We start from the raw sequence: 55,673 nt of genomic DNA, 5'->3' as shown, positions 1-55,673 counted from the left end.
CTGATGCGCGAGGGCGAAGCGCCGGTGAAGAAGTGCTCTCGCGCGTCGCTGCGCCTGCTCGGCTCGGTCGGCGAGCCGATCAACCCGGAGGCGTGGGAGTGGTACTACCGTGTGGTCGGCGAGGAGCGCTGCCCGATCGTCGACACCTGGTGGCAGACCGAGACTGGCGGCATCATGATCTCGCCGCTGCCCGGCGCGATCGCCACCAAGCCCGGCTCGGCCACCCTGCCGTTCTTCGGCGTGAAGCCGGCCATCGTCGACGCCGAAGGCACCGTGCAGGAAGGCGTGGCCGAAGGCAACCTGCTGATCACCGATTCCTGGCCGGGCCAGGTGCGCACCATCTACGGCGACCACCAGCGCTTCATCGAAACCTACTTCAGCGCCTACCCCGGCAACTACTTCTCCGGCGACGGCGCGCGCCGCGACGAGGACGGCTACTACTGGATCACCGGCCGCGTCGACGACGTGATCAACGTGTCCGGCCACCGCCTCGGCACCGCCGAAGTGGAGAGCGCGCTGGTGGCGCACCCGAAGGTGGCCGAGGCGGCCGTGGTCGGCTGCCCGCACGAGATCAAGGGCCAGGGCATCTATGCGTACGTCACCCTGGTCGCCGGCGAAACCGGCAGCGACGAGCTGCGCAAGGAACTGATCGCCTGGGTGCGCAAGGAGATTGGCCCGATCGCCACGCCGGACTACCTGCAGTGGGCGCCCGGCCTGCCGAAGACGCGCTCGGGCAAGATCATGCGCCGCATCCTGCGCAAGATCGGCGAGAATCTGCCCGACCAGCTCGGCGACATCACCACCCTGGCCGATCCCAGCGTGGTGAAGAACCTGGTGGACGAGCGATTGATCAAATGAGGAAATGGCAGGAGCGCACGCCGTGCGCTGTGCTTTTCCACACAGCGGAGCAAAAGCATCGCGCACGGGGTGCGCTCCCGCCTTGCCGACGAACGCCATGCCCGACATCCTGATCGCCGACGACCACCCGCTGTTCCGCGACGCGCTGCAGCGCGCGGTGCTGGCCGCCATGCCGCAGGCACGCGTGCATACCGCCGACAGCGTGCACGCCCTGCTCGGCCTGATCGAGCAATTCCCCGATGCCGAGCTACTGCTGCTGGACCTGCACATGCCCGGCGCGCGCGGCTATTCCGCGCTGGCGCACATCCGCGGCCAGTATCCGGGCCTGCCGACCATCGTGGTGTCCGGCCACGAAGAAGCGCAGGTGGCACGCCGCGCGCTGGCTCACGGTGCGTCGGCGTACATCCCGAAATCGAGTTCGGGCGAAAGCATCGTGGCGGCGATCCGCGCCGTGCTCGACGGCGACGTCTGGCTGCCGCCACAACTGGTCGGCGGCAACGCCGAGCTCAGGCCCGACGAAGCCGCCGCTGCCGCGCAGGTCGCCGCGCTGACACCGCAGCAGTTTCGCGTGATGACGATGATCGCCGAAGGCCTGCTGAACAAGCAGATCGCCTGGGAGCTCGGCGTTTCCGAAGCCACCGTCAAGGCGCACATGACCGCGATCATGCGCAAGCTCGGCGTCAACAACCGCACCCAGGTCGCGCTGATCGCCAGCCAGCTGGCGGTCGAACCCGGCGCGATGCAGCCGCTGCCCGAAGACGACGACGCCTGAAGCCGTCCTGGGCAGGCTTGCGAAGGCAATCCGCCACCGCGGAAAGCCCGGATTGCCCCATGGCGGAACGCACGGCGGAATTCGCGCCAGCAAACGGATGGGGCCGACGCGGTATCGGGCCTGCTAATCCGCTGAACTCGCGGGCTCCCCCTGCCTGCGTACCAGCGCCGTCAGCAGCGCGCGCAGCGCGGCGGGGCGCACCGGCTTGTGCAGCAGCGGGTAGCCGAGCGCGCGGGCGCGCTGTTTCAGCTCGCTGCTGCCGTCGGCGGTGATCATCGCCACGGGCGGCAGGTCGCCCAGCGTCTGGCGCAACTGCTGCAGCACCTGCAGGCCGTCGGCATCGTCGGCCAGGTGATAGTCGGCCAGGATCAGGTCCACCGTGCCGCGGCGCAGTTCGTCGCGCGCCTGTGCCGCGTCGAGCGCGATGCGGCAGTCGACGCCCCAGCGGCTGAGCAGGGCGCGCATGCCGTCGAGGATCGCCGCGTCGTTGTCCAGGCACAGCACGGTCAGCGGCAGCTGCTTGTCGGTGCCGCTGCGTTGCACGCGCTGGCGGCGCACCGGCACCGCCTCGTTGCGCGGCACGGTCACCGCGAAGCAGCTGCCGTGCTCGACCCGCGAATGCAGGTCGAGCCGGTGGCCGAGGATGCCGGCCAGGCGGTCGCAGATCGACAGGCCCAGGCCCAGTCCTTTCTCGCCCCACGGCGAAGGCTGTTCCAGCCGCTGGAACTCGTCGAAGATCCGCGCGCGCTGCTCCGCCGCGATACCGGGGCCGGAGTCCCATACCTCGATGCGCACCTCGTCCACGCCGACCCGCCGCGCACCCAGCAGTACGCTGCCCTTGCTGGTGTAGCGCAGCGCGTTGGAGAGGAAGTTCTGCAGGATCCGGCGCAGCAGCTGCGGGTCGCTGCGCACCGCCAGCCGCGTCGGCACCACGCGCAGGCGCAGCCCGCGCCGTTCGGCGACCACCGCGAACTGCGCCGTCAGCGAATCGAACAGCTCGGCCAGCGCGAACGCGCCGACCTCGGGGTGGTAGCTGCCGGCATCCAGCCGCGAGACGTCGAGCAATGCATCGAGCAGGTCCTCGGCGGCGCGGAACGAGGCGTCGATGCGCTCGGCCAGACCGCTAGCCTCGGGGTCCAGTCCGGGATGCTGGCGCAGTGCCGAGGTGAACAGGCGCGCCGCGTTGAGCGGCTGCAGCAGGTCGTGGCTGGCGGCGGCCAGGAAGCGCGTCTTGGAGATGTTCGCCGTTTCCGCCGCGCGCCGCGCCTGCGCGGTGGCGACCAGCGCCTCGGACAGCTCGGCAGTGCGCTGCTCGACGCGCTGCTCCAGCGTCTCGTTCACCTCGATCAGCGCCTGCTCGGCGTGCTTGTACGCGGTGACGTCGGTATAGGTGGTGACGTAGCCGCCGCCGGGCAGCGCGCGGCCGCGCATCTCGATCACCGTGCCGTCCGGGCGCACGCGCTGGAACAGGTGCGCCGAGCCGGCCCGCATGTACTGGATGCGCTTGGCCACGTGCGCCTCGACCTCGCCCGGGCCGCACTCGCCGCGCTCGGCGTTCCAGCGGATCAGCTCGGCCACCGGCACGCCCACGTGCACCATGCCGTCGGGGTAGTCGAACAGTTCCAGGTAGCGCCGGTTCCACGCCACCAGGCGCATCCGCGCGTCGACCACGCTGATCCCCTGCGAAACGTTTTCCAGCGTGGTGGACAACAGCTCGCGGTTGAAGCGCAACTCCTGCGAGGCCTCGTCCAGCAACGCCATCGACTCGGCCAGGTCCAGGCCGCTGCCGGACAGCGCGCTGATCAGGATGCGCCGCGCGTTCGCCGCGCCCACCGCCGAGGCGAGCAGCCGCTCGGTGTACTGGATCAGTGCGCGGTCGGCCGCCTCGCCGGCCAGCAGCGGCTTGCCGCGGCGCTGTCCGTATTCCTCGAACGCGCGCACGCTGCTGCGCTCGCCCACGATGCGCTCGGCGATGGTGCGCAGGTCGGCCACCGCCACGCGGCCGCGCCAGTCGCCGCTGCCGCCGCGGCTGGCCGGATCGGCATCCATGAACATCGCCGCGTGCAGGCGCTCCTCCAGGCTGGGCCGCAGCCGCAGCGAGACGAACACCAGGCAGCCCACGTTGGTCAGCAACGACCAGAACGTGCCGTGCATCACCGGGTCCCAGCCGCTCAGGTGGAACAGCGCCTGCGGGCGCAGCCAGTCCCAGCCGAACGGACCGTGCTGCAGCCAGCCATCCGAGCGGATCAGCGCCGGCAGCAGCAAGGTGTACAGCCACACCGCGAAGCCGCCGGCCAGGCCCACGATCACGCCGCGACGGCTGGCGCCGCGCCAGTACAGCGCGGCGATCAGCGCCGGCGCGAACTGCGCCACCGCGGCGAACGCGAGCAGGCCGGTGGCAGCCAGGTTCTCCGCGTTCGCGGCGGCCCGGTAGTAGGCGTAGGCCATCACCGCCAGCAGGATGATCGCCACCCGGCGCACGCCCAGCACCAGCTGCGACAGGTCGCTGCGCTGCTCCAGCCGCAGCGGGCGGATGCGCAGCAGCGCTGGCATCACCAGGTCGTTGCTGATCATCGTCGACAGCGCCACCGAGGCCACGATCACCATGCCGGTTGCCGCCGAGAAACCGCCGATGAAGGCCAGCAGCGCCATGCCGCGGTCACCGTGCGCCATCGGCAGGGTCAGCACCCAGGCGTCAGCGGCGCCGTCGCGCACCAGCGGCAGGTGTGCGCCGGCCGCCACGATCGGCAGCACCGCCACGCTGACGATGACCAGGTACAGCGGCACCATCCAGCGCGCACGGGTGAGGTCGTCGGTGTCCTCGCATTCGACCATGCCGATCTGGAACTGCCGCGGCAGGCAGAACATCGCGCAGAACGCCAGCATCGTCTGCGCCAGGAAACCCGGCGACAGGCCATGGCTCAGCTGGGCAGCCGGAAGCTGCACGGTATCGGCCAGCCCGGGGCCTTGCCACAGCGCGTAGCCGGCCAGCGCCACGAACGCGAGCAGCTTGATCAGCGACTCCAGCGCAATCGCCAGCATCATGCCGTGGTGGTGTTCGGTGGCGTCGATGCTGCGCGTGCCGAACAGGATCGCGAATACCGCCAGCAGCACCGCGCACCACAGCGCGCTGTCGACGCCGCCGGCGGTCACCATGCCGTGCCTGACCCCGCCCAGCACGCTGTACGACATCGCCACCGCCTTGAACTGCAGCGCGATGTACGGCACCACGGCGACCACCGCGATCACCGCCACCAGCGCGGCCAACCCGTGCGACTTGCCGAAGCGCGCGCCGATGAAGTCGGCGATCGAGGTGATGTTGCGCTGCCTCACCGTCTGCACCAGCCGGCGCAGCAGGCCGAAGCCGAACACGAACAGCAGGATCGGGCCGAGGTAGATCGGCAGGTAGGCCAGGCCGTCGCGTGCGGCGGTGCCGACCGCGCCGTAGAACGTCCACGACGAGCAGTACACCGCCAGCGCCAGGCTGTAGACGATCGGCCGCAGTCGCGGCTGGCGCGGGTACAGCGGCCGACGGTCGCCCGCGTAGGCCACCACGAACAGCAGCCCGACGTACAGCAGCGACACCAGCAGCAGCATCCACCCCTGAATCAAGTCACCTTCTCCCGGCCAGACGATCGACGGGCGCGGCACCATGCGGCCCGTGCTTGTGCCATGGCGGTGCCGGCGGCACCATGCGCGGATGATCGCCGCGCCCGCACCGACACTTGCCAACGTAGCAGAGCACCTGCGCGATGACGAGATTCATGTGTGGCGGCTGGACCACCAGCAGTCGCGCGGGCGGGCACCGCTGCGCGCACTGCTGGCCACCTACCTCGGCATCGCGGCGGAGCAGGTGGTGCTGGCCGAGGGCGAGCACGGTCGCCCCGCGCTCGCCGCCGGGCTGGACCCGACGCTCGGCTTCAACTGGTCGCACAGTGGCGGCCATGCCCTGGTCGCGGTCGGCCGCCATGTCGCGCCGGGGATCGACCTCGAATGCCTGCGCCCACGCCCGCGCGCGCTGCAGCTCGCCCGGCGTTTTTTCTGCGCCGAGGAGGCCGCGGCGCTGGCCGCCTTGCCGGAGGCCGAGCGCGGCGCCGTCTTCCTCGAACTGTGGACCGCCAAGGAGGCGGTGCTGAAGGCGCTGGGGCGCGGCCTCGCGTTCGGCCTGGACCGGCTCAGCGTCGCCAGCGCGGACGGACGGCTGCAGCTGCGGCGGCTGCACGGCGACGACGCCGGCGCCTGGCAGCTGCAGCGGCTGGCGCTCGGGCATGGCCTGATCGCCGCCCTGGCGTGGCGCGGCGGCGAGCGGCGGATCCGCCTCGGCACGCTTGCCAGCGACGACTGATCGGCGCAGTGTTTCCGGTCCATCGACCGGCCCGTGCGCCACCCGCGTGCCACGCCGATCGCCCACCACCAAGAACCGCCCGCCATGACCCTGCTCAGTGTCAACCTCAACAAGATCGCCGTGCTGCGCAATTCGCGCGGCGGCCACGAACCGGATATCTGCCGCGCCGCGCAGACCTGCATCGAGGCCGGCTGTGGCGGCATCACCGTGCACCCGCGCCCGGACCAGCGCCACGTGCGGCCGCAGGACGTGCGCGCACTGGCCGCGATGCTGCGCGGGCGGGTCGAGTACAACATCGAAGGCAACCCGTTTGCCGCCGCCCGCGGCGACTACCCGGGACTGATCGCGCTGGCCCGCGAGGTGCGCCCGACCCAGGTGACCCTGGTGCCGGACAGCGACGGCCAGATCACCTCCGACCACGGCTTCGACCTGCGCCGCGACATCGCGCAGCTGCGCCCGCTGGTCGGCGAACTGTGCGACCTGGGCTGCCGGGTCAGCCTGTTCGTCGACGCCGGCAGCCGGGATTTCGAGCTGGCCGCAGCGATCGGCGCGCAGCGCGTCGAGATCTACACCGGCCCCTACGCCGAGGCCTTCGCCGACGGCCAGCCCGCGGCGGCACTGGCGGCGTGCGCCGACACCGCGCGCCGGGCGCAGCAGGCCGGGCTGGCGGTAAACGCCGGGCACGACCTCAGCCAGGCGAACCTGGGCACCTTCAAGGCGGCGATTCCCGGACTGGCCGAAGTCTCCATCGGCCATGCGCTGATCGGCGAGGCGCTGTACGAAGGACTGGCCAACACCGTGCGCAATTACCTGCAGATCCTGCGCTGAGCGCTGCCCCGCGGCCCGCTCACGCAAACAAAAACCCCCGCACAAGGCGGGGGTCTTCGATGCTGCGTGCTGCCGCGGCAGCGCCCGGTCAGAAGTTCTCGGTGAAACCGATCTTGACCAGGTTGTAGCTCTTCGCATCCGCCAGCACGCGCGCCACGTACTGGTAGGCCACCGCGTCATCCGCGGCGATCTGGATTTCCGGCTGGTTGCTCTGCTGGGCGATCACCGCGAGCTGCGCCTTCAGGCCCAGCTCGTCGACCGGCGTGTCGTTCCAGTACAGCGCACCGGCCTGGTCGATCTTCAGGTGGATCGGATCCAGCGGCGTGGTCGGCGGCGTCGGGTTCGGGTTCGGCTGCGGCAGGTCGACCTGGATCTTGTGCGCCAGCACCGGCGCCGTGATCATGAAGATGATCAAGAGCACCAGCATCACGTCGACCAGCGGCGTGACGTTGATCTCCGACATCGGACCGCTGGTTTTGGTGGAGAAAGACATCTCGTTACCCCTTCGGCGCGTCGGTGGTCATGAAGCCGACATGGACCATGCCCGAATCCTTGGCGTCGCCGATGATCTTCTTCACGATCTTGAACTCGGTGTTCTTGTCCGCACGAATCTGCAGTTCCGGCTGGGGCGACTTCTGCGCATTCACCGCAAACTGCGCCCGCAACTCGGCTTCGGTGACCAGGTGGTCATTGAAGTACAAGCTGCCGTCCTGCTTGACCGCCAGATCCAGAGGCGCCACCGGCAACTCCGCATCCTTGGTCTTTGGATTCGCGATCGGCAGATCGATCGTGATGGAGTGCGACATCAGCGGCGCCGTGATCATGAAGATGATCAGCAAAACCAGCATCACGTCGACCAGCGGCGTGACGTTGATTTCCGACATCGGACCGCCGGAATTGCCACCTAGGCTGACTGCCATGGGTCAATCCCTCACTTCTGGCTTTCGACGCGCGAACCGGTGGCGAAGAAGTCGTGCAGATCGTGCGCGAATTCGTCGAAGCGTGCGTAGACCACGCGGTTCGAGCGGCTGAAGAAGTTGTACGCGAACAGTGCCGGGATCGCGGCGAACAGACCGAAGGCGGTCATGATCAGCGCCTCGCCGACCGGGCCGGCCACCGCGTTCATCGACGCGTTGCCGGAAGCGGCGATGCGGATCAGTGCGTGATAGATACCCCACACGGTACCGAGCAGACCGACGAACGGTGCGGCGGAACCGACCGTGGCGAGCAGGGTCATGCCGCCTTCCAGGCGCATGCTCTCGCGAGCCACGGCCTGACGCAGGGCGCGGTCGATGAACTCGGAACGGCTCAGCGACTCGGCCAGACGTCCGGTGGTGCCGGCCGCCGCTGTGGCCTGCTGGTGGTGGGCGACCGCCGAGGCGGCATCGAGCGCGATCTTGGAGAACGGCTCGCTGCGCGGCTGGGCTTCCAGTTCGCGGATCGCGTCCTGGGTGGAGCCGTTGCCCCAGAAGCCGTCGATGACCTTGTCGGCGCGAGCCTTCACCGTCGCGTTGCGGATGCCGTTGGCGATGATGAAGTACCACGAGAGGAACGACATCACGACCAGGGTCACGAAGACGACCCAGCCGAGCCAGTCGAAGTTCTGGATCAGGTTGTCGAAGCCCATCTGTTTCATGGCTTCGGCGTTGGTATTGCCACCCATGGCCTGTGCGGCACCGGTCGTATCAGGAGTCTGTAGGAACATAACGCTACCCTAGGGAAGTCAAGCGTGAACTGTAACTGTAAACCGGGCGGACCCGGTTACAGCTGGTTGAGATTGAAGTTGACCGGAACGCGTGCGTACCCTTCAACTTTTTGTCCATTTCGAATCGTCGGATTGAAGCGCCAACGACGTGCGGCATCCATGGCAGCACGATCGAGTTCGTGGTAACCGCTGGAGCGGTCGATCTTGATGTCCTTCGGCGAACCATCCACGCCCACCAGGATCATCAGCACGACCGTACCCTCATGCCGCTGACGGATCGCCTGCGGCGGGTACTTCGGCTGAAGACGGCTGTTGTAGCTCAGGTCCGAACTGGCCGTGATATCCGAAGGCGGCGCAGGCGGAGCCGGCGGCGCCGGTGGCGGTGCCGGAGTCGCGTTCGCTGAAACCTCATCCACCGGTGGCGGCGGCGTCGGCGGCGGCGGGGTCGGCGGCGGCTTGATCTGCTGGATGATCTTCGGCGGCGGCTGCTTCGGCGGCTCCGGCGGCGGCGGCGGCGGCGGCGGCGGCGGTGGCGGCGGCTCGATGAAGTTCACCTGGACGATGCGTTCCTTTTCCTTGTGGTTCTGATTCGGTGGCGCCATCGGCGCCACGATCAACAGGAAGGCAAACGCATGCAGCCCGATGGCAACTGCCAATGCCCAGGTGCGTTTCCAACTAAACGGCTCGCGCCCGATTTCTTCGTTACTTGAGGCCATCTGTCACTGTCTGGAGCTGATCAAACCGAAGGAGAACGTTGCCGCAGGGCTTGGCCCCGAAGCCGTCGTCTGATGCCTTGACGGATCCGAAGGGAACATGCCGCTGGGGAGACGCAGGGAAAGGTTTCAACGGTACAACAGCACATGACATTTGTATAGCGCCGCGGGGCGAATCATATGGACGTCCATCCACCCCGCGACCTGCCAGGTGCCTCGGCCGATCACTCGGCGCCGGTCTTTTTCAGCCAGTCCCTTGCCTTCGCCGCCGTCTCCGGATCCTGTGCGGCCTTCTTCATCGCGGCGATCGCCGCCGGCTTGTTCTTCAAGCCACGCTCGGACTCGGCCAGCAGCATGTACGCCGTACCCTTGTGCTGCACGCCCTTGTCGATCGCCTGCTGGACCAGGCCCTTGGCCTGGCTGTACTTGTTCTCGCTCAGCAGCAGGCGTCCTGCGCGCAGCGCGGCCTCACCGTTGCTGGCCAGCGGGACGGCCTTGTTGTAATAGCCGATCGCCTTGTCGATGTTGTTGCCGATCTCGGCGGACTGGCCGAGCAGCACGTAGGTTTCCGCGTCGGGTTTGAGCACGCCCTTGCCGATACCGTCCTCAAGCACCTGCTGGGCCTTGAGCGCGTTCGGCGCAGGATCGGAACTGTCCTGGCCGCTGATCAGGTACAGCTTGGCCAGGTTCACATACTGGGTGTCCTTGCCGAGCTTGCCGGCGGCGCGGGCCTTTTCCAGCATCTGGATCGCTTCGGGGTACTTGTGCGCCTGCATCAGCACGGCGACCGCGTTGTTGAGCACGTTCGGGTCGTCCGGATTGGAACTGAGCTGGCTGGTAGCCAGTGCGGCTGCCTTGTCGTCCTGGCCGGATTCGGCGTAGCTGGCCATCAGGATCTGGTCCCAGGTCGGCTGCGGCTTGTCGGTCAGCGACTTGGCCTTGGTGATGGCGGCGATCGCCTCGGGATATTTGCCGAGCCGATAGTCGGCATTGCCTTCGAGCGCGTACGAATCGGCGGTTTCCTTCTTGCCTTCGGCGCGCCACTTGGCGACCGTGTCCAGCGCGGCCTGGTACTGCTCGTCGGCCAGCTGGAACTGCGCCAGCATGTACATCAACTGGAAGTAGGTGTCATTCGGCATCACGCCAAGCGCCAGCGAGCGCTGCAGCGCGGCGATCGCGCCCTTGGTGTCGCCGTCGTTGTAGTGGAGGCTGGCCATGCCCTGCAGGGCGAGCGCCTGGGCGTACTTGCTCTTGCTGCCGTCGATGATCGGCTGCAGCAGTTGCTCGGCCTTGGCCTTGTCGCCCTCGTTGACCGCATCCAGGCCGTCGTTGAGGTTCTTCTGATCCTTCACGCTGCTCAGGTCGAGCTTCGGCTCAACGCGCGTCGCGTTCGGATACAGCACTTCCTTCTTGGGTTTGGCGTCGTCGCTCTTGCGCGCCAGTGCCGGGCTGCTGGCCACGCCCAGCAGCAGCGCAATGCCGGCCAGCATGGTTAACCCTCGGGCATGCTTCATGGTGATCCTCTAATGTCTGGGCGTGTCGTGATGACGCGGGGGATTGCGGAGCGTAACTCGACCCGGCACGGGATAACAAGTTGCACTGCCGCATCAAAGCCTGTTGAAAATCAATTGCTTGGCGCCGCACCACGCGGCAAGGCGCCCAATGGGCATGCCGCCGGCCGACGCCTGGCGCCGGCCGGCACACCGGCGCGAGCTGTTTCAGATGTCGAGGTTGGCGACCTTCAATGCGTTCGCCTCGATGAAGTCGCGGCGCGGTTCGACCGCCTCGCCCATCAGCATCGAAAACATCTGGTCGGCGGCAAACGCATCCTCGATGCCGACCTGCAGCATGCGCCGCGTGTCCGGGTTCACCGTGGTGTCCCACAGCTGCTCGGGGTTCATCTCGCCCAGGCCCTTGAAGCGCTGGATGCTGCGCCCCTTCTTCGCCTCCTCCAGCAGCCAGCCGCGCGCCTCCAGGAAGCTGAGCACGCCGCGCGAGGCATTGCCGCGACGCACCACGGCATCGGGCTGGATCATGCCGGCGATCTGCTGGCTGATCGCCAGCAGCGGGCGGAACTCGGCGCTGGCGAAGAATGGCTGCGGCAGCAGCCAGGTGTGGCTGAGCCCGTGCTGTTCCTTCACCACCTCGATCGCCGCCGTCTGCTCGCCGTGCGCCGGACGCAGCGACATGCGGTAATGCGGCTTGCCCAGCCCGCTGGCGGCCAGGCGGCGGGTGGCACCATCCAGCCAAGTCTGCATCAGGGTCGCGTCGGACCACAGCGCGGGCGTGATCGGCGGGTGTTCGAGCAAGGCGTTCAGCACGGCGGCATCGAAGCGGTGCGCCAGCTTGGCGATCTGGTCCAGCGCATGCTGGTAACCGCGCAGCAGCTTTTCCAGTGCCTCGCCGGTGATCGGCGGCGCGTCCGGACTGTAGGTCAGCGCGGCGTTGTCCACCGCACTGGAAATCAGATAGTCGTTCAGCGCGGTGTCGTCCTTGATGTACAGCTCCTGCTTGCCCTGCTTCACCTTGTACAGCGGCGGCAGGCCGATGTAGATGTGGCCGCGCTCGATCAGCTCCGGCATCTGCCGGTAGAAGAAGGTCAGCAGCAAGGTGCGGATGTGCGAGCCGTCGACGTCCGCATCGGTCATCAGGATGATGCGGTGGTAGCGCAGCTTGTCCGGGTTGTACTCCTCCTTGCCGATGCCGGTGCCCAGCGCGGTGATCAGGGTGCCGACCTCCGCCGACGCCAGCATGCGATCGAAGCGCGCCTTCTCCACGTTGAGGATCTTGCCCTTGAGCGGCAGCACGGCCTGGGTCTTGCGGTTGCGGCCCTGCTTGGCCGAGCCGCCGGCGGAGTCGCCCTCGACCAGGAACAGTTCGCACAGCGCCGGATCCTTCTCCTGGCAGTCGGCCAGCTTGCCGGGCAGGCCGGCGATGTCCAGCGCACCCTTGCGCCGGGTCATCTCGCGCGCCTTGCGGGCGGCTTCGCGGGCACGGGCGGCGTCGACCACCTTGGAGGCGATCGCCTTGGCTTCGTTCGGATGCTCCAGCAGGAACTCGCCGAGCTTCTCGTTGACGACCTGCTCCACCACCGTCTTGACCTCGGACGAGACCAGCTTGTCCTTGGTCTGCGAGGAGAACTTCGGGTCGGGCACCTTCACCGACAGCACCGCGATCATGCCCTCGCGCATGTCGTCGCCGGACAGCGCGACCTTGGCGGTCTTGGCCAGACCTTCTTTCTCGATGTAGTTCTGCAACGAGCGGGTCAGCGCGGCACGGAAACCGGTGAGGTGGGTGCCGCCGTCGCGCTGCGGGATGTTGTTGGTGAAACAGAACATCGTCTCCTGGTAGGAGTCGGTCCATTGCATCGCCACTTCCACCACGATGCCGTCCTGCTCCGCGCTCAGGCTGATCACGTTCGGATGCAGCGCGGTCTTCAGCTGGGCCAGATGCTGCACGAACGAGCGGATGCCGCCCTGGTAGGCAAACGTGTCCGAGCGCCCTTCGCCGCGGTCGTCCTTCAGCTCGATGGTGACGCCGGAATTGAGGAAGGCCAGCTCGCGCAGGCGCTTGGCCAGGATCTCGTAGTGGAAATCGATGTTGTTGGTGAACGTGGCCGGGCTGGGCAGGAAGCGCACCAGGGTGCCGCGCTTGGTCGACGGACCGACCTCTTTCAGGGGGTACAGCGGCTCGCCGAGCGCGTACTCCTGCAGGTATTCGTGGCCGTCGCGATGGATGGTTAGCCACAGGTGGTCGCTCAGCGCGTTCACCACCGATACGCCCACGCCGTGCAGGCCGCCGGAGACCTTGTACGAATTCGCGTCGAACTTGCCGCCGGCATGCAGTACCGTCATCACCACCTCGGCGGTGGAACGGCCCTCCTCCGGATGGATGTCGACGGGAATGCCGCGGCCGTTGTCGCTGACGCTGACCGAACCGTCGTCGAGGATGGTGACTACCACCTTGTCGCAGTAGCCGGCCAGCGCCTCGTCGATCGCGTTGTCGACGACCTCGAACACCATGTGGTGCAGGCCGGTGCCGTCATCGGTGTCGCCGATGTACATGCCCGGGCGCTTGCGCACCGCTTCCAGGCCCTTGAGGACCTTGATGTTGCTGGAGTCGTAATGCGATTCGTTGTTGGATTCGTTCATGCGTTGACCGTTTCCTGGCGCCAGCGACCCGCCCGACACGGCGCCGTGGATGGCCGGACAGGGTTATGCAATCCTGGGAGATGCAACCTTTTGATTATAGCAGGCGCGCCAGCCTGCCTTGTTCCACGTGGAACACGCAGGCAGGGAGTCCCTGCAGCGCGGCCGGCAGCTCGGTGCCGGTCAGCAGGACTTGGGTGTCGGCCGCCCGCAGCAGCGTCACCACCGCAAGCTGGTGCGCCTGATCCAGTTCGGAGGCGAGATCGTCCAGGCAGACGATGGGCCATTCCCCGCGATGCTCGGCATACAGTTCGGCCTGGGCCAGCAGGCAGGCCAGCGCGGTGAGTTTCTCCTGGCCGCGGGACAGATGCTCACGCAGTGGCGCCTGTTCGAACGTGATCGACCAGTCGGCCCGATGCGCGCCGAGCGTGGTGTGCCCGCGTGCCAGGTCCCTGCCCCGTTGCTCGCGCAGCTGCCGGGCCAGATCCAGCTCGTCCGACCAGCCGCGGCGATAACGCAGCGCGAACGCCCCCAGTTCCGGCAGCAAACCCGCGATGCTGCCCTGCAGCCGCGGGCGCAGCCGATCCAGGTAGGCGCGCCGCTGCCGATCGATTTGATCGGCAGCCTGCGCCAGTTCGGCCTCCCATGGCGCAAACAGCTCGTCGCCGGGGGGCGAGAGGGAACGCAACAGACTGTTGCGCTGTTTCAGCGCCCGCTGGTAGCGGCGCCAGCAGGACAGAAACGCATGTTCCACGTGGAACACACCCCAGTCCAGGTAGCGTCGGCGCTCCTCGGCCGCGCCGGCGATCAGGGCGTGCGACCCTGGCTCGAAGCAGACCACCGCGCATTCGCTCACCAGTTGCCCGAGCGGGACGCCCGAACCATCGAGCTTCGCCTCCCAGCCCGCTCCGGCGCGGCCCAGGCCCAGCCGGCACACCCGCCGGTCGGCATGACACAACTCGGCAAAGATCGACAACTGCGTGGCGCCCCGCTGCAACAGCGCCTCCTTCGCCCCGCTGCGGAAGGAGCGGGCATGTGAAAGCAGGAACGCCGCTTCCAGCACGCTGGTCTTGCCGGCGCCGTTCGCGCCCACGAAAACATTGATAGCCGGACCCAGCACCGCATCGACGTCGGTGAGGCAACGCAGTCCGCGTATCCGAAGCTGCTGCAACCTCACGGGCAAGGCGCCCACAAACGGCAACGCCGGGGTCCCTGCGGGGGGCCCCGGCGTTGCCCTGGCTTGCCGTGCGTGGCGAGCGCCATCGGTCGGCCGTCAGAGCCGCAGCGGCATGATCACGTGGCGGGCATGCTCGTTGTCGTGTTCCTGCACCAGGCAGCTCGACTGCGCGTCGCGCAGGCTGAGCCGGGCCTGTTCGCCGCGCAGCGCCGCCAGCGCATCGAGCAGGTAGCCTACGTTGAAGCCAACCGCCAGATCAGACACGTGGGTGTCGGCCTCGACCTCCTCCACGGCTTCCTCCTGCTCCGGGTTGTGCGCCACGATGCGCAGCTTGCCCGGCGACAATTCCAGCCGCACGCCGCGGTACTTCTCGTTCGACAGGATCGCCGCGCGCTGCAGGGCGCCACGCAGCACTTCCCGATCCAGCGTGGCAGTCTTGTCGGCACCCAGCGGAATCACCGCTTCGTAGTCCGGGAAGCGGCCGTCGATCAGCTTGGAGGTGAACACCACGTCGCCGCGGCGTACGCGCAGGTGGTTGCGACCGAACTCCAGTTCGACCTGGCCGTCACCGCTTTCCAGCAGGCCGATCAGTTCGTTGACGCCCTTGCGTGGAATGATGATCTGCCGGCGCGCGCTGACCGAGCTCTGCAGCTCGGTTTCCTTCATCGCCAGACGGTGGCCGTCGGTAGCCACGCAGCGCAGGGTGTGCTCCTGCAGGTCCAGCAACATGCCGTTCAAGTAGTAGCGCACGTCCTGGTTTGCCATGGCGAACGCGGTGCGCTCCATCAGGTCGCGCAACGCTTCCTCGGGCAGGCTGACCTTTTCGACCAGCTCGATTTCGTCGATCGTGGGAAATTCGCTGGCTGGCAGGGTGGTCAGTGTGAAACGGCTGCGCCCGGCACTGAGCGCCACGCGGTCGCCGTTCAGCTTGAGCTCGATGCGGGCGCCGTCGGGCAGCGCCCGCACGATGTCGAACAGCTTGCGGGCGGGAATGGTGACCTCGCCGTCGACCAGCTTCTCCGCCTCGGTGGTGGCGACCATCTCCACTTCCAGGTCGGTTCCGGTCAGCGACAACTTGCCGTTGCCGACCCGGACCAGCAGGTTGGCCAGCACGGGTAGCGTCTGGCGGCGTTCAACCACACCAACCACCTGCTGCAGCGGCTTGAGCAGAGCTTCTCGTTGGATGCTGAATTGCATGGCTGTGCTTCCCCTATACCTGCTGTTCTGTCTTTAAAAGAAGTTGGTGGTTGTGGTGGTACCGGTGGATAACGTTCACGACCTGTTTTTCTTTTGTCTATCAATGATTTGCAATGATTCTTGATTGTGCCTGAAAGGGCGGCCTGCCGGTGGGCTGTTTGTGGATAACTTCAAGGACCGATCTGTCCACCCATTATCCACAGCTTGGGCCCCCGCTTATCCATAAACTTTGCCGATCGTCGCTCAACCGGTCAGCGTGCGAATCAGTTGCTCCCAGTCTTGGCGCATGCGTGCGTCCGTCTCGATGAACTTGCGGATCGTCTTGCAGGCGTGCATCACGGTCGTGTGGTCGCGCCCGCCGAACGCCTCGCCGATTTCCGGCAGGCTGTGCTCGGTCAGCTCCTTGGACAAGGTCATCGCGATCTGCCGCGGCCGCGCCAGCGAGCGTACGCGGCGTTTGGACAACAGGTCCTGCAGGCGCACGTTGAAGTACTCGGCGGTGATCTTCTGGATGTTCGGGATGGTGACCGCCTGCGCATGTGTGGCCAGCAGGTCGCGCAGGGTTTCCTCGGCGAAGTCGGTGGTGATCGGCTTGCCATAGAAATTCGCCCGTGCCGCCAGCGTGTTCAGCGCGCCCTCCAGGTCGCGCACGTTGGAGCGGATGCGTTTGGCCAGCAGCATCGCCACGTGTTCGTCCACGGCCACCCCCTTCTCGTGCGCCTTGGACAGCAGGATTGCCGCGCGGGTTTCGAAATCCGGTGGCTCGATCGCCACCGACAGGCCCCAGCCCAGCCGCGACTTCAGCCGCGGCTCCAGCTTGTCCACTTCCTTCGGATAGCGGTCGCAGGTGAGGATGATCTGCTGCTTGGACTCGAACAGCGCGTTGAAGGTGTGGAAGAACTCCTCCTGCGTGGTGTCCTTGCCAGCGAAGAACTGGATGTCGTCGATCAGCAGCGCGTCGACCGAGCGGAAGCGCTGCTTGAACTGGTCCATGCTCTTGGCGCGCAAGGCCTCGATCATCGAGCCCACGAATTGCTCCGAGCGCAGGTACAGCACCTTGCAGTCCGGGTTGCGTTCGCGCATCAGGTTGCCGGCAGCATGCATCAGGTGGGTCTTGCCCAGGCCGGTGCCGCCGTACAGCAGCAGCGGGTTGTAGGCCCGGCCCGGATTGGTCGCCACCTGCATGGCGGCGGCCTTGCCGAGCTGGTTGGATTTGCCCTCGACGAAGGTTTCGAAGGTGTAGTGCGGGTCGAGGTTGTGGCTGAACGCGGCGGCCGCCGTCATGGCGACCCGGGGCGCCGCGGCTACCTTCGCCGGCGGTGCCGGCCGGACCGCACTGGAACCGACCTCCAGCCGCACCGGACACGGCTTGCCGGCAAGCTGCAGCAGCATCGCCTCGATCTGTTCCAGGTAGCGCCCGCGCACGGTGTCCAGGGTGTAGGAATTGGGCGCGAACAACTGCAGGCCGTTGGCGTCTTCGCGCGCCTGCAGCGGCATCAGCCAGGTATGCAGGTCTTCGGCGCTCAGCTCGCCTTCGAGGCGCTCAAGGCAGCGCCGCCACAGATCACTCATGGATAGGATCAACCACAGCTTGGGAGCGCTTGCGCGCGGGGTGATGGGGTAGTCTAGCAGCCTCCCACACGCCCCCGGACGCCCACCTATCCACAGCGGTATCCACAGGGTGCCCTCCACCGCCATTTGACAGTGGCGTCATTCACCCCACATACTTTCCAACCTTTTTATCCACATTCCCTTCGGAGCAACCCATGAAGCGGACCTTCCAGCCCAGCAAGCTCAAGCGCGCTCGCACGCACGGTTTCCGTGCCCGTATGGCCACCGCCGACGGCCGCAAAGTCCTCAACGCCCGTCGCGCCAAGGGCCGCAAGCGCCTGATCCCGTAATCGGCGCGAGCGTCATGTCCAGCGCCGGGCTGCCGCGCGAAGCGCGGTTACGTCGGCCGGGTGACTTCGCCGCCTTGCGAAGCAGCAGCGGACGCGCAGGCGGCCGCTGTTTTCATATGCGCTATCGCGACAACGGGCTCGGCCATGCCCGGCTCGGCCTGGCGATCTCCAAGCGCGTCTCCAAGCGCGCGGTCGAGCGCAACCGGATCAAGCGCCTGCTGCGCGAGTCGTTCCGGCGCGTGCGCCACCGGCTGCCGGCGGTCGACATGATGGTGATGGCGCGTGAACAGGCCGCCGGCGTACCCGGGCCGCAGCTGCTGGCCGAACTCGACGGCTTGTGGAAAAAACTGCTGGCCGGCCATGCCGCGACGTCGGGGCCATTGAAGCCCGCGGGCGACACCACCACAATCGAGCGTTGACCTTTTTCCTTCCTGTCTCCGCGGCGTGGACACGTGTCGTGGCGTTACCCGGATCTGCTACGCGATGAATCAAACGCGCACCTTCCTCCTGTTCGCCCTGCTGGCCGTGGCCTACTTCCTGTTCCTCGCCTGGGAGAAGGATTACGCGCCGCCGCCGACCACGGCAACCAGCGCCGTCGGCGCAGCCGCATCTTCGGCGGACGCCGGTGTACCGGGCGCGATCCCGGCCGCCTCCGCGCCAGACTCGGCGGCCACGCCGCCGAGCGCCGGTGACGCGGCTGCCGCCACACCCGCCGCGGCGCAACTGATCACCGTCGAGACCGACGTACTCAAGCTCACCGTGGATACCCGCGGCGGCAGCCTGGTGCACGCCGACCTGCTGGCCTACCCGCAGGCGCCGCGCACGCACAAGGCGCCGAACCCGCCGCCGACCGTGCTGCTGACCAGCGATCCCGAGCGCTATTCGGTGGCGCAGAACGGCTTGGTCAGCAACAGCGACAGTGTGCCGGCCGACCAGCCGAACCACCTGGCGCTGTTCCATGCCGAGAAGAGTGCCTACGCGCTCGCCCCCGGCCAGGACGAGCTGAAGGTCGACCTCACCTGGCAGGACGCCGCCGGCCTCAAGGTCACCAAGACCTACACTTTCAAGCGGGGCAGCTACGTCATCGGCGTCAGCCAGCGCATCGACAACGGCAGCGCCACGCCATGGCAGGGCAACGCCTACCAGCAACTGCTGCGGGTCGAGCCGCCGAAGGCCGGCAACTGGCTGGCGAACTACACCAACCCCGAGACACGCAGCTTCCAGGGTGCCGCCTGGTACACCGGCGAGAAGTTCGAGAAGCTGCCGTTCAAGAATTTTGCCGAACCGAAAGACCAGCTCAACGCCTCGATCAAGGGCGGCTGGGCGGCGATGCTGAAGCTGTACTTCGTCACTGCGTGGATTCCGCCGGCCGACCAGACCGAGCAGTACGTCACCCAGACGATCAACCCGGACAGCGCGCATCCGCGCTACCTGATCCGCACGGTCGGCCCCGCGCTCAGCGTGGCGCCGGGACAGAGCCTGACCAGCCAGTCGCGCCTGTACGTCGGCCCGAACAAGCAGGGCACGATGGACGCGATCGCGCCGGGGCTGGACCTCACCATCGACTACGGCATGTTCAAGATCATCGCCGTGCCGATGCACTGGGTGCTGTCGCAGTTCCACGCGATCAGCAAGAACTGGGGCGTGGCAATCATCCTGCTGGTGCTGCTGATCAAGGGCCTGAGCTGGAAGCTCACCGCCATCCAGTACCGCTCCAGCGCCCGCATGCGCAAGCTGCAGCCGCGCGTGCAGGCGCTGAAGGAGCGCTACGGCGACGACAAGCAGAAGATGCAAGTGGCGATGATGGAGCTGTACAAGAAGGAGAAGGTCAACCCGATGGGCGGCTGCCTGCCGGTGCTGATCACCTTGCCGGTGTTCTACGGCCTGTTCTTCGTGCTCGAGTACAGCCTGGAACTGCGCCATGCGCCGTTCCTGTGGATTCCCGACCTGAGCGCGCCCGATCCGTTCTACATCCTGCCGATCATCTACGCACTGGTGATGCTGGGCACGCAGTGGCTGAACCCGGTGGCCGCGGGCATGGACCCGACCCAGGCGAAGATGATGAAGGTGATGCCGCTGCTGTTCACCGTGATGTTCGCGTTCTTCCCTGCCGGCCTGTGCCTGTACTACGCCGTCAACGGCATCGTCGGCCTCGGCCAGCAATGGTGGATCACCCACCATGTCGACCGCGAGGACGCGGCCAGGGCCCAGGCCGCCTGATGAGTGACGCTGGCGCTCATCCCTGATCGCCAGGATCGAGTGAGCGGCCATCCGTGGCCGCACTTCCAGTAAAAACGGCCGCGCCGGACAACCGCCGCGGCTGTCTTCGTTTAACCTGCCACGCATGAGCCAGAGCACCGACACCATCGCCGCCATCGCCAGCGCACCGGGCGCCGCCGGCGTGGGCGTGCTGCGCGTGTCGGGGCCCGCCGCGTCGGCGATCGCGCAAGCCCTGCTCGGCCGGCCGCCGCAACCGCGCCACGCCCACTTCGCCGCGTTCCGCGACGGTGCCGGCGAGTTGATCGACCGCGGCCTGCTGCTGCATTTCCCCGCCCCGGCCTCGTATACCGGCGAACACGTGCTGGAATTGCAGGGCCATGGCAGCGCCGTGCTGCTCGACGCGCTGCTGCGCCGCGTCTGCGAACTCGGCGCGCGGCTGGCGCGCCCCGGCGAGTTCACCGAGCGCGCGTTCCTGAACGGCAAGCTCGACCTGGCCCAGGCCGAAGCCGTCGCCGACCTGATCGCCGCCCGCTCGCAGGCCGGCGCGCGCGCGGCGCTGCAGTCGATGGAAGGCGTGTTCTCGCGCAAGGTCGACGCGCTGCTGCAGTCGCTGATCGCGCTGCGCGTACATATCGAGGCGGCGATCGACTTCCCCGAGGAGGAAATCGACTTTCTCGCCGACCCCGCGATCACCGCGCAACTGGAAAACCTGCGCGCCGAACTGGCCGACCTGCTGCGCGAGGCGCAGCGCGGCCTGCGCCTGAACGACGGCCTCAAGGTCGCCATCGTCGGCCGCCCCAACGCCGGCAAGTCCAGCCTGCTCAACGCACTGGCCGGCAGCGCGCGCGCCATCGTCACCCCGATTCCCGGCACCACCCGCGACGTGCTGCGCGAAGCCCTGAGCCTGGATGGCGTTGCGCTGGAACTGGCCGACACCGCCGGCCTGCGCGAGACGGAAGACGAAGTCGAGCGCGAAGGCGTGCGCCGCGCCCACGGCGAACTGCAACGCGCCGATGTCGCCCTGCTGGTGACCACCGCTGCCGACTACGCCGCCGACCTGGCCTTCTTCGACGCCCTGCCCGCCGGCGTCGAACGCATCGTGCTGATCAACAAGATCGACCTCGACCAGGCTCCCGCCCGCCACAGCCAGTGCGAAGGCATGCACTGGCTGTGGGCCTCGGCGAAAACCGGCGCCGGCCTCGACGCCCTGCGCGAGCACCTCAAGCGGCTGGCCGGCGCCGGCAGCGGCGAAGGCGCCTTCAGCGCGCGTCGTCGTCACGTGCTGGCGCTGCAGCAGGTCGGTGCGTTTCTCGATCGCACCGCCGCCATCCTCACCGGCAGCCGCGCCGGCGAACTCGCCGCCGAGGAACTGCGCCAGGCCCAGCACGCGCTCGGTGAAATCACCGGCAGCTACAGCAGCGATGATTTGCTCGGCGCGATCTTCGGCTCGTTCTGCATCGGCAAGTGATTCAGCCGGCCTGCTGCGCGAGAAAAGCATCCAGTTCCTGCGGCCCCGGCATGCCGCCCTGCGCGCCCAGCCGAGTCACCGACAGCGCAGCGGCAGCGCAGGCCTTGCGCACGGCCCTGCCCAGGCCTTCGTGCAGGAACACCGCCAGCGCGGCGTTGAAGGTGTCGCCGGCGCCGGTGCTGTCGACCACGTGGACCTTGAAGCCGGACTGGTGCAGCGGTTCGCCCTGTTCGCGGTACCAGGCGCCTTCGCCGCCGCGGGTGAGCACCACCGGACAGGGCGCGCGTTGCATCAACGTGCGGAAGTCTTCGTCGGGATCGGCGCCGAGCAGGATCGCCAGTTCGTGCTGGTTCGGAGTGACGTAGCGGGCGAGTTGCAGCCAGTCGGTGGGCAGCTTTTGCGCGGGCGCGGGGTTGAGGATCACCGGCACGCCGAGGCGGTGGCCCAGGCGCACGGTGGCTTCGACGGTGTCCAGCGGGATTTCCATCTGTACCAGCACGGCGTTGGCGCGCTCGATCAGCGCGTGTGCGTTGTCCACCTGCGCGGGGGTGACACGGGCGTTGGCACCCGGCACCACGATGATCTGGTTTTCCCCGCCGGCAACGGTGATCGAGGCGGTGCCGCTGGCGCTGTCGGCGAGGCGCGCGACGTGGTCCAGGTGGACGCCTTCGGTGGCGAGGCCGGCGCGCAATTGCTGGCCGAAGGCGTCATCACCGAGCGCACCGACCAGCGCCACCTCGGCGCCCAGTCGCGCCGCGGCCACCGCCTGGTTGGCACCCTTGCCGCCGGGCATGGTGAGGAAGCGCTCGCCGAGGATGGTCTCGCCCGGCCCGACGAAGCGCGGCGCCTGGGTGACCAGATCCATGTTGATGCTGCCGACGACGACGATGCGGCTCATGTGTGCTCCCGGGCGGGTGGGCTTTCAGGACGTATCCGAAAGCTTATCCGTTGGCGTGGCGAGCCGGGTGCGACGGGAACCCCGCGAGCGGGCTCCGGCAAGGGCGTTTTCCGGGAATCAGGGCGAGGGAGCCTGGCCGAAGCCGGTGTCGCCGCCGGGCAGTAGGGCCGGTGCAGGGCCGGCCACGGCGAGCAGGGACTGCGCGTAGCTGTCCTCGATGCTGACGGTGGAGACCTCGTCCCAGGCGAAGAACGAGGGTTCGCGCATCCACTCCGCGTCGGGGCTCAGCTCCTGCATGTTGAAGCCGTCTTCCTCGACGTCGATCAGGCGGCCGATGTAGCAGACCTCGGACTCGTCCTCGCTGTCCACGTGCACGCCGATCACCGGCGCCTGCGCACCGGCAGCTTGGATGACCTCGCGGATATTGTCCAGCGGGAAGCCGCGCGGCATCCGCGGCAGGATCTGCTTCAGCGCCAGCGCCTTCTCGAAGAACACGTGGTGCTTGTCCGGTGCCTCCAGCTCGCTGACGTCGCGGTGGCGCATCACGTACATGCCGTCGTAGGTGACGCCGTCGCCGACCACCCAGAGCAGGAAGAACTCGCGTCCCACGCCGCCCACGTAGCCGCAGAAGCTGCCGTGTTCAAGCTCCTCGCGCCACAACCGCACCAGCGTCTGTTTCTGTTGCGCCTCGCGCAACTGGGCGCGCTGGCCGGTGTTTTTCAGTTCAATAATGTTGCTCACGGCGCCTATTTTAGCAGATGGGGGTAACCGGCTTGTTCAGAGGATGTAGCGGCTGAGATCCTCGTTCCGGGCCAGGCTTCCAAGGTTTTTGTCTACATGTTCGGCGTCGATAAGGTATTTTTCACCGGACTTGTCCGCCGCCTCGAAGGAAATCTTTTCCAGCAGGCGCTCCATCACGGTGTGCAGCCGACGGGCGCCGATGTTCTCGGTGCGCTCGTTCACCTGGAACGCCACCTCGGCCAGCCGGTCGACGCCGGAGTCGGTGAACTCGATGCTGACGCCTTCGGTGCCGAGCAGGGCCACGTACTGCTTGGTCAACGCGTTCTGCGGCTCGCGCAGGATTCGCTTGAAGTCGTCCACGCTGAGTGCGGACAGTTCAACCCGGATCGGCAACCGCCCCTGCAGCTCGGGGATCAGGTCGGACGGCTTGGCCAGCGAGAACGCGCCGGAGGCGATGAACAGCATGTGGTCGGTCTTGATCGGGCCGTACTTGGTCGACACGGTGGAGCCCTCCACCAGCGGCAGCAGGTCGCGCTGCACGCCTTCGCGGCTGACCCCGGCGTGGCCGTGGTCGCCGCGCTGGGCGACCTTGTCGATCTCGTCGATGAAGACGATGCCGTTCTGCTCGGCAGCTTCCATCGCCTGGGCGCGGATTTCCTCGTCGTTGAGCAGCTTGCCGGCCTCCTCGTCGATCAGCAGCGGGCGCGCCAGCTTGATCGCCAGCTTGCGGTTCTGTGTCTTGGCCCCGCCCAGGTTCTGGAACATCTGGCGTAGCTGCGCGCCCATCTCCTCCATGCCCGGCGGCGACATGATCTCCACGCCCACGTTCATGGCGAAATCCAGCTCGATCTCGCGCTCGTCGAGCGCTCCTTCACGCAGTTGCTTGCGCAGCTTCTGGCGGGTGTCGCTGTCGATGGCGGGAGCGGCCGGTGCGTCGTGGCTCCAGTCGGTCGGCGGGGCCTGCCGGCGCGGCAGCAGTGCGTCCAGGATGCGGTCTTCGGCGCGATCCTCGGCCTGTGAACGCACGCGCTTGATCGCCTGCTCGCGGGTCAGCTTGTAGGCACCATCGGCCAGATCGCGGATGATCGATTCGACATCCTTGCCGACATAGCCCACCTCGGTGAACTTGGTCGCCTCGACCTTCACGAACGGCGCATTGGCCAGCGTGGCCAGCCGCCGCGCGATCTCGGTCTTGCCGACGCCGGTGGGCCCGATCATCAGGATGTTCTTCGGCGTGATCTCGTTGCGCATCTCGGCCGGCAGCTGCATGCGCCGCCAGCGGCTGCGCAGCGCCACCGCCACTGCGCGCTTGGCGTCGTGCTGGCCGATGATGTAGCGGTCGAGTTCGTTGACGATTTCGCGGGGAGTGAGTTCGGACATGGGCTTCGCCGGGATTCGGGAGACGAGATTCGGTATGCGGAAGATCAGCGGGTGGCGCATGGGAGTGGGGGCGGGTTTTTGCGAATCCCGAATCCCCCATCCCGAATCACAGCTCTTCGATCGACACGTTGTGGTTGGTGTAGATGCAGATGTCGCCGGCGATCTTCAGCGCCTTCTCGACGATGGTGCGCGCATCCAGTTCGGTGTTTTCGAGCAGGGCCATCGCCGCGGACTGCGCGAACGGCCCGCCGGAGCCGATCGCGATCAGGCCGTGTTCGGGTTCCACCACGTCGCCGTTGCCGGAGATCAGCAGCGAGGCCTCCTTGTCCGCCACGGCGAGCATCGCCTCGAGCCGGCCGAAGCGGCGGTCGGTGCGCCATTCCTTGGCCATCTCCACCGCGGCGCGGGTGAGGTTGCTGTTGTGCTTCTCGAGCTTCTGTTCGAACAGCTCGAACAGCGTGAACGCATCGGCGGTGGCGCCGGCGAAGCCGGCCACCACGTCGCCCGCCTTGCCCAGCCGGCGGACCTTGCGCGCATTGCCCTTCATCACCGTGTTGCCCAGCGTGACCTGGCCGTCGCTGCCGATCACGACGCGGCCTTCGCGGCGCACGCAGACGATGGTGGTGGCGTGAAACGATTCCATGGTGGTGTCTTGCTCCGGGGAGGAGCTGACTAGATAAGGATCGGCCCCGCCGATTGCAAGCGATGCGCCCGGCTTCAGCGCTGCAGGGCGTGCACGAATGGCGCCGCCGCCGCGGCGACCTGGACCGGGGTGAGGCCGGCCACGCACAGTGCCTCGTCGTGCTGGCCGCGCGGGCGATAACGCGTCAGGTTGTCCCGCGTGAACAAGCCCAGCGTGGGCACGCCGGCGGCGCAGGCCAGATGCATCACCCCGCAGTCGGCGCTGATGTAGCCGTCGCACTGCGCAAGCACCGCCGCCATCCGGCGCACGTTGCTGGAGTAGAAGGCGGGGAAGCGCGATTGCAGTTGCGACTGGCCGTGCGCCGGAAGCATTTCGATGAAGCACAGCTCCGGGTGGGCTGTCGTCAGCGCGTCGACCAGGGCCAGCCACCACTCGCTGCAAAGACGCTTGCTGCCGGTGGCATTGGGGAACAGCGCGATCACCCGGTGGTTGCCGTCCGGCTCGTGGCCAAGCAGGTCGAGCAGCAGCGCGCGGCCGCTCGCCCGCTCCTCTGCGCCCAGATGGATTCGCAGCGGCGGCCAGCTTTCTTCCTGTTCCGGGAAGGACAATCCCATCGCGCAGCGCAGCGCGTATACGCCATCCAGCGAAAAGTGGTCGGGTGCGTGAGCCAGCGCGGTTTTCCAGGCCGACCCGCCCTCACGCAATTCGCGCTTGCTGCCCGGCAGGCCGAGCAGATGGCGGGCGCCGCTCAGGAAGAGCAGCAGGCGACCGGAGCGCGAACCGCGGGTGCCGTCGATCGCCAGGTCGTAACGGGCGCGTCGCAGACGCAGCAGGGTGCGCAACAGCCGCAGCGGATGGTGGCCTGGCCGGCGGGTCAGTTGAAAGATGTGGCGAACCTGGCGAAATCCGGCGAACACCTCGTCGGCCGCTTCGCAGCCGGTGACCAGGTCGATCTCGGCACCGGGATAGCGCCGTTCCAGCTCGCTCAGCAGCGGAGTCAGCAGCAGCGCGTTGCCAAGCCGATGGTTGGGGCGCAGCAGCAGGATGCGGAAGACGTCGCGTCGCGGCAGCTCTCCCACCCCAAGCAGATGCCGGTGTGTCGGCCACGCGTCGCGCCCGACCACCGTGGGTGCGATGGCGGCAAGTGGCGTTTCCGAGGGGGTCACTGGCTGGCGCCTGGCAAGAAGTGTCGTGTTGCCATTGTGGCCATGGGAATCTTTCTGCGGGCTTTTGCGGCGGTTCGCCCGATGGCGGTCATTTGCGCCGCGCGCGCGGGTGCGCGGCGTCGTAGACCCGCGCCAGGTGCTGGAAGTCCAGGTGGGTGTAGATCTGGGTGGTGGCGATGTCGGCATGGCCGAGCAGCTCCTGCACCGCGCGCAGGTCGCCGGAGGATTCCAGCATGTGGCTGGCGAAAGTATGCCGCAGCAGGTGCGGGTGGATGTGCTTCGGAATGCCTTGCTGCAACGCCAGCTTGCTCATGCGCAGTTGTATCGTGCGCGGGTTGATCGGCGCGCCGCCGCGACCGCGGAAGATCGGGCTGTCCGCCGGCATGCCTTCCTCCGCGCCCAGCGCGCGCAGCGCGGCGAGGGCGTGGCGGCCGACCGGCACGATGCGGGTCTTGCTGCCCTTGCCGAGCACGCGCACTTCGCCCTCGTCGAGGTTGAGGTCGAGCCAGCGCAGGCCGCACAGCTCGGACAGGCGCAGGCCGCTGGAGTAGAACAGCTCCAGCATCGCGCGGTCGCGCACCGCCAACCTGCCGCCGCTGTCGGTCTCCACCAGCGCGGCGGCCTCGTCGACGTCGAGCACCTGCGGCAGCTTGCGGCGTACCTTGGGGCCGCGCACGCCGAGCAGCGGATCACTGGCCAGTTGGCCCTCGCGGCTGAGCTGGCGGAACAGGCTGCGGCAGGACGACAGCAGGCGCTGCAGGCTCTTCGGCGCCAGCCCGGTGCGATGCTCGCCGGCCACGAACGTGCGCATCCGGTTCGCGTCCAGCGCGTCGAACGCCTCCAGTCGCTGCTCGTGCATGAAGCGCAGCAGCTTGGCCAGATCGCGGCGGTAGCCGGCGACCGTGTGCGGCGAGGCATGGCGCTCGCCGGCGAGGCGGGCGAGCCATTGCTCGACCTGTTCGGCGGGCGTCATCGCCGGCTCAGGAGATATCCCGCGAGCGGGCCAGCGCGGCAGTGATGGTGGCCGAGATCATCTTCAGGAACAGCGTGCCCATGCCGGGCTGGAAGCGGTCCGGGTTGGTGCTGCCGATCGCCAGGATGCCGCAGTCGCCCAGGCGCATCATCGCGACCGAGCGGATCTGCCCGGCGTCGACGCCGAACAGGCGCTCGAGCTTCTCGGCGGACAGGCGGCCGGAGACCGGCTCGCCCTTGTGCAGGAATTCGCCGAACTCCGGCAGCGCGGCGGCGCCGCCGGGGATCTGCTGCAGCCATTCCGCACGCGGCAGCCGCGGCTCGTCGCCGAACAGCAGCAGGCGCACCTGCTCGGTATGGAAATCCGCGCTGAGCTTGGCGATCACCGTGCGCGCGGTCACCTCCATCGTGTTCGCGCGCAGCAGCGCCACGGTGAGCGCGTGCACGCGCTCCATCAGCTTCTCGTTCTCGGCGGCGATCGCGACCAGCTCGGCCAGCTGGCGTTCGAGTTCCGCGTTCTTGTCGCGCAGGCTCTGCAGCTGGTACACCGCCAGCGAGGACACCGCGCCGCCCCGCTCGCGCGGCGGCATGGTCAGCTTGGCGGCCAGCTCCGGGTATTCGCTGAGGAACTCCGGATGGCGCTTCAGGTAGGCGGCGACCACGCGGGCCTGGGTGGCGTCGTCGAGCAGGGTGGCAGTCATGCGCGAAAATCCTCGAACCGTTGCGCGGTGCGCGAAGAAGGCGCGCCGTCCGGCCGGAGTGTGCGATGGACGCGGGCGCGCTTCAACCGCCGCGTCAGGCGCTGGTGGCCGGAACCGGCCATTCGCCCTCGAACGCGAACGCGGCCGGGCCGGTCATCCACAAGGTGTGGCCGGGGCCGGCCCAGTCGATGCGCAGCGTGCCGCCGGGCAACTCGACCGCCACCGTGGCGTCGACCTCGCCGCGCCGGCGCAGCACCGCCATCGCGGCGCAGGCGCCGGTGCCGCAGGCCAGGGTCCAGCCGGCGCCGCGTTCGTGCACGCGCAGGCGCAGATGGCGGCGGTCCAGCCGCTGCACGAAGCCGGCGTTGGCGCCCTGGGCGAAGCGTGGGTGGCTGGTCAGCAGCGGGCCCAGCCGCGCCAGCACGGGGTCGGCGAGGTCGTCCACCGTGACCACCGCATGCGGGTTGCCCATCGACACCGCGCCGATGTCCAGTGTCTCGCCGGCCGCGTCGATCGCATAACGATCGGCTGCGGCGTCGGCCGCGAACGAGATCCGCGCCGGCTCGAACACCGGCTCGCCCATGTCCACGGCGACTTCGTGCGCGTCGAGCAGGCGCACCGTCACCGGACCGGACGGACTCTCGATCGCCACGTCCTTGCCGATCGCCAGCGCGCCGGCGCGGTGCAGCCACGCCGCCACGCAGCGCACGCCGTTGCCGCACTGGCCGGACGGCGAGCCGTCGGCGTTCCAGATGCCGTAGTAGAACGCGCCGTCCGGGCTGCGTGCCGGCTCCACGCTGAGCAGCTGGTCGAAGCCCACGCCGGTATGGCGGTCGGCCAGCGCGCGGATCTGCGCCGCATCCAGCGGAAACGCGCGTTGCCGACAATCCAGCACGACGAAGTCGTTGCCGATGCCGTGCATCTTCGAGAAACGCAGCTGCATGGGCGGCTGCGGCTCAGTGCTGGCCGGGCGCCGGTTCGTCGACGCTGGCCGGCAGCGCGGGCGCGGCCGGTTGTACCGTGGTCGACGCGGCGGCGGGCTGGCTCGGCAGCACCAGCGGTCCCTTGTTGCCGCAGCCGGCGAGCGTGGCGAGGGCGAGGCAGAGCGGCAGCAGCAAGAAGGATCGGCGCATGGTCGGGATTCCTGGGGACGGGTGCAGTATAGCGAGCCGCGCCGGCTCGGCCGCGGCATCGCCGCTATGATGCGCGCACGAATCGCACGACGCGGGGACGAGGTGACGACGATGGACTGGAGTGCGCTGCTGCGCATGCCGATGACCGTGCTGCTGGTGCTGGCGGCGGTGTTTGCATTGATCACCCTGGTGCAGCTGGTGGCCCTGCGCCAGCGCCTGCACGGCGGCCGGCATCTGGCCGCCAGCTGGCGTGCGCTGCTGTGCGTGGGCGCCTTCGCACTGACCCTGCTGCTGGCCGGTGCCGGCTGTGCGCTGCGCGGCTACCGGCTGCTTGGCGAGGAGGCGCCGGTGGTCGAGATCGACGCGCACATCCTGTCGCCGCAGCGCTGGGTGCTGACCCTCAGCTGGCCCGACGGCAGCACGCGCCGGCTGCAGCTGGCCGGCGACGCCTGGCGCGTCGAGGCGATCGTGCTGAAGTGGAAGCTGCCCGCGCTGCTGGCCGGCGTGCCGCCGCTGTACCGGCTCGACCGGCTGTCCGGCCGCTACGACGATCCCGTGCAGGAGGCCCAGGCGCCGCGCACGGTGATCGGCTTCGACGAAGCCGGCGCGTTCGACCTGCTCAACCTGAAAAAGCAGTACCCGCGCTGGGTGCCGGAAATCGATACCGTCTACGGCAGCGGTGCGTTCCTGCCGCTGGTCGATGGCGGGCATTACGCGGTGAGCCTGATGCGCACCGGCGCGCTGGTGGCGCGGCCGGATGCCGCGACCGCGGAGAAAATCAGCCACCCGCTGGGGGGCTGAGGTAAGCCGACAGCGCCGGGCCCTGGCGCAGTTGCGCCCATTCGAGCTTCAGCCAGGGCGTGAAGCGCTCCGGGCAGCGGGCGATCTCGCGATCGAGTGCGGCCGGCGCGACGAAGCGCCAGGCCTCGACTTCCGTGGCATTGGCGCGCACCGGCTGCGTGCAGGTGCCGGCGTAGACCCAGCACAGTTCGTGTTCGGCGCCGAGGTTGCGGTAATCGGCCTGGTATTCGAACTTGAACAGGTAACGCAGCGGGCAGCGCATGCCCAGCTCCTGCTGCAGGCGTCGTTCGGTGGCCTGCTCCATGCTTTCTCCCTGGCGCGGGTGGCTGCAGCAGCTGTTGGCCCAGTAACCGGGCCACAGCCGCTTGCTGCGGCTGCGCTGCTGCAGCAGCAACTCGCCGTGCCCGTTGAAGATGAACAGCGAGAAGGCGCGATGGCGCTGGCCGCGGCCATCGTGGGCGGCCGCCTTGCTGGCGTAGCCGACCGCGCGATCGTCGGCGTCGACCAGGATCAGCCGCTCGGCTTCGGAGGAGACCGTGGGGTGGCGTGGCGTCGCGTCAGCCAAAGGACACCTCCAGCGCCTGGTAGCCGGCGTCGCGCATCGCCCGGACCACGCGCGCGCCGCCGTCGGGGCACAGCGCGATCACCGCGCCGCCACCGCCGCCGCCGGTCAACTTGGCGCCCAGCGCGCCGTGCTCGCGTGCGAGCTGGACCAGTTCCTCGATCTCGCGGCTGGACACCTGCAGCGCGTTCAACTGACCCTGGCAGATGTTCATCAGTTCGCCGAGTTCGCCCAGGTCGTGGGCTTGCAGCGCGTCGAGCGCGTGCCGGGTCAGCACGTCGATTTCGTCGAAGATGCGTTCGTATCGCGCCGGATGCTGCCGCCACGCCTGACGCACGCGCGCCACCATCCTGGCGGTCAGGCTCTCGCTGCCGCTCAGGCCGATCACCAGCGGCAGCGGCTGTTTCAGCGCAAGCGGGCGGATCGTCGCCGGCTCGCCGCGCCGGTACAGCAGCGCCTCGCCGTGGGTGGCGACCGTGTTGTCGATGCCCGAGGGCGTGCCGTGGGCGATCGTCTCGCATTCGAAGGCGAGCGCGCAGACGCTGGCGTCGTCGAGGCCCAGCGCGCAGTGCCGGTCGAGTGCGCGGATCACCGCCACCGCCAGCGCCGCCGAGCCGCCCAGGCCCATCGCCCGGGGCATCTCCGGCGCCACCTGGATGCGCAGCGCGCGCCGGTCCAGGCCGAGACGCTCCAGCAGCAGCGTCAGGGACTGCAGGAAGGAACCCGGGTGCGCCGGCTGCTGCGGCAGGCGTTGCTCGATGCCCCAGCGCGGGATCAGCAGCGTGGTGCCGTCGTGGGCGTCCTCCACGCGCGCGCGGATCGCCAGCGGCAACGGCGCGGCGATCGCGTGGCGGCCGTATACCACGGCGTGTTCGCCGAGCAGGATCACCTTGCCGTGGCCGGCCGCCCATTCCTGCGTGCCGGCCCGCGGGTGGCCGCTGGCAGCTTGCCCCGGCGCCGCCTGCCCGCCCAGCTCGGCCACGATCAGTTGCGCCTTCCACAGCTTGATCTCGCCGTCGGCCAGCAGGCGTTCCACCACCTGCTCGAACATCGGCGGCGTGGCGCCGGCCGCCAGCGCCACGCTGCGCGCGTGCAGGGTCATGTGGCCTTGCTGGATGCCGTCGGTGACCAGCGCCCGCAAGGCGGAGAAGTTCTGCGCCAGGCCGACGGCGGCCATCACCTCGGCGAGCTCGCGCGCACCGGGCGAACCCAGCAGGCGATGGTTGATCGCCACCATCGGGTTGGCCTGCAGCGAACCGCCCACGGTGCCGACCTTGAGCGGCAGTTCGATGCTGCCGACCAGGTCGCCCTGCGCGTTGCGCGACCAGCGGGTCAGCGCGCGGTAGCCCTGGCCGCGCGCGGCGTAGGCGTGCACCGCCGCCTCCAGCGCGCGCCAGTCGTTGCCGGTGGCCAGCGCCACCGCGTCCACGCCGTTCATGACGCCCTTGTTGTGGGTCGCGGCGCGATACGGGTCGACCAGGGCCAGGTCGTTGGCCAGGATGATGCCGTCGCGCACCTGCCCGCCGTCGTGGCCCTTGCCGGCCAGCGCATGCGCCGGGATCACCGCGCTGGCGCGCACCAGCGCGCGGTCGGTCAGGTTGGACAGGATGCGCAGGCAGGCCTTGCCGCCGATGATCGCCTCGGCCAACGGGGCCACGCCCTCGCACATCGTGTTGACCAGGTTGGCGCCCATCGCGTCGCAGGTGTCGACCAGCAGGTGCAGCACCAGCATGTCGGGGCCGCCGTCCGGCGCGGCGTGGATCAGCACCTCGACGTCCGCCACGCCGCCGCCGCGTGCGACCATGTTCGGGTGCAGGCTGTTGGCCAGGTTGATGATCTCGTCGCGCCGCTGCAGCAAGGCCGTGCGCGCCTTGCCCGAGTGGGCCAGGCCGGTCAGCTGGACCTGGCCGATCAGCAGGGGCCGGTCGCTCGCGGTGGTGAAGCCGCCGCAGCCGCGCACCAGTTTGGCGGCGGCGCTCAGCGCGGCCACGATCGACGGCTCCTCGACCACCAGCGGCACCACGTAGTCCTTGCCGTTGATCAGGAAATTCAGGCCCAGCCCGACCGGCAGCCCCATCACGCCGATGACGTTCTCGATCATCTTGTCGGCCTGCGCCGGCTCCAGCCGCTGCGCACCGCTGGTCAGCGCGCGGTGGTCGGCCTGCGTCAGCAGCCCGCGGCTGCGCAGCAGCTGCAGCCGCTCGGTCACCGCCAGCCGATGGAAGCCGGGCAGGCGGGCGGGATGCTCGGGCGCACTCGCCGCGCGATCGCACGGCGTGTCGTCGGCCGGGGTTGCGGCAGGCGAGTCGGCCTGGCCGGTTGCGGGTAACGAGTCCACGTGGGTTTTCCTGGATAGGTCGGACGGATCAGTGCGCCTGCACGCTGGCGGCGGCGGCCGGGTGCAGGTCGAGCACGGGAAAGCCGGCGGCGCTGGCGGCCCGCCGGAAGGCTTGCAGGCGCGCAGCGTCGGTGGCCAGCGCGATGCCGATGTCGCCGCCGCCGGCGCCGCAGGTCTTGTAGGCAACCCCCAGGCGCGCCGCCAGCGCGGCCAGCGCGCGGTGCTCGGGGCTGAAAATGTCCAGGCCGCTGGCCGCGCCCAGTCGCTCCAGCGCCTGGGCGCAAGCGGCGACCGCCTCGAGCAGCGCGGCGGCGCTGGCTGCGCCGGCGGCGGCCGTGGCGCAGTCGCCGAGCTCGCGCATCGCCGCGGCGTGGCGCGCCGGCGCCTGCGCGCGCCAGGCGGCCAGCCGCTGCAGGAAGAGTCCGGTCGAGGCCGGCCGGCCGGTCCACACGCAGCACCACGCCAGCCCTTGCGGCCATGTCGCCGGCGCGATCCGCGGCTGCCCGTCGTGCAGCCGGTAGAGCAGCAGGCCGCCGGTCAGGCTGGCGGCGACGTCCAATCCGCTGCCGTAGCCATCCTGCGCCCGGCGGTGTGCCGCGAGCAGCGTGTCGAGGGACGGCACGCCGCGCCGGCCCAGCGTGCCGATCGCGCTGGCCAGCGCCACCGTCAGCGCCGCGCTGGAACCCAGGCCGAGCTTGCGCCGGCCATCGCTGCCGGCATGGAACGCGCGGGTGTCCAGGCTGGCGCGGAACGGCGGCGGCCGGTCCTCCGCGCCGAGCGTTTCCAGGATGGCGCCGACCAGCCGCAGCGGTGCGCTCGCCGCCGCATCCAGCGCCGGCCAGGCGATCCGCCCGGCCGCATCCAGCCGGCCGTGCGCGGCATCGATGCCGAGCCCGGGCGCCGTGATCTCGTAATCGCTGCCGTCGGTGTCTTCCAGCGTCACGCGTGCCTGCCGGTCGATCGCCAGGACCAGCGCGGGGGCGCCCTCCAGCACCGCGTACTCGCCGGCGATCACCAGCTTGCCCGGCGCCGTAGCCAGCACGCGCATCAGGGCGCCTCGCTGTCGTCGAGCCGCCGCGCACCTTCGCCCAGGCGGCTGCTCAGCACCTGGGCGACGCCGGGCAACTCGGCCAGCGCGGCGGCGACCCGGGGCGCCGCGTCCGGCGTGCAGACGGCCTTCACCTGGGCGCCGGCATCGACCGTGAAGAAGACCTGCTCGCCCGCGTCCTCGCGCAAGGCGCGAATGCGCTGCATGCAGTCGACGGTGGCGCCATTCCAGTACAGCAGCGGCGGCCGGCTGGACTGCATCACTGCATGCATCTTCAGGCAGTTGTGTTCGCTCAGCTCGGCCAGCGCGGCAAAGTCGCGCGCCTGCACCGCGCGCTGCGCGGCCGCCAGGTCCGTCGCCGCGCTGTCCACCCACGCCGGGTAGAACGGCGACGTGCGGCGGCTGCGCTCCATGCCGGCGCCCGAGCCGACGTGCTTGCGGCGGTCCGAGGTCACCGCGACGACCACCGCCAGCGGCCATGCGGCGGCGCCGAGCAGGGGTTGCGCGACCGCGTCCGCGCCGTCGTCGCGCTGGCCCGCGGCCATGCTGACGAAGCCGCCGAACAGCGAGCGCGCCGCCGAACCCGAACCCTGCCGGGCCAGCATGGACAGGGTCCGGCGATCCAGCGCGAGGCCGAGCGCGGCGTCGGCCGCCACCACCAGCGCCGCGAAGCCGGATGCCGAGGAAGCCAGTCCCGCCGCGGTGGGGAAATTGTTGCGCGTGTCGATTCGCGCGCGCTGCGCGGTGCCGGCGCGCCGCCGCAGCAGATCCAGGCAGGCGCTGGCCCGGGCCAGCGTTGCCGGGTCCTCCGCCCCGTTCAGGCGCAGCTCGTCATGCCGCAGCGACGCATCGAACTCGACCCGGGTGCGCGTCCACAGCGCGTCCAGGGTGATCGACAGGGAGCCGGTGACCGGCAGGTTCAACCTCGTGTCGCGCTTGCCCCAGTATTTGACCAGGGCGATGTTCGGCTGTGCTTGCGCGGTGGCGGCCATCGGGGTTCCGTTGCGGAAGCGGCCGCACCGCCGGCACCGGACGGGTGCGTGCATCCGGAGCGGTCGGCAGCTGCCGCTTGCCGGCAGCGCGTGGCGCGCGGGACACCGCGGCACGATCGCCGCGGCCCCGGCCAACCACGCCGCCGACATCCCCGCCATTGTGCCGGCGCCGGGCCTCGCGCGACCTGATGTACATCAGGCCGCGCAAGGCCGATCTGGCGCACCGTCGCGCGGGTCAGTCGAGCGTCTGCTCGTAGCGCCAGGCATCGGCGCCGTCTTCGTAGTAGCGCGCGTAGCGGCCGATGCGGCGGAAGCCGTGGCGTTCGTACAGCCGGATCGCGGCGGCGTTGTCGGTGCGCACTTCCAGTTTCAGTGCGCGCGAGCCGCGGCGCCGCGCGGCGTCGGCCACCGCGGCCAGCAGCGCGGCACCGACGCCCTGGCCGCGTGCCTCCGGCGCGGTGGCCAGCGAGTACAGGCGGGCCACCGCGCTGCGCTTGCGGAAGAACAGCACGGCGCTGCCGAGGAAAAGGTGATGGTTGGCGCTGGCCACCAGTACCAGTGCGGAGTCGCTGTCCAGGTGGCGGCGGTATTGCGCACGGCTCAGCCGGTCGCTGCTGAAGCTGCGTTGTTCCAGCGCGACCAGCTCGTCCAGGTCGGATGCGGCGGCGCGGCGCACGCGCGGGCCGCTGGTTGCCGACGGCAGGTCGGCCGGTCCCGCGGCGATGCGGCGGCCGTGGGCGGGGGATGGCGGGGGCAGGGCGGTCGGCACGCGCGGACTCTAGCAGGCAGCCGCGCCGATGCGGGCGATTCCGCCTTGCCGCGCCGCGCCGGTGCCGTTCACTCGCGCTTCAGCGCGTGCCCTTGTGCCGTGCCGGCGCTGTGCCAAACTGCGCGTTTTGCACGCCCTGCCCCACGCTGCGCCGGGGCAGGCCCGCCATCGCCGTATCGCCCGAGTGGTGCCATGACCCGTCTGGTCATCGTTGTCGAAAAAGCTTCCGACTGGAGTTCGTACTACCCGTCCGTCGACGTGATGAGCGCGATGGACTATCTGCGCAAGCCGGTCGGCGGCGACGACGAACGCACCCACGTGATCAACCTGTGCCGCAGCTACAAGTACCTGGGCACCGGCTACTACGTGTCGCTGCTGGCCGAGGCGCGCGGGCACAAGGTGATGCCGTCGGTGCGCACGGTGAACGACCTGCGCCGGCGCTCGCTGTACGGCCTGGACATCGACGACCTCAACCAGAAGCTCACCCACTTCCTGCCGGCCGGCGGCCGCGACACCACCGATTTCGGCACCCTGGTCTATTTTGGCGAGACGGCCTACCCGGCGCTGCAGGACCTGGCCCGGCAGGTGTTCGAAATGTTCCCCTGCCCGCTGCTGCGCATCGAGTTCGAGCGCGACCGCGTGTGGCAGGTCAGCTCGATCAAGCCGGTCGGCCTGCACACCCTGGTCGACACCCAGGAGGACGCGTTCGCCGAGGAGCTCGACCGCTTCTCGCGCAAGCTGTGGCGCAAGCCGCGCGCGCGGCGCCAGTTCCGCTACGACCTGGCGATGCTGGTCGACCCGAAGGAGCAGATGCCACCGTCGAACAAGAAGGCGCTGAAGTCCTTCGTCGCCGCCGGCAGGGAGCTCGGCATCGAGGTCGACCCGATCGGCAAGAACGACTACCAGCGCCTGGCCGAATACGACGGCCTGTTTATCCGCGAGACCACCGCGTCCGACAACCACACCTACCGCTTCGCCCACCGCGCCGAGAAGGAAGGCATGGTGGTGATCGACGACCCCAGCTCGATCCTGCGCTGCACCAACAAGATCTACCTCAACGACCTGATGGTCTCGCGCAAGCTGGCTGTCCCCCGTACGGAAATCCTCTACCGCGACGACAGCAAGGGCATGAAGGAAGTGGTGGCCCGGCTCGGCTTCCCGCTGGTGCTGAAGATCCCGGACGGCTCGTTCTCGCGCGGCGTGGTCAAGGTCGAGGACGAGGACGCGCTGGCACACGCGGCCAGCGGCCTGTTCCAGCACAGTGCGCTGCTGCTGGCGCAGGAATACGTCTACACCGAGTTCGACTGGCGCATCGGCGTACTCAATCGCGAGCCGATCTACGCCTGCAAATACTACATGTCGCGCGGCCACTGGCAGATCTACAACCACGGTGCCAAGGGCACGGCAAAATCCGGCGGCTTCGAGACCATCGCGCTGAAGGAGGCGCCGGCGGCGGTGGTCAAGCTGGCGCTGAAGGCGACCCAGCCGATCGGCGACGGTCTCTACGGTGTCGACCTGAAGCAGGTCGGCAGCAAGCCGGTGGTGATCGAGGTGAACGACAACCCGTCGATCGACGCCGGCGTCGAGGACGCCTACCTCGGCGAGGAGCTGTATCTGCGCGTGATGCGGGAGTTCCTGCGCCGGATGGAGCGCAAGCGCCAGGGTGACGGCGTCCGCTGACGGAGCGGTTTCCCGGCCGCCTCAGTGCCAGGCTGCGCCGCGGACCGTGCGCCGGCGTGGCCGGCACAGCGCCAGCAGCTGCCGCGGCCAGGAGGGTTCCAGCGCCAGCAGCACGACCAGCGGTGCCCCCAGCAGCCAGAACCCCGGCGTCCAGCCGAGCAGCATGGTGTGCGCCGGCACCAGCGTGCTCAGCAGCAACGTGCCGCCACCGAGCAGCCACAGTGCGGCGGCGCCGAGCAGGCGCTGGTGGTGCGGCGAAGGCAGGACTTGCGGGCGCATGGAAGTTTTCCACCGGAAGGTGGCCGCAAGGTGCCGCGCCCCCATCTCACCGGCTGCGACGTGCAGAAAATCCGCCTTGTAGAATGGTGGCCGGACCTTCCTCGGGGATCTTCATGCCAGTCGCCCAGTTCGCCGTGTTCGGCCATCCGATCGCGCACAGCCTGTCGCCGACCATCCACCAGGCCTTCGCGCGACAGTTCGAGATCGAGCTGACGTACCGTGCGATCGACGTGGAACCGGCCGGGTTTGCCGCGGCGGTGCGACGCTTCTTCGCCGACGGCGGCCGCGGCGCCAACGTCACCCTGCCGCACAAGGCCGCCGCCTTCGCGCTGGCGGACGAACGCAGCGTGGCGGCCACCCGCGCCGGCAGCGCGAACGTGCTGACCGCGCTGGTCGCCGGCCGGCTGGCCGCGCACAACACCGATGGCGACGGCCTGGTGCGCGACCTCACCGAGCGCCACGGGCTGGATCTGCGCGGCCACACCGCGCTGCTGCTGGGCGCCGGCGGTGCCGCGCACGGCGTGGCGTGGAACCTGCTGGACGCCGGCGTGGCGACGTTGACCATCGTCAGCCGCACCGCCACGTCGGCCGACGCGCTGGCCGACGCGATCGGCGAGCCGGCGCGTGCGCACACCCGCTACTGGTCCGACCTGGCCGACATCGGCAGCTACGACCTGATCGTCAACGCCACCTCGGCCGGCGTGCTGGGCGTGTCGCTGCAGTTGCCGCCCTCGCTGGTCGGCGCGCGCGCGCTGTGCTACGACCTTTCCTATGGCACCGCCGCCAGCAGCTTCCTGAGCTGGGCGACGGCGGCGGGCACACGTTACGCGTTCGACGGCCTCGGCATGCTGGTGGAAACCGCGGCCGATGCGTTCGCGCTGTGGCATGGCCGGCGCCCGGATACCGAGCCGGTGTACCAGGCGCTGCGCCGGCAGTCCGCGTGAACGCGCTGGCTTGTCGCGCCGGCTGCGGCGCCTGCTGCATCGCCCCCTCGATCAGTTCGCCGATCCCCGGCATGCCCGATGGCAAGCCGGCCGGCGTGCGCTGCGTGCAGCTCACCGACGACCACCGCTGCGCGATCTTCGGTCGCCCCGAGCGGCCCGCGGTTTGCCACCGCCTGGGTGCAGAGCCGGCGATGTGCGGCGCGGATCGCGCCCATGCGCTGGCCTGGCTGGCGCAGCTGGAAGCGGCTACGGCCGCGCGCTGAGGCGGTGCCGCCACGCGGCTGAAACATGGCCCGGCGATGATGGCGGCATCCGCCGGGAGCGTGTCGATGACGCGGGCTCCAGCGTGCGGGACCGGTTTGCGCAGCAGGTGTCATGCCCCGTTTTCTTCCCGTCGTATCGCACCGATACGCGATCACGCTTGTCTGTCTGCTCCTGCTGGCCGGCGTCGGAGGCGTCTTCTGGTACACCCGGGCGACGACGAACGCCACGTTGAATGTGGCCGCACCCGCCGCGGCGGGTGCCGCAGGGGCGCCAGGCGACGACGCGCAAAGCGGCAGCGCGATCCTGCTCGGCCTGGCCCGCGACGCGATGCACGACGGGCGGCTGGTCGCGCCGGCCGGCAGCAATGCCTTCGAGTTCTACCTCAGCGTGCTGCAGCTGGAGCCGGACAACAAGACCGCCAACGAGGCCCTGCGCGAATCGTTCCCGCGAGCCTCGGAGGAGATCGAGCGCACCATCAACCAGAAGGGGCTGGACGAAGCGCGCCGCGAGATCGACCTGCTGCGCGAGTTCGACCGCGACAACTTCACCCTCGCCCTGCTCGGCGGCAAACTTTCCGCCGCGCGCAACATCGAGGCGCGGCAGCACGAGGCGGAAGCCGAGCGTATCCGCCAGGCGAACGCCGCGCGCGGCGCGGCGCTGTGACACCGCCTCAGGCGGACGCCAGGTAGGCGTCCTTCAGGCGCACGTAGTGATCGGCGGAATAGTGCAGCTGCTCGATCTGGCGGTCGCTGAGCAGGCGCACGAACTTTGCCGGGTTGCCCAGCCACAGCTCGCGCTCGCCGACCACCTTGCCCGGCGGCACCAGCGCGCCGGCGCCGACGAAGCCGTGCTTCATCACCACCGCGCCATCCAGCACGCTGGCGTGCATGCCGATCAGGCAGTAGTCGCCGATCGTGCAGGCATGCACCACCGCGGCATGGCCGACGGTGACGCCCTCGCCGATCAGGCACGGGTAGCCCGGGCCGTATGGGCCGGCGTGGGCGACGTGCACGATCGCGCCGTCCTGGATGCTGGTCTTCGCACCGACACGGATATGGTTGACGTCGCCGCGCAGCACCGCGCCGGGCCAGATCGAGACGTCGTCGCCGAGCGCCACGTCGCCGATCACGCTGGCGGCGGGGTCGAGGTAGACGCGCTGGCCGAGGCGGGGCGCGATGCCCTTGAAGCTGCGCAGGGGATTCATCCGGGCATTCTAGCGGCGCCGTCACGCCGCCGCGCTTGATTTCGGCCGGCGGGGTCGCCACGCTGGCGGCTTCGCAAAGGAGCGTCCATGAGTCACCCCAACCCGCTGCTGGCCGACGACACGCTGCCGGCGTTCGCGCAGATCCTTCCCGAACACGTCGAGCCGGCGATCGACGCCCTCCTGGCCGACTATCGCGCCGGCATCGACGCGCTGGTCGCGCCCGGCGCGCCGCGCGATTTCGGCCACGTGATGCTGACCCAGGAGCGGCTGGAGCAGCGCTTGGCGCGGGCCTGGGCGCCGGTGTCGCACCTGCATGCGGTGGCCGACAGCGAAGCCTTGCGCAAGGTCTACGGGCCGGCCGAGGAGAAGCTCACCGAGCACGCGATCGAGCTGGGCCAGAACCGCGAGCTGTACGCCGCGGTGCAGGCGCTGGCCGCGGCGGCGGATTTCGCCGCGCTGCCGCGGCCCGAGCGCGCGCTGGTCGAACATGCGCTGCGCGATTTCCGCTTGTCCGGCGTGGCGCTGGAGGAGCCGGCGCGTTCGCGCTTCCGCGCGATCGGGGTCGAGCTGAGCCGCCTTTCCACCGAATTCTCCAATGCCGTGCTGGATGCCAGCGAGGCGTGGCACGAACACGTCACCGACGAGCGCGACCTTGCCGGCGTGCCCGAGTCCGGCCGCGCGGTGCTGCGCCAATACGCGGAGGACCAGCAGCTGGACGGCTATCTGGTCACCCTGAAGCAGCCCAGCGTGCAGGCCGTGCTGACCTATGCCGACAACCGCGGCCTGCGCGAGCGGGTGTACTGGGCCTACCAGACGCGCGCCTCCGACCAGGGGCCGGACGCGGGCAAGTTCGACAACGGCGCGCGCATCGAGCGCATCATGGCGCTGCGGCACGAGGCGGCGCAGCTGCTCGGCTTCGCCAACGCGGCGGAGGAATCGCTGGCGACCAAGATGGCCGCCTCGCCGACCGAGGTGCTGGAATTCCTGCACGACCTGGCCGTACGCGCGAAGCCGGTGGCGCAGCGCGAGCTGGCGCGGCTGCGCGAGTTCGCCAGCACCGAGCTGAAACTCGACAACCTCGAATCGTGGGACGTCGGCTACGCCGCGGAGAAGCTGCGCCAGCGCGACTACGCGCTGGACGAGGAACAGCTGAAGCCGTACTTCCCGCTGCCGGCGGTGATCGACGGCCTGTTCGGCCTCGCCGAAAAACTCTACGGCATCACCCTCGCCGTGCGCGAGGGCGTCGACGTGTGGCATCCCGAGGTGCGCTACTACGACGTGCGCGATGCCGCCGGCCGCGTGTTCGCCGGCGCCTACGTAGACCTCTACGCACGCAACGGCAAGCGCGGCGGCGCATGGATGGACGTCTGCCGCGCGCGCTTCGACGATGGTGAACACATGCAGCTGCCGGTGGCGTTCCTCACCTGCAACTTCGCGCCGCCCACCGAGGGCAAGCCGGCCCTGCTCACCCATGACGACGTGCTGACCCTGTTCCACGAATTCGGCCACGGCCTGCACCACCTGCTCACCGAGATCGCGCTGCCCTCGATCGGCGGCATCGACGGCGTGGAATGGGATGCGGTGGAGCTGCCCAGCCAATTCATGGAGAACTTCGGCTGGAACCGCGAGGCGCTGGACCTGTTCGCGCGCCACTGGCAGGCCGGCGAACGGCTGCCCGACGAACTGTTCGAACGCATGCTGGCGGCGCGGCACTTCCACGCCGGCCTGTTCCTGGTGCGCCAGCTGGAATTCGCGCTGTTCGATTTCCTGCTGCACCTGGAGTACGACCCGGCGCAGGGTGCGCGCGCGCTGGCCGTGCTGGAAGACGTGCGCAAGCAGGTCGCGGTGCTGCACCCGCCAGCGTGGCAGCGCTTCCCGCACGGCTTCAGCCACATCTTCGCCGGCGGCTACGCGGCCGGTTACTACAGCTACCTGTGGGCCGAACTGCTCAGTGCCGACGCGTTCGGTGCGTTCGAGCAGCGCGCGGCAGAAGGTGGCAGCGTGATCGACCGCGCCACCGGCGAGCGCTTCCGCCACGAGTTTCTTGCCGTTGGCGCCAGCCGCCCGGCGCTGGAAAGTTTCGTCGCCTTCCGCGGCCGCAAGCCGGAACCGGAGGCGTTGCTGCGCAGCCACGGGCTGGCCTGAACACCATCGCCGGCCCGTTCACGGGAGCCCGTCAGCGGGCTCCCGTGAAGCAAAAAAAACCCGCCGAAGCGGGCTTTTTTTCAGGGGTTTGGAGTCCGTGGGACTTCAGACCGCCTGGACTTCCTCAGCCTGCAGGCCTTTCTGGCCCTTGGTGACGATGAACGTGACGCGCTGACCTTCCTGCAGGGACTTGAAGCCCGTGCCCTGGATCGCGCGGAAATGCACGAACAGGTCATCACCGCTTTCCGGGGTGATGAAGCCAAAACCCTTGGCGTCGTTGAACCACTTGACTGTACCGCTCTGACGATCCGACATGTAACTTTACCTTTGAAGCATGGAAGTGTTTGCGTCCGGGTGCGCAAGGCACGGGCCGCAAAAGAAGCAAAAATAGGAGTTTCCTCGGATTCTTGCTCGGACAGCATACACTGGAACAAGCGTTCCGGGGGGTTTTTCACCGCCTCCGTTCATCTTGGCTCGCCGCCCGGTCAAACCTGCCCGCACCGCGGGGGCCAGCGGCGCATCCCGTACAATGGCGCCATGAAGATCGCCTCGTGGAACGTCAACTCGCTGAAGGTGCGCCTGCCGCAGCTGACCCAGTGGCTGGCCGACACGCGGCCGGACGTGGTGGCGCTGCAGGAAACCAAGCTGGAGGACGCGAAATTTCCGGTGGACGAGCTGGCGGCGGCGGGCTATCGGGCGGTGTATTCGGGCCAGAAGACGTACAACGGGGTGGCGATCCTGGCCCGCGACGGCGTCCATGACGACTTTGGCGAGGTGGTCACCGACATTCCCGGCCTGCATGATCCGCAGCGACGGATCCTCGCCGCCAGCGTCGGCGACCCCGCCTCGGGTCCGCGGCAGACGCTGCGCGTGGTGAATCTCTATGTGGTCAACGGCAAGGCGGTCGGCGACGAGAAGTACGCGTACAAGCTGGACTGGCTGGCCAAGGTGCGCGAGTTCCTGGCGCATGAGCTGGAACGCCACCCGAACCTGGTCGTGCTGGGAGACTTCAACATCTGCCCGGACGACCGCGACGTCTACGACCCGGTGGCCTGGGGCGAGGACATCCTGTGCTCGCCGCCGGAGCGCGCCGCGCTGAAGGCGATCACCGACCTCGGCCTGCACGACAGCTTCCGGCTGTTCCAGGCGGAGCCCGGGCACTACAGCTGGTGGGATTACCGGCAGGCCGCGTTCCGCCGCAACATGGGTCTGCGCATCGATCTGATCCTGATCGGCGATGCCCTGAAATCCGCCGCCACCGCGGCGGCGATCGACCGTGAGCCGCGCCGCTGGGAGCGACCTTCGGATCACACGCCGGTGACGCTGGACCTGGATCTCCGAACGACATGACTGCAAAAAGCGAATGGCCCAGCTCGCTGGACGACAACGAGCTGGATGAACTGGACCGCTACCTGCGCGCGCACACCGGCGAAGGCGACCTGCTGCTGGACGGCGTGCACGGCCTGCTCTCGGCGCTGGCAGTCGGCCCGCTGCTGGTGCTGCCGGACGAGTGGCTGCCCGAGGTGCTGCACGAGCCGTTCACCGACGAGGACGAAGGCAACCGGGTGCTGGCGCTGCTGGCCAAGCTCAACGATTCGATCGTCGCCGAGCTCGAGGTCGACGCCTACGAGCCGATCCTCGGCGAGGTCGAGCTGGAGGGCGGCCCGATGCTGTCCGCCGCCGGCTGGTGCGAAGGTTTCAGCCGCGGCATCGACCTGCGCGCCGGGCTGTGGGAGAGCCGGCTGGCCGAGGATCCGCAGCTGATGGAACTGCTCGGCCCGGTGATGGCGCTGGCGGTGGACGAAGGCATCCTCAGCGCCGACGCCGAGTTCGAGAAGCTCAGCGACGACGAATACGACGAATGCCTGGCCCAGGTGCCGGCCGTGCTCGGCGCGGTGAACCAGTATTGGCAGGCCAAGCCCGCCACCGAGGCGGAAGTCGAGGCGATGGTGCTGCAGCAGCGTCCAGCCGACGACGACGACAGTTCGCCGCCGCGCCAGCGCAGCGGCCACTGGGTGCATTGAGGGCCGGGAATCGGATTCGGGAACCGGAGCAAACCATCGCCCGCAAGCGGGCTCCTGCAGCACCCGCGAGGTCATTCGTGACGGAACTCGGCTTGTATACCCCGCTCAACACGTTGAAGCCGGTCGCCGCCGACATCTGGATCGTCGACGGTCCGGTGGTGGCGATGGCGGCGCTGGGCCTGCGCATGCCGTTCCCTACCCGCATGACGGTGGTGCGGTTGCCTGACGGCGGGCTGTGGTGCCACTCGCCGATCGCGCCCGACGCGGACCTGTTCGAGGCGATCGATGCGCTCGGCCCGGTGCACCACCTGGTGTCGCCCAACCTGCTTCATTACGCTCACATCGCCGCGTGGAAGCGGCGCTATCCGCACGCCACGGCGTGGGCTTCGCCCGGGGTGCGCCAGCGCGCGGCCAGCCAGCGGATTGAGGTGCATTTCGACGCCGATCTGGACGACGCGCCGCCACCAGACTGGGCCGGCAGCATCGAGCAGCTGCGCTTCCGCGGCAGTCGCGTCATGCAGGAGTTCGTGTTCCTGCATGGCGCCAGCGGTACGCTGATCCTCACCGACCTGATCGAGAATTTTGAACTCGCCAGGCTGCACGGCCCGATGCGCTGGCTGGCCCGGCTGGGTGGCGTACTGGATCCCGATGGCAAGGCGCCATCGGACATGCGCCTGACCTTTCTGGGCCGCAAACGCCAGGCGCGCGCTTGCCTGGCACGGATGCTGGCGTGGCGGCCGCAGCGCGTGGTGCTGGCGCACGGGCGCTGGTTTCCGGACCACGCCATGGCCGAGTTGCGCCGGGCCTTTCGCTGGCTCGACTGAGCCGGTGTCGCGCCACCGGAACGATCCGTTCCGGTGACGCCGCTTGGATTGGAGCGCGAACAGGACCATCTTGGCGGGCATGTCTTCCCAGCCGGAGCACCCCATGAGCGATCGCCACATCACCCGCCGCTTCCGCGGCATGGACACGTCCGACGGCGCTGGCGTGAAGCTCAAGCGCATCATCGGCCAGCCCGCGCTGGACATGCTCGACCCGTTCCTACTGCTGGACGAGTTCCACTCCGACAGCGCCGACGACTACATCGCCGGCTTCCCCGAGCATCCGCATCGCGGCTTCGAGACGGTCACCTACATGCTGGCCGGCCACATGCAGCACGGCGACAACCACGGCAACCGCGGCGACCTAAGCCCCGGCAGCGTGCAGTGGATGACCGCCGGCCGCGGCATCCTGCACTCGGAGATGCCGCAGCAGGAGAACGGCCTGATGTGGGGCTTCCAGTTGTGGGTGAACCTGCCGGCGAAGGACAAGATGACCGCGCCGCGCTACCAGGACATCGGCCCGGAGCGCATTCCGGTCGTGCGTCCGGCCGACGGCGTCGAAGTGAAGGTGATCGCCGGCACGCTGGCCGGCGCCACCGGCCCGGTCGAGGGCATCGCCACCGCGCCGGTGTACCTGGACGTCAGCCTGCAGCCGGGCGCGCAGTACACCCTGGAGCTGCCGCCCGGGCATCACGGCTTCGCCTACGTGTTCGAGGGCGAGTCGGCCCTGGTCGGTGGCGAGCAGCTGCGCCGCAGCGAGCTGGGCGTGCTGTCCGAAGGCGAGCAACTGCAACTGGCGGGTGCCGACAAGCCGTCGCGCCTGCTGGTGGTCGCCGGCCAGCCGCTGAACGAACAGGTCACCCGCTACGGCCCGTTCGTGATGAACACGCCCGAGCAGATCCACCAGGCGATCGCCGACTTCCGCGCCGGCAAGTTCTGATAAAGCAACACGCCTCTCGCGATGCCCCCTCTCCCTCCGGGAGAGGGGGCATGCAAGGAGCGCTTTGCTCCATTGGAACGGTTCAGCCCTTCACGCTGCCCAGCAGCAGGCCCTGCAGGTAATGGCGCTGCAGGGCCAGGAACAGCGCCAGCACCGGCAGCACGGTGACCACCGAGCCGGCCATCATCAGCTCGCTGTCCTGCGCGTGCTCGCGCGCCAGCGAGGCCAGCCCGATCGGCAGCGTGTAATGCTCCTGCCCGGTCAGCGCGATCAGCGGCCACATGAAGTCGTTCCAGGCGGCGAGAAAAGTGAAGATCGCCAGCGTCACGATGATCGGCTTCAAGAGCGGCAGCACGATCCGCGTGAAAATGTGCCACTCGCCGGCGCCGTCGATGCGCGCGGCCTCCAGCAGTTCGTCGGGGATGCCGCGCGCGTACTGGCGCACCAGGAAGATGCCGAACACGCTGGCCAGCGCGGGCGCGACCACGCCGGCGTAGCTGTTGACCAGGCCCGCGTACTTCAGCAGCAGGAACAGCGGCAGCATCGCCACCTGCGCCGGGATCACCAGCGCGCCGAGCAGCGCGCGGAACAATCGTTCGCGCCCGGCGAAGCGCAGCTTGGCGAAGGCGTAGCCGGCCATCAGGTTGAAGACCAGCGACAGCGCGGTGACCGCACCGGCCACCAGCACGCTGTTGAGCAGGTAGCGGCCCATGCCGGCGCGCACGAACAGCTCGCGGTAGTTGCCGAGCGTGGCATGCGCCGGCAGCAGCGGCGGCGGCAGCGCGCTGGCCTCGCCCGGTGCCATGAACGAGACCGACAGCATCCACAGCAGCGGGAACAGCGCCACTGCCGCCATGCCGAGCAGCAGGCCGTTGACCAGCGCCTTCGCCAGACGCGGGTTCACGGCTCGCCTCCGCGGCGCGACAGCTTCAGCATCAGCACGGTCACCGCGAACATGAGCAGGAACAGCAGGAACGCCACCGTCGAGGCGGAGCCTAGGTTCCACCACTTGAAGCCGTCGTCGTACATCAGGTACAGCACGCTCACCGTGCTCTGCAGCGGGCCGCCCTCGGTCATCACGTAGGGCTCGGCGAACAGCTGGAAGTAGCCCGACACGGTAAGGATCGCCACCATCAGCAGGGTCGGTTTCAGCATCGGCAGGGTGATGTGGCGGAACTGCCGCCAGCTTGATGCGCCGTCGATGCGCGCGGCTTCGTACAGCTCCGGCGGGATCGCCTGCAGCCCGGCCAGGAAGATGATCATGTTGTAGCCGAAGTTCTTCCACACCGCGAACGCGATGATGGTCGGCATCGCCCAGTGCGGATCGCCCAGCCAGTCGATCGGGTGGATGCCGAGCAGGTCCAGCACATGGTTCGCCATGCCGTACTTGGTGTTGAACAGGTAGCGCCAGATCACCGCCACCGCCACCACCGTGGTCACCACCGGGGCGAACAGCGCGGTGCGGAACAGCGCCTTGCAGCGCGCCAGCGGCGAGTTCAGCAGCAGCGCCGCACCCAGCGAAGCGCCCATCGATAACGGCACGCCTACCGCCACGAAATACACGGTGTGGCCCAGCGCGGACCAGAACAGCGGCCGGTGCAGCAGCGCCCAGTAATTGCCGAGGCCGACGAAGCGCAGGTTGCGCAGGTCGGCCAGCGCGTAGAGGTCGTAGTCGGTGAGGCTGAGGATGAGTGCGGCCAGCACCGGCAACAGGAAGAACACGCCCAGCACCACGAGTGCCGGGGCGAGGAACAGCCAGGCGCTGCGCGGCGGCTTCATGGCGTGTGTTCCCGCGCATGGTCGAGCACCCAGCGGCGCTTGGCCAGGATCGCGTCGGCGCGTCGATCGATCTCGGCCGCGGCCTGGTCGATGCTCAGCCGGCCGGCGATCGCCTCGGCGGCGACCAGCTGCATCTCGTTGGCGATGCGCTCCCACTCCGGCACCGGCGGGGCCGGCCGCACCTGTTCCAACTGCTCGCGGAACGCGCGCAGCTTCGGATCGTCGCGCAGTGCGGCGCCCTGCCACGAGCTGCGCCGCGGCGGCAGGTCGCCGAGCAGCTCGTAGAAGCGCTGCTGCACCGCCGGCTGCGACAGGTACTCGATCAGCTGCCAGGCGGCGTCCTTGTGCTTCGAGGCGCGGAAGATCACCAGGCTGGAGCCGCCGGCCACGCCGATGCCGGCGCCGTCGGGGCCGGGCAGCGGCGCGGTGGCCCAGTCGTCCTGCTGCGATGCCGGGAGGCGCGAGCGGAATTCGCCGAGGTTCCACGGCCCGGACAGGTAGAACGCGTACACGCCGCGGCCGAATTCCGTCCACGGGTTGCCGGCCTCCACGTTGGTGATCGCCGGCGCCTGCTGCAGCTTGAACGTGTCGACGTAGAAGCTCAGCGCGCGCTTGAAGCCGGCGCTCTCGAAGTTGCCGTAGCGGCCGCCGTCGCGCAGCAGCGGTTCACTCTGCTGCAGCGCCAGCGACATCAGCTGCTCGTACTCGTTGGTCGGCAGCAGGATGCCGTAGCGGTGCCGCGCCGGCTCGCTCAGCGCGGCGAGCTGGCGCCGCCACTCGGCCCAGTTGCGCGGCGGCGCGGCGAAGCCGGCGGCCGCAAGCAGATCCTTGCGGTAGAACAGCAGCCGCGTGTCGACGTACCACGGCACGCCATACAAGGTGCCGTCGATCACGTTGGTGGCCCAGATGCTGGCGAAGTAGTCGCGCGGTTGCACCACAGCCGAGGCGTCCACGCGTGCCTGCAGCGGTTCCAGTGCCTGCAGCGCGGCCAGCTCGGGCAGCCAGGTGTTGCCGAGCTGGCTGAGGTCCGGCGTGGAGTTGCCGGCGAACGCGGTGAGCAGCTTCTGGTGCGCCGCGGTCAGCGGCAGCTGCTGCACTTTCACCGTGATGCCCGGGTGCGCGCGCTCGAACGCCGGCAGCAGCTGGGCGATCGCCTCGCCCTCGCGGCCGATGGTCCAGAAGGTGAGTTCGTGTCCCGCCGGTGCCGGTGAACAGCCGCCCAGTAGCACGCTGCCCGCGGCGATCGCGGCCAGCCACCGACTGCGCCACGGCCGCCGCGGGCGCCCGCCCGGTTTCATTTTTCCGCAGCCCCCGCGTCCAGCCAGCCGCCGGTGAAGCCGGCGCGTTGGAGTCCCCGGCGGATGTACGGATTCTTCTTCATCACGTTCCACACGAAGTCGCTGCGCCAGTTCTCGATCATCAACACGATCGGACCCTGATCGATGCCCAGGTACACCGTGTCGACCCAGCCCATCGGCAGCAGTTTGCCGGTACGCAGTGGAGTCTGCACGTGGAAGCTGGGGTTGAACGCGTCGACGAAGCCGTACTCGCCGTAGATGGCCTTGCCGTAGCGGCGCTTCATTTCTTCCAGCGCCGGGATCACCAGCTCCGGCGCGAACGCGATCGAGCCGGCGGCGGCGGTCGGCGCGATGGTGCCGTCGTCGACCAGGTAGCCGAGTCCGGCGCCGCGCGCGGTGTAGCCGTGGAACGCCTCGCGCCGGCCGTGGCCTTCCACCACGAAGCCGCCGGGGCCGTTGCTGGCGGTCAGCCCCCACACGTTCGGGCCGTAGCCGCTCCAGCGGCCTGGGTTGGCGATGGCGTAGTTGCGCTGGGCGATCACCGCGCGGCGGCTGTTCTCGAAGTAGTCCAGGTCGTGCGCGCGGCTCCAGGCGTCGCGGATGCCGCGGAAGTCGATCCACGCATGGCTGTACTGGTGGCCGAACAGCGGGCCGAAGTTCAGCAGCTGCTGGCCTTCGAACCTGCCCCAGTGGCGGTCGTAGGTGCGGGTCCATGCGCGCCAGGCGTCGCCGTCGACCGGGTGGGTGGGCGAGCCCAGCGCCAGCACGTACAGCAGCATGGCCTCGTTGTAGCCCTCCCAGTCGCTCGGGATGAAGCGGCCGCCGGGTGTCCAGCCCATGCTGATCAGTGGCGGGCGCGCCTGCGCCCAGCGCCAGTCGACGCGGCGGTAGATGCGGTCGGCCAGCACGCGGATCGTGCGTTCGGCCGGCGTGTCGCGGTCGTAGTACGACTGCGCGAACAGCACGCCGCCGAGCAGCAAGGTGGTGTCCACCGTGGACAACTCGGTCCAGCGCGCATAGCGCTTGCCGCTGCGCATGTCGAGGAAGTGGTAGAAGAAGCCGCGGTAGCCGCTGGCCTCGTCCTCGCTCGCGTTCTGCGGCGCGGTGTCGAAGAAGCGCAGCGTGGCCAGGGTGCGTTCGATCGCCTGCGCGCGGCTGATGTAGCCGCGCTCCACGCCGACGCCGTAGGCGGTCAGGCCGAAGCCGACCGCGGCGATGCTGGAAAACGACTCGCCGGGATAGTGATCGGGGACCAACCCGTTGGCCGGGTTTGCGCTGTCCCAGAAGAAACGGAAGCTGCGCTGTTCGAGATCGTCGACCAGCGCCGGCACGACCGGCGCGCGGGCCTGGGTGACGGCGGCGGGCTGCGCCTGCCACGCCGGGCTGGCCGGGGCCGCGAGGATCAGGGCGAAACCGAGCAGTAGCGAGAGCAGCCACGCGGGCCGTGGAGAAAGCGTCATGAGGGTCCGCCGTAGGGTGCGTTTGCAGCCGCGCGAACCCGCAGCTTCACACGGATTCACAGGGCCATGCAGACGTCCGCCCGCAATCTGCGGGCGGACGGGTGAAGCGGCGATGCCGGCTGCCGCGGCTGGATCAGAACGTGTAGCGCGCGCCGATCTGGAAGCGGCGGGTCTGGTTCGGGTCGGCGCTGGTGGCGCGGCCGAAGTCGGGGTTCGGGTTCGTCGTGCCCCAGTTGTACTGGTTGTTGATATAGCCGTTGTCGACGTCGCGGTTGAACACGTTCATCACGTCGAAGCGCAGCTCCAGCGCCTGGCTCTCGCCCCAGCGGAATTCCTTGGCGATCGACAGGTCGAGGTTGAGGTACTTCTGCCCGTACTTGCCGTTGTGGAAGAAGATGCAGTTGTAGTCGCAGCCCGGTACGTTGGCGAAGTAGTCGTAGGGCAGGCCGGAGCCGTAGGTGAAGATGCCGGTCAGGCGGGTGTCCCACGGTCCGCGCACGATGCCGTTCAGCACCAGGTGCTGCTTCTCGCCGACGTGGCCGGCGGGGTAGCCGGCCGGATCGACGTAGTCCAGCGAGTAGTTGTCGTTGCCTTGCTGGCGCGCGCGCTGATAGGTATAGGCCAGCCCCACGCCCCAGCCGGAGGCCTCGGTGTACGGTTTGTCGATGCTGATCAGCACACTGCTGGATTGGGTCTTCTTGTCGGTGTTGTGCAGCACCACGCCATACGGGCTGCCCGGCATCTGGTTGAGCACGAAGCCCGGCTCCGGCAGGCGGTTCCACACCCAGGTGAACTGGTCGTAGCCGAGCACGCGGGCCAGCGTCAGCGACGCGGTCCAGTCGCCCATCAGCTGGCGCACGCCCAGGCTGAACTGGTCGGTGTGCGGCGGCTTCGTGTGGTTGTTGACCACGTCGATCTCGGAACTGAAGCCGGCCTGGCCGGAGGCCAGCAGGCTGTTGAGGCCGGCCGGGGTGAGGTAGCTCGGATCCCACGCGATGGTGCCCGGGGTGACGCCGCCCGGACTGAACAGGAAGGTGTAGTTCGGCACCAGCGAGTGCAGTTCCTCCTGGCTGATCCAGTCGAACGGCGTGCGGTCGTAGTAGCGGCCGGCGCCGCCGAAGATGGTGGTGCTCTGGTCGCCGTCCTTGCTGACGTCCAGCGAGAAGCCCAGCCGCGGCTGGATCGCACCCTTGTAGCCGTCGCGGTTGTGGCCGGTGCTGATGTAGTCCTGCAGGCCCAGGTATTCCAGCGTGGGGATCTGCACCGCCGGCGTCACGTAATCCTTGTTCAGCGCGTTGGTCTCGTAGTCCCAGCGCAGACCCAGGTTCAGCTGCAGGCGCTCGGTGATGTCCCAGTCGTCCTGCACGTACAGGCCGAGCTGGTTGGTGTGCAGGTTGGCGCTGGCGCCGGTGGGCGAGTACACCGCCTTGTACGGCGAGTTGAAGCCGCCGGGGAAGGCCGCGCCTTCCTGGAAGTAGTAGGTGGGCACGGTGGCGCTGTTCTGTTCCAGCGTGATGCCGTAGGCGGCGTACTTGATGCCCGCCTTGATGGTGTGGTCGGGCAGGCCGAACCAGGTGAAGTCGTCGCGCAGGGTGCGCTGGTCCTGGCCCTTGTCCTGCAGGTCGCTGCCACTGCCGATCACCGCGATGCCCGGGTCGTAGATGCGGCGCACCGAGCCGGACTCGGCCGAGGTCGGGTGCCACTTCGCCATGCCGGCATCGAGCAGCAGGTCGTTGATCCAGCTGTCGCCGCGCGACTGCCACTTCACCAGCAGGTCGTCGACGTTGTTCTTGCGGTTGCTGCGCGCGCTGTAGGCGGTGGTGCCGCCGAAGCCGAGCTGCTCGCTGTCGCGGCGGGTGGTCAGGCTGAGGTCGACGTTGTTGTCGTGGTTCGGTTGCCAGCTCAACTTGCCGAAGAAGGCCTTCTCGTTGAACGGCGCCGAGAAGGTGCCGTTGTACTGGGCGAAGCGCGGGTCGTTGATCTGCACCGTGTTGTTGGCGGTGTCCTTGCGCTCCTCGTAGTTGATGAAGAACTGCGCCACGTCCTTGATGATCGGGCCGCCTAGCGTGAAGCCGCGCTGCTCGCGCTTGTAGTCGGGCTTCTTGACGTGGTTTTTCTTGTCGAACGAGTTCTGCGCGATCATCCCCTGGTTCTGGTAGTAGTCGTACAGCGAGCCGTGGAACTCGTTGGTGCCCGACTTGGTGACCGCGGTGATGATCGCGGTGCCGGCCTGCTCGTACTCGGCCTTGTAGTTGTTGGTCAGCACGCGGAATTCCTGCACCGCCTCCTGCGAGAACGGGTTGCCGCGGGTGGAATCCTGCCCGGCGATGCCGCCCTTGAGCACGTTGTTCTTCAGGCTGGCGCCGTCGATGAAAACGTTTACATTCTCGGCCGATTGGCTACCCGAGGAGAAGGTTTTCTGGGTGGGATCACGCGAGGTGACCACGCCCGGCACCAGCTTGGCGAAGTCGAGGAAGTTGCGCTCGTTCTGCGGCAGCGTCTGGATCTGCTTCTGGGTGACGTTGGTGGCCACCTCCGAGGTGCGCGTCTCGACCAGCGTGGCTGCGTTCACCGTGACGCTTTGCAGGGTGGTGGCGCTGGCGGTGCTTGGCGCGGCGGCGGCGTCCAGGTTCAGGTTCAGCGACTGGCCGACCTGCACGGTGACGGTCCGGCTGGCGCCGCCGGAGCTGATGGTGTAGCTGCCTGGCGCCAGTCCGGCCAGGGTATAGCTGCCGTCGGCGTTGACCCTGGCCTTGCTGACGAAGCCGGTGGCGACATTGGTGGCGACGACCTCGGTGGGTACCTGCCCCTGTGCGGCGCTGACGCGGCCGCGCAGGGTCGCCGTGCTGGTCTGGGCCTGCACGCCCGGCAGCGCGAGCGTGGTGAGCAGCAGGCCGGCGAGGGCCAGTGAGATGTGCCTGGGTAGCGTGCGTTGGTTGGCCATGAGCTGATCCTCTCCCGTAGGTCGTTGCAAGTAGTTCGGACTTTTCTGTTGCCGCGTTGCTGGGGTGTTGCCCGTCGGCGGATTCCCTCGATCCCTCCGCGCCAGCTGCCCGGTTGTCGCGGGCGCTTCCGTCCGACGCGATCCCGCGTCGTCAAACTGTCGGTGTCGCTACGCGATCGCCGCCCCGCTGGAGGCGCGCACGACCAGCTCGGCGCCGACGTGGCGTCGGGTGCCGGCGGGCACGCTGCCGGGGTGGTCGATCTGCTCGCCCAGCAGCGCCATCGCCTGGCCGCCGAGTTCGGCGATGTGCACCTGGATGGTGGTCAGCGGCGGCGTCACGTAGCGCGCCATCGGCACGTCGTCGAAACCGCCGATGGCGATCTCTTCCGGCACGCAGATGCCGGCCTCGCGCAGCGCCGCCATGCAGCCGATCGCCATCATGTCGTTGGCAGCGAACACGGCGTCCGGTCGCGGCCGCATCGCCAGCACCTGCCGGCCGGCGCGGTAGCCGGATTCCTCGCTGAAATCGCCTTCCAGGGTGATCGCGGGGCTGCCCGGCGTGTGGCTGGCCAGCACCTCGCGGTAGCCGTGCTCGCGCTCGCCGGCGTCGCGGTTGCCGGGCGGCCCCTGGATGAAGGCGATGCGCCGGTGGCCCAGCGACAGCAGGTGCTCGACCATCAGGCGGGCGCCGCCGTCGTTGTCCACCGACAGCGCGCAGTAGTCGCTGCCGGCCGGCCGGGTGTTCATCAGCACGGTGGGCAGATCGTGCGGCAGGTTCTGCCGCAGGAAGTCGGCGTCGGCGTGTGGCGACATCAGCAGCAGGCCATCGACGCGACCCTGCATCGCGCGCAGCGCAACGGCGGCGGCGTCGGCGTCGTCGTGCGAGCTGGACACCAGCAGGTGCAGGCCGCGCGCGCGGGCGGCCAGGTCGATGCCGCGGATCAGTTCGGAGAAGAACTCGCCGTAGAGGTCCGGCAGCAGTGCGCCGACGGTGTTGGTGCGGCGGGTGATCAGCATGCGTGCCGCGGCATGCGGCACGTAGTGCAGGCGTTGCGCGGCTTCATGGATGCGCCGGCTGGTTTCGGCGGTCACCCCGTGGCCGCCGTTCAGTGCACGCGACACCGAGGCCACCGAAACCCCGGCCTCGCGCGCTACATCTTTGATGGTTGCTGCCGACATCCTGGATGTGTCCGGTCAAAACGTGCAGAAAACCCCATCGCCGCGGCAACGTAAACGTTTTCATGGCGCATTGTAAAGTGCTTGTAAAGCAAACTTTTCTGTTGCGCTGCCGCAGCTTTCGCACCTTCGTGGCTGGCGCGACGGTTGGATCGCCAGTGGTGGCAGCAGTGGCGCCGGGAGGAAGGCGCTACGGCGGTGCAACAGCCGGCCTGTTGGCATGATTCAGGCATGCCGTCGTGCGGATCTTCCGATTCTGTGAATGGCGTCGCCAATACCCGGCTCGGCGCCGGTTGTTAAAGGCTTGGTTTTGTCGTTAAATGAAGGTTAATCTTTGCGGGCTCAGGCCACTGTATCCTCAAGCTATCGCAAATAGTGAAGAAACCAGAGGCAAACTACTGTTTTATCAGGCCATGACGACTCTGCTGACCCTGCTGCTCGCACTCCCCGCCGTCCTGCTTGCCAGTGCGGTCAGGCGCGTGCCGGCCGGCCAGGTCTACAGCCTGTATCGCCACGGCCGACTGCTGCGCGTGCTGGAGGCCGGCACGCACATGGTGCTGCCGCTGCTGGATCGGGTCGGACACAAGATCAACCTGGCCGGCCAGACCCTGCGTTTCGAGGAGCCGCTGGCCGATGCGCACGACGTGCGCGGCACGGTGTACTGGCAGGTGCTGGAGCCCGAGCGTGCCGACGCGGTGTTCGAGCAGGTCGACCAGTTGATCCGCCGCGGCGCGCAGGAAGCCTTGCGCAGCGAGCCGGTCGCCGACCGCCGCGACCTCGGCGCGAAAGTGAAGCAGTCCTTGAACAGCTCGTTGCGTGAGCGCGGCATGATGGTGACCCGGGTCGAGCTCGACGTGGCCTGAGTCGTGCACCGCGCCAGGGCGCCCGAGAGCGCCCGCGCCGCAGGGGATTTGCAAGCCTTCGACCCGCTTCGGCGGGTCTTCCTTTGACGGGACCTGATTAGCGACGACGCTCAGCCATGAAAATTGTCGACGGCGCGCAATTTCGTCTCTGGCCAAGGCTTGCACAGGGTCATGGCGCGCGCCAGTCGCGGCAGCAGCTCGGCAAGTCGGAAACGGCGGTTGAAGCGGTAGGCGGCTTCGGCCAGATAGCGCCGCGCGTACTTGGCCTGGCGCATGGCGTGGTAGCAACCGCTGATCGCTCGTTTGACGTTGCCGAGCACCACGTTCACCCAGCGCGCTCCCTTGACCTCGGTCGCGGCGCGACCGCCCCCTGTCT

Annotated in this window: 54 protein-coding genes (1 of these 54 running past the window's edge); 20 read left to right on the top strand and 34 right to left on the bottom strand. The window is 68.8% G+C overall.

What is annotated here, in order from left to right:
• Both acs and RHOOR87_RS0111320 read left to right on the top strand, forming a co-directional pair.
• On the top strand, window positions 1–858 hold the 3' end of the coding sequence (acs, locus tag RHOOR87_RS0111325; RefSeq protein WP_027485071.1) for an acetate--CoA ligase. The gene continues 1,083 nt to the left of window position 1, outside the view; 858 of the gene's 1,941 nt are visible here — the last part of the coding sequence; its start codon lies beyond the left edge, outside the window; its stop codon occupies window positions 856–858.
• A gap of 97 nt (window positions 859–955) precedes the next feature.
• Entirely contained in the window at window positions 956–1,630 is a 675-nt protein-coding gene (locus tag RHOOR87_RS0111320; protein WP_007510051.1) for a response regulator transcription factor, read from the top strand.
• Window positions 1,631–1,753: 123 nt separating this feature from the next.
• On the opposite strand, the gene RHOOR87_RS0111315 is transcribed toward RHOOR87_RS0111320, so the two are convergent.
• The gene (locus tag RHOOR87_RS0111315) at window positions 1,754–5,242 is read right to left on the bottom strand and encodes a PAS domain-containing hybrid sensor histidine kinase/response regulator (protein WP_027485070.1); all 3,489 of its coding nucleotides are present in this window, start codon (window positions 5,240–5,242) and stop codon (window positions 1,754–1,756) included.
• An 88-nt stretch (window positions 5,243–5,330) separates the two neighbouring features.
• Between RHOOR87_RS0111315 and RHOOR87_RS0111310 the strand changes: the two genes are divergently transcribed.
• Together RHOOR87_RS0111310 and RHOOR87_RS0111305 are read left to right on the top strand one after the other, a co-directional pair.
• Window positions 5,331–5,975 (top strand): 4'-phosphopantetheinyl transferase superfamily protein, encoded by a 645-nt coding sequence (locus RHOOR87_RS0111310; protein WP_027485069.1) that lies wholly within the window; start codon window positions 5,331–5,333, stop codon window positions 5,973–5,975.
• Window positions 5,976–6,059: 84 nt separating this feature from the next.
• Window positions 6,060–6,803, top strand: coding sequence for a pyridoxine 5'-phosphate synthase (locus tag RHOOR87_RS0111305; protein ID WP_027485068.1), 744 nt, complete (start codon window positions 6,060–6,062; stop codon window positions 6,801–6,803).
• 88 nt (window positions 6,804–6,891) lie between these two features.
• On the opposite strand, the gene RHOOR87_RS0111300 is transcribed toward RHOOR87_RS0111305, so the two are convergent.
• The 4 genes from RHOOR87_RS0111300 to RHOOR87_RS0111285 form a co-directional block, all read right to left on the bottom strand.
• Complete coding sequence (locus RHOOR87_RS0111300) at window positions 6,892–7,296, bottom strand: biopolymer transporter ExbD (RefSeq protein ID WP_007510047.1); 405 nt, start codon at window positions 7,294–7,296, stop codon at window positions 6,892–6,894.
• 4 nt (window positions 7,297–7,300) lie between these two features.
• Window positions 7,301–7,723 carry a biopolymer transporter ExbD gene (locus RHOOR87_RS0111295; protein ID WP_007510046.1) on the bottom strand — a complete coding sequence of 141 codons (423 nt, stop codon included), beginning with the start codon at window positions 7,721–7,723 and terminating at the stop codon, window positions 7,301–7,303.
• 11 nt (window positions 7,724–7,734) lie between these two features.
• Window positions 7,735–8,466 (bottom strand): MotA/TolQ/ExbB proton channel family protein, encoded by a 732-nt coding sequence (locus RHOOR87_RS0111290; RefSeq protein ID WP_007510045.1) that lies wholly within the window; start codon window positions 8,464–8,466, stop codon window positions 7,735–7,737.
• A gap of 98 nt (window positions 8,467–8,564) precedes the next feature.
• The gene (locus RHOOR87_RS0111285) at window positions 8,565–9,062 is read right to left on the bottom strand and encodes an energy transducer TonB (protein ID WP_231381770.1); all 498 of its coding nucleotides are present in this window, start codon (window positions 9,060–9,062) and stop codon (window positions 8,565–8,567) included.
• Between the two features lie 88 nt (window positions 9,063–9,150).
• On the opposite strand from RHOOR87_RS0111285, the gene RHOOR87_RS20760 reads away from it, so the two are divergent.
• On the top strand, window positions 9,151–9,297 hold the full coding sequence (locus RHOOR87_RS20760) for a hypothetical protein (protein WP_231378331.1): 147 nt from the start codon (window positions 9,151–9,153) through the stop codon (window positions 9,295–9,297).
• 148 nt (window positions 9,298–9,445) lie between these two features.
• On the opposite strand, the gene RHOOR87_RS0111280 is transcribed toward RHOOR87_RS20760, so the two are convergent.
• The 5 genes from RHOOR87_RS0111280 to dnaA all read right to left on the bottom strand — a co-directional run bounded on the left by RHOOR87_RS0111280 (window position 9,446) and on the right by dnaA (window position 17,315).
• Entirely contained in the window at window positions 9,446–10,711 is a 1,266-nt protein-coding gene (locus RHOOR87_RS0111280; RefSeq protein WP_027485066.1) for a tetratricopeptide repeat protein, read from the bottom strand.
• A gap of 228 nt (window positions 10,712–10,939) precedes the next feature.
• Window positions 10,940–13,372: a DNA topoisomerase (ATP-hydrolyzing) subunit B gene (gene gyrB / locus RHOOR87_RS0111275; RefSeq protein ID WP_007510038.1), complete on the bottom strand. Its 2,433-nt coding sequence runs from the start codon at window positions 13,370–13,372 to the stop codon at window positions 10,940–10,942.
• Between the two features lie 94 nt (window positions 13,373–13,466).
• On the bottom strand, window positions 13,467–14,546 hold the full coding sequence (gene recF, locus RHOOR87_RS0111270; protein WP_027485065.1) for a DNA replication/repair protein RecF: 1,080 nt from the start codon (window positions 14,544–14,546) through the stop codon (window positions 13,467–13,469).
• 96 nt (window positions 14,547–14,642) lie between these two features.
• Complete coding sequence (gene dnaN, locus RHOOR87_RS0111265; protein WP_007510034.1) at window positions 14,643–15,743, bottom strand: DNA polymerase III subunit beta; 1,101 nt, start codon at window positions 15,741–15,743, stop codon at window positions 14,643–14,645.
• Between the two features lie 243 nt (window positions 15,744–15,986).
• Window positions 15,987–17,315 (bottom strand): chromosomal replication initiator protein DnaA, encoded by a 1,329-nt coding sequence (gene dnaA / locus RHOOR87_RS0111260; RefSeq protein ID WP_007510031.1) that lies wholly within the window; start codon window positions 17,313–17,315, stop codon window positions 15,987–15,989.
• Window positions 17,316–17,509: 194 nt separating this feature from the next.
• Between dnaA and rpmH the strand changes: the two genes are divergently transcribed.
• From rpmH to mnmE, 4 genes are all read left to right on the top strand, one after another.
• Window positions 17,510–17,644 carry a 50S ribosomal protein L34 gene (rpmH, locus tag RHOOR87_RS0111255; RefSeq protein WP_007510029.1) on the top strand — a complete coding sequence of 45 codons (135 nt, stop codon included), beginning with the start codon at window positions 17,510–17,512 and terminating at the stop codon, window positions 17,642–17,644.
• Window positions 17,645–17,658: 14 nt separating this feature from the next.
• Window positions 17,659–18,063 (top strand): ribonuclease P protein component, encoded by a 405-nt coding sequence (gene rnpA, locus RHOOR87_RS19190; protein WP_027485064.1) that lies wholly within the window; start codon window positions 17,659–17,661, stop codon window positions 18,061–18,063.
• A 64-nt stretch (window positions 18,064–18,127) separates the two neighbouring features.
• Complete coding sequence (gene yidC / locus RHOOR87_RS0111245) at window positions 18,128–19,864, top strand: membrane protein insertase YidC (RefSeq protein WP_027485063.1); 1,737 nt, start codon at window positions 18,128–18,130, stop codon at window positions 19,862–19,864.
• A 124-nt stretch (window positions 19,865–19,988) separates the two neighbouring features.
• On the top strand, window positions 19,989–21,332 hold the full coding sequence (gene mnmE, locus RHOOR87_RS0111240) for a tRNA uridine-5-carboxymethylaminomethyl(34) synthesis GTPase MnmE (protein ID WP_027485062.1): 1,344 nt from the start codon (window positions 19,989–19,991) through the stop codon (window positions 21,330–21,332).
• A 1-nt stretch (window position 21,333) separates the two neighbouring features.
• Here the strand turns inward: mnmE and rbsK are convergent, their stop codons facing one another.
• The 9 genes from rbsK to RHOOR87_RS0111195 form a co-directional block, all read right to left on the bottom strand.
• Entirely contained in the window at window positions 21,334–22,230 is an 897-nt protein-coding gene (gene rbsK / locus RHOOR87_RS0111235; RefSeq protein ID WP_027485061.1) for a ribokinase, read from the bottom strand.
• Window positions 22,231–22,347: 117 nt separating this feature from the next.
• Window positions 22,348–22,971, bottom strand: a complete 624-nt coding sequence (locus RHOOR87_RS0111230) for a hypothetical protein (RefSeq protein WP_027485060.1) — start codon at window positions 22,969–22,971, stop codon at window positions 22,348–22,350.
• A gap of 36 nt (window positions 22,972–23,007) precedes the next feature.
• Window positions 23,008–24,351, bottom strand: coding sequence for an ATP-dependent protease ATPase subunit HslU (hslU, locus tag RHOOR87_RS0111225; RefSeq protein ID WP_007510018.1), 1,344 nt, complete (start codon window positions 24,349–24,351; stop codon window positions 23,008–23,010).
• 106 nt (window positions 24,352–24,457) lie between these two features.
• Window positions 24,458–24,994, bottom strand: a complete 537-nt coding sequence (gene hslV, locus RHOOR87_RS0111220; protein ID WP_015449209.1) for an ATP-dependent protease subunit HslV — start codon at window positions 24,992–24,994, stop codon at window positions 24,458–24,460.
• A gap of 74 nt (window positions 24,995–25,068) precedes the next feature.
• A complete protein-coding gene (locus RHOOR87_RS0111215) occupies window positions 25,069–26,160 on the bottom strand; it encodes a glycosyltransferase family 9 protein (RefSeq protein WP_027485059.1) in 1,092 nt (363 codons plus the stop codon).
• A gap of 88 nt (window positions 26,161–26,248) precedes the next feature.
• Window positions 26,249–27,133, bottom strand: coding sequence for a tyrosine recombinase XerC (gene xerC, locus RHOOR87_RS0111210; protein ID WP_007510012.1), 885 nt, complete (start codon window positions 27,131–27,133; stop codon window positions 26,249–26,251).
• Between the two features lie 7 nt (window positions 27,134–27,140).
• Window positions 27,141–27,833, bottom strand: coding sequence for a DUF484 family protein (locus tag RHOOR87_RS0111205; protein WP_015449206.1), 693 nt, complete (start codon window positions 27,831–27,833; stop codon window positions 27,141–27,143).
• Between the two features lie 94 nt (window positions 27,834–27,927).
• On the bottom strand, window positions 27,928–28,776 hold the full coding sequence (gene dapF / locus RHOOR87_RS0111200) for a diaminopimelate epimerase (protein ID WP_027485057.1): 849 nt from the start codon (window positions 28,774–28,776) through the stop codon (window positions 27,928–27,930).
• Between the two features lie 13 nt (window positions 28,777–28,789).
• On the bottom strand, window positions 28,790–28,966 hold the full coding sequence (locus RHOOR87_RS0111195) for a lipoprotein (protein ID WP_015449204.1): 177 nt from the start codon (window positions 28,964–28,966) through the stop codon (window positions 28,790–28,792).
• 111 nt (window positions 28,967–29,077) lie between these two features.
• On the opposite strand from RHOOR87_RS0111195, the gene RHOOR87_RS0111190 reads away from it, so the two are divergent.
• A complete protein-coding gene (locus RHOOR87_RS0111190; RefSeq protein ID WP_027485056.1) occupies window positions 29,078–29,767 on the top strand; it encodes a hypothetical protein in 690 nt (229 codons plus the stop codon).
• Here the strand turns inward: RHOOR87_RS0111190 and idi are convergent.
• From idi to RHOOR87_RS0111165, 5 genes are all read right to left on the bottom strand, one after another.
• Entirely contained in the window at window positions 29,745–30,332 is a 588-nt protein-coding gene (gene idi / locus RHOOR87_RS0111185; RefSeq protein ID WP_027485055.1) for an isopentenyl-diphosphate Delta-isomerase, read from the bottom strand. The two genes, RHOOR87_RS0111190 and idi, sit on opposite strands and share 23 nt — an antisense overlap.
• Window positions 30,325–32,667: a hydroxymethylglutaryl-CoA reductase, degradative gene (locus RHOOR87_RS0111180; protein ID WP_027485054.1), complete on the bottom strand. Its 2,343-nt coding sequence runs from the start codon at window positions 32,665–32,667 to the stop codon at window positions 30,325–30,327. Before RHOOR87_RS0111180 ends, idi begins: the two co-directional genes overlap by 8 nt.
• Before the next feature lie 28 nt (window positions 32,668–32,695).
• A complete protein-coding gene (locus RHOOR87_RS0111175) occupies window positions 32,696–33,715 on the bottom strand; it encodes a hypothetical protein (protein ID WP_027485053.1) in 1,020 nt (339 codons plus the stop codon).
• Entirely contained in the window at window positions 33,715–34,707 is a 993-nt protein-coding gene (mvaD, locus tag RHOOR87_RS0111170; protein WP_027485052.1) for a diphosphomevalonate decarboxylase, read from the bottom strand. Before mvaD ends, RHOOR87_RS0111175 begins: the two co-directional genes overlap by 1 nt.
• A 235-nt stretch (window positions 34,708–34,942) precedes the next feature.
• Window positions 34,943–35,476 (bottom strand): GNAT family N-acetyltransferase, encoded by a 534-nt coding sequence (locus tag RHOOR87_RS0111165; protein ID WP_027485051.1) that lies wholly within the window; start codon window positions 35,474–35,476, stop codon window positions 34,943–34,945.
• A 192-nt stretch (window positions 35,477–35,668) separates the two neighbouring features.
• Between RHOOR87_RS0111165 and RHOOR87_RS0111160 the strand changes: the two genes are divergently transcribed.
• A complete protein-coding gene (locus RHOOR87_RS0111160) occupies window positions 35,669–37,156 on the top strand; it encodes a RimK family alpha-L-glutamate ligase (RefSeq protein WP_007515131.1) in 1,488 nt (495 codons plus the stop codon).
• A gap of 21 nt (window positions 37,157–37,177) precedes the next feature.
• Here the strand turns inward: RHOOR87_RS0111160 and RHOOR87_RS0111155 are convergent, their stop codons facing one another.
• Window positions 37,178–37,435, bottom strand: coding sequence for a hypothetical protein (locus RHOOR87_RS0111155; RefSeq protein WP_027485050.1), 258 nt, complete (start codon window positions 37,433–37,435; stop codon window positions 37,178–37,180).
• A gap of 113 nt (window positions 37,436–37,548) precedes the next feature.
• Here RHOOR87_RS0111155 and aroE point away from each other — a divergent pair, with 113 nt between their 5' ends.
• The 3 genes from aroE to RHOOR87_RS0111140 all read left to right on the top strand — a co-directional run bounded on the left by aroE (window position 37,549) and on the right by RHOOR87_RS0111140 (window position 39,306).
• A complete protein-coding gene (gene aroE / locus RHOOR87_RS0111150) occupies window positions 37,549–38,379 on the top strand; it encodes a shikimate dehydrogenase (protein ID WP_027485049.1) in 831 nt (276 codons plus the stop codon).
• Window positions 38,376–38,642: a YkgJ family cysteine cluster protein gene (locus RHOOR87_RS0111145; protein ID WP_007512179.1), complete on the top strand. Its 267-nt coding sequence runs from the start codon at window positions 38,376–38,378 to the stop codon at window positions 38,640–38,642. Before aroE ends, RHOOR87_RS0111145 begins: the two co-directional genes overlap by 4 nt.
• Window positions 38,643–38,754: 112 nt before the next feature.
• Window positions 38,755–39,306, top strand: coding sequence for a hypothetical protein (locus RHOOR87_RS0111140; protein WP_015449196.1), 552 nt, complete (start codon window positions 38,755–38,757; stop codon window positions 39,304–39,306).
• Window positions 39,307–39,313: 7 nt separating this feature from the next.
• Here RHOOR87_RS0111140 and RHOOR87_RS0111135 read toward each other — a convergent pair whose 3' ends face one another.
• Window positions 39,314–39,847, bottom strand: a complete 534-nt coding sequence (locus tag RHOOR87_RS0111135; protein ID WP_007512184.1) for a gamma carbonic anhydrase family protein — start codon at window positions 39,845–39,847, stop codon at window positions 39,314–39,316.
• An 87-nt stretch (window positions 39,848–39,934) separates the two neighbouring features.
• Here RHOOR87_RS0111135 and RHOOR87_RS0111130 point away from each other — a divergent pair, with 87 nt between their 5' ends.
• Complete coding sequence (locus tag RHOOR87_RS0111130) at window positions 39,935–41,992, top strand: M3 family metallopeptidase (RefSeq protein WP_027485048.1); 2,058 nt, start codon at window positions 39,935–39,937, stop codon at window positions 41,990–41,992.
• A 105-nt stretch (window positions 41,993–42,097) separates the two neighbouring features.
• On the opposite strand, the gene RHOOR87_RS0111125 is transcribed toward RHOOR87_RS0111130, so the two are convergent.
• Window positions 42,098–42,307, bottom strand: coding sequence for a cold-shock protein (locus RHOOR87_RS0111125; RefSeq protein WP_007512189.1), 210 nt, complete (start codon window positions 42,305–42,307; stop codon window positions 42,098–42,100).
• Between the two features lie 222 nt (window positions 42,308–42,529).
• On the opposite strand from RHOOR87_RS0111125, the gene xth reads away from it, so the two are divergent.
• The 4 genes from xth (at window position 42,530) to RHOOR87_RS0111105 (ending at window position 45,777) form a co-directional block, all read left to right on the top strand.
• The gene (gene xth / locus RHOOR87_RS0111120; RefSeq protein WP_027485047.1) at window positions 42,530–43,342 is read left to right on the top strand and encodes an exodeoxyribonuclease III; all 813 of its coding nucleotides are present in this window, start codon (window positions 42,530–42,532) and stop codon (window positions 43,340–43,342) included.
• The gene (locus RHOOR87_RS0111115) at window positions 43,339–44,016 is read left to right on the top strand and encodes a YecA family protein (RefSeq protein WP_015449193.1); all 678 of its coding nucleotides are present in this window, start codon (window positions 43,339–43,341) and stop codon (window positions 44,014–44,016) included. The genes xth and RHOOR87_RS0111115 overlap by 4 nt, the downstream gene beginning before the upstream one ends.
• 77 nt (window positions 44,017–44,093) lie before the next feature.
• Window positions 44,094–44,840, top strand: a complete 747-nt coding sequence (locus RHOOR87_RS0111110) for a DUF4336 domain-containing protein (RefSeq protein ID WP_027485046.1) — start codon at window positions 44,094–44,096, stop codon at window positions 44,838–44,840.
• Between the two features lie 103 nt (window positions 44,841–44,943).
• Window positions 44,944–45,777 carry a pirin family protein gene (locus tag RHOOR87_RS0111105; protein WP_027485045.1) on the top strand — a complete coding sequence of 278 codons (834 nt, stop codon included), beginning with the start codon at window positions 44,944–44,946 and terminating at the stop codon, window positions 45,775–45,777.
• An 82-nt stretch (window positions 45,778–45,859) separates the two neighbouring features.
• Here the strand turns inward: RHOOR87_RS0111105 and RHOOR87_RS0111100 are convergent, their stop codons facing one another.
• From RHOOR87_RS0111100 to RHOOR87_RS0111075, 6 genes are all read right to left on the bottom strand, one after another.
• Window positions 45,860–46,633, bottom strand: coding sequence for a carbohydrate ABC transporter permease (locus RHOOR87_RS0111100; protein ID WP_231381782.1), 774 nt, complete (start codon window positions 46,631–46,633; stop codon window positions 45,860–45,862).
• Window positions 46,634–46,677: 44 nt separating this feature from the next.
• Window positions 46,678–47,556, bottom strand: a complete 879-nt coding sequence (locus RHOOR87_RS0111095; RefSeq protein ID WP_027485043.1) for a sugar ABC transporter permease — start codon at window positions 47,554–47,556, stop codon at window positions 46,678–46,680.
• Entirely contained in the window at window positions 47,553–48,854 is a 1,302-nt protein-coding gene (locus tag RHOOR87_RS0111090; RefSeq protein WP_027485042.1) for a sugar ABC transporter substrate-binding protein, read from the bottom strand. The genes RHOOR87_RS0111095 and RHOOR87_RS0111090 overlap by 4 nt, the downstream gene beginning before the upstream one ends.
• Window positions 48,851–50,314 carry a glucoamylase family protein gene (locus RHOOR87_RS0111085; RefSeq protein ID WP_027485041.1) on the bottom strand — a complete coding sequence of 488 codons (1,464 nt, stop codon included), beginning with the start codon at window positions 50,312–50,314 and terminating at the stop codon, window positions 48,851–48,853. The genes RHOOR87_RS0111090 and RHOOR87_RS0111085 overlap by 4 nt, the downstream gene beginning before the upstream one ends.
• Before the next feature lie 133 nt (window positions 50,315–50,447).
• Window positions 50,448–53,258 carry a TonB-dependent receptor gene (locus RHOOR87_RS0111080; RefSeq protein WP_027485040.1) on the bottom strand — a complete coding sequence of 937 codons (2,811 nt, stop codon included), beginning with the start codon at window positions 53,256–53,258 and terminating at the stop codon, window positions 50,448–50,450.
• A gap of 168 nt (window positions 53,259–53,426) precedes the next feature.
• Complete coding sequence (locus RHOOR87_RS0111075; RefSeq protein ID WP_027485039.1) at window positions 53,427–54,437, bottom strand: LacI family DNA-binding transcriptional regulator; 1,011 nt, start codon at window positions 54,435–54,437, stop codon at window positions 53,427–53,429.
• A gap of 410 nt (window positions 54,438–54,847) precedes the next feature.
• Here RHOOR87_RS0111075 and RHOOR87_RS0111070 point away from each other — a divergent pair, with 410 nt between their 5' ends.
• Window positions 54,848–55,297, top strand: a complete 450-nt coding sequence (locus tag RHOOR87_RS0111070; RefSeq protein WP_027485038.1) for an SPFH domain-containing protein — start codon at window positions 54,848–54,850, stop codon at window positions 55,295–55,297.
• Window positions 55,298–55,407: 110 nt separating this feature from the next.
• Here the strand turns inward: RHOOR87_RS0111070 and RHOOR87_RS19185 are convergent.
• A partial coding sequence (locus tag RHOOR87_RS19185; RefSeq protein ID WP_043795515.1) for a transposase occupies window positions 55,408–55,673 on the bottom strand: 266 nt, incomplete at its 5' end.

This window comes from Rhodanobacter sp. OR87, from assembly GCF_000473345.1.
Taxonomy (GTDB): domain Bacteria; phylum Pseudomonadota; class Gammaproteobacteria; order Xanthomonadales; family Rhodanobacteraceae; genus Rhodanobacter; species Rhodanobacter denitrificans.
This window is presented reverse-complemented; position numbering and strand designations above follow the sequence as displayed.

Coding starts and splice junctions, on each gene's coding strand:
- RHOOR87_RS0111320 (WP_007510051.1), top strand. CDS start 956: ATGCCCGACATCCTGATCGCCGACGACCACCCGCTGTTCCGCGACGCG.
- RHOOR87_RS0111310 (WP_027485069.1), top strand. CDS start 5,331: ATGATCGCCGCGCCCGCACCGACACTTGCCAACGTAGCAGAGCACCTG.
- RHOOR87_RS0111305 (WP_027485068.1), top strand. CDS start 6,060: ATGACCCTGCTCAGTGTCAACCTCAACAAGATCGCCGTGCTGCGCAAT.
- RHOOR87_RS0111300 (WP_007510047.1), bottom strand. CDS start 7,296: ATGTCTTTCTCCACCAAAACCAGCGGTCCGATGTCGGAGATCAACGTC.
- RHOOR87_RS0111295 (WP_007510046.1), bottom strand. CDS start 7,723: ATGGCAGTCAGCCTAGGTGGCAATTCCGGCGGTCCGATGTCGGAAATC.
- RHOOR87_RS0111290 (WP_007510045.1), bottom strand. CDS start 8,466: ATGGGTGGCAATACCAACGCCGAAGCCATGAAACAGATGGGCTTCGAC.
- RHOOR87_RS20760 (WP_231378331.1), top strand. CDS start 9,151: ATGGCAACTGCCAATGCCCAGGTGCGTTTCCAACTAAACGGCTCGCGC.
- RHOOR87_RS0111280 (WP_027485066.1), bottom strand. CDS start 10,711: ATGCTGGCCGGCATTGCGCTGCTGCTGGGCGTGGCCAGCAGCCCGGCA.
- gyrB (WP_007510038.1), bottom strand. CDS start 13,372: ATGAACGAATCCAACAACGAATCGCATTACGACTCCAGCAACATCAAG.
- dnaN (WP_007510034.1), bottom strand. CDS start 15,743: ATGCAATTCAGCATCCAACGAGAAGCTCTGCTCAAGCCGCTGCAGCAG.
- dnaA (WP_007510031.1), bottom strand. CDS start 17,315: ATGAGTGATCTGTGGCGGCGCTGCCTTGAGCGCCTCGAAGGCGAGCTG.
- rpmH (WP_007510029.1), top strand. CDS start 17,510: ATGAAGCGGACCTTCCAGCCCAGCAAGCTCAAGCGCGCTCGCACGCAC.
- rnpA (WP_027485064.1), top strand. CDS start 17,659: ATGTCCAGCGCCGGGCTGCCGCGCGAAGCGCGGTTACGTCGGCCGGGT.
- yidC (WP_027485063.1), top strand. CDS start 18,128: ATGAATCAAACGCGCACCTTCCTCCTGTTCGCCCTGCTGGCCGTGGCC.
- mnmE (WP_027485062.1), top strand. CDS start 19,989: ATGAGCCAGAGCACCGACACCATCGCCGCCATCGCCAGCGCACCGGGC.
- rbsK (WP_027485061.1), bottom strand. CDS start 22,230: ATGAGCCGCATCGTCGTCGTCGGCAGCATCAACATGGATCTGGTCACC.
- hslU (WP_007510018.1), bottom strand. CDS start 24,351: ATGTCCGAACTCACTCCCCGCGAAATCGTCAACGAACTCGACCGCTAC.
- hslV (WP_015449209.1), bottom strand. CDS start 24,994: ATGGAATCGTTTCACGCCACCACCATCGTCTGCGTGCGCCGCGAAGGC.
- xerC (WP_007510012.1), bottom strand. CDS start 27,133: ATGACGCCCGCCGAACAGGTCGAGCAATGGCTCGCCCGCCTCGCCGGC.
- RHOOR87_RS0111205 (WP_015449206.1), bottom strand. CDS start 27,833: ATGACTGCCACCCTGCTCGACGACGCCACCCAGGCCCGCGTGGTCGCC.
- dapF (WP_027485057.1), bottom strand. CDS start 28,776: ATGCAGCTGCGTTTCTCGAAGATGCACGGCATCGGCAACGACTTCGTC.
- RHOOR87_RS0111195 (WP_015449204.1), bottom strand. CDS start 28,966: ATGCGCCGATCCTTCTTGCTGCTGCCGCTCTGCCTCGCCCTCGCCACG.
- RHOOR87_RS0111190 (WP_027485056.1), top strand. CDS start 29,078: ATGGACTGGAGTGCGCTGCTGCGCATGCCGATGACCGTGCTGCTGGTG.
- RHOOR87_RS0111175 (WP_027485053.1), bottom strand. CDS start 33,715: ATGCGCGTGCTGGCTACGGCGCCGGGCAAGCTGGTGATCGCCGGCGAG.
- mvaD (WP_027485052.1), bottom strand. CDS start 34,707: ATGGCCGCCACCGCGCAAGCACAGCCGAACATCGCCCTGGTCAAATAC.
- RHOOR87_RS0111160 (WP_007515131.1), top strand. CDS start 35,669: ATGACCCGTCTGGTCATCGTTGTCGAAAAAGCTTCCGACTGGAGTTCG.
- RHOOR87_RS0111155 (WP_027485050.1), bottom strand. CDS start 37,435: ATGCGCCCGCAAGTCCTGCCTTCGCCGCACCACCAGCGCCTGCTCGGC.
- aroE (WP_027485049.1), top strand. CDS start 37,549: ATGCCAGTCGCCCAGTTCGCCGTGTTCGGCCATCCGATCGCGCACAGC.
- RHOOR87_RS0111140 (WP_015449196.1), top strand. CDS start 38,755: ATGCCCCGTTTTCTTCCCGTCGTATCGCACCGATACGCGATCACGCTT.
- RHOOR87_RS0111135 (WP_007512184.1), bottom strand. CDS start 39,847: ATGAATCCCCTGCGCAGCTTCAAGGGCATCGCGCCCCGCCTCGGCCAG.
- RHOOR87_RS0111130 (WP_027485048.1), top strand. CDS start 39,935: ATGAGTCACCCCAACCCGCTGCTGGCCGACGACACGCTGCCGGCGTTC.
- RHOOR87_RS0111125 (WP_007512189.1), bottom strand. CDS start 42,307: ATGTCGGATCGTCAGAGCGGTACAGTCAAGTGGTTCAACGACGCCAAG.
- xth (WP_027485047.1), top strand. CDS start 42,530: ATGAAGATCGCCTCGTGGAACGTCAACTCGCTGAAGGTGCGCCTGCCG.
- RHOOR87_RS0111115 (WP_015449193.1), top strand. CDS start 43,339: ATGACTGCAAAAAGCGAATGGCCCAGCTCGCTGGACGACAACGAGCTG.
- RHOOR87_RS0111105 (WP_027485045.1), top strand. CDS start 44,944: ATGAGCGATCGCCACATCACCCGCCGCTTCCGCGGCATGGACACGTCC.
- RHOOR87_RS0111100 (WP_231381782.1), bottom strand. CDS start 46,633: ATGGCGGCAGTGGCGCTGTTCCCGCTGCTGTGGATGCTGTCGGTCTCG.
- RHOOR87_RS0111095 (WP_027485043.1), bottom strand. CDS start 47,556: ATGAAGCCGCCGCGCAGCGCCTGGCTGTTCCTCGCCCCGGCACTCGTG.
- RHOOR87_RS0111090 (WP_027485042.1), bottom strand. CDS start 48,854: ATGAAACCGGGCGGGCGCCCGCGGCGGCCGTGGCGCAGTCGGTGGCTG.
- RHOOR87_RS0111085 (WP_027485041.1), bottom strand. CDS start 50,314: ATGACGCTTTCTCCACGGCCCGCGTGGCTGCTCTCGCTACTGCTCGGT.
- RHOOR87_RS0111080 (WP_027485040.1), bottom strand. CDS start 53,258: ATGGCCAACCAACGCACGCTACCCAGGCACATCTCACTGGCCCTCGCC.
- RHOOR87_RS0111075 (WP_027485039.1), bottom strand. CDS start 54,437: ATGTCGGCAGCAACCATCAAAGATGTAGCGCGCGAGGCCGGGGTTTCG.
- RHOOR87_RS0111070 (WP_027485038.1), top strand. CDS start 54,848: ATGACGACTCTGCTGACCCTGCTGCTCGCACTCCCCGCCGTCCTGCTT.